The 54,456-nt window shown below is 61.8% G+C and carries 64 protein-coding genes (1 of these 64 only partly in view); 33 read left to right on the top strand and 31 right to left on the bottom strand.

Annotation, left to right across the window (positions count from 1 at the left end; translation table 11 throughout):
• The 3 genes from MOV63_RS16160 to MOV63_RS16150 all read left to right on the top strand — a co-directional run.
• Window positions 1–236, top strand: partial view of a transglutaminase family protein gene (locus tag MOV63_RS16160; protein ID WP_247034877.1) — the 3' end only. It extends 601 nt beyond the left edge of the window; only the last 236 of its 837 coding nucleotides appear in the window; the start codon falls outside the window, past its left edge; it ends in the stop codon at window positions 234–236.
• Window positions 237–496: 260 nt separating this feature from the next.
• On the top strand, window positions 497–1,462 hold the full coding sequence (locus MOV63_RS16155; protein ID WP_247034876.1) for a hypothetical protein: 966 nt from the start codon (window positions 497–499) through the stop codon (window positions 1,460–1,462).
• 116 nt (window positions 1,463–1,578) lie between these two features.
• Window positions 1,579–2,061 carry a hypothetical protein gene (locus MOV63_RS16150; protein ID WP_038544492.1) on the top strand — a complete coding sequence of 161 codons (483 nt, stop codon included), beginning with the start codon at window positions 1,579–1,581 and terminating at the stop codon, window positions 2,059–2,061.
• Between the two features lie 9 nt (window positions 2,062–2,070).
• Here the strand turns inward: MOV63_RS16150 and MOV63_RS16145 are convergent, their stop codons facing one another.
• Both MOV63_RS16145 and MOV63_RS16140 read right to left on the bottom strand, forming a co-directional pair.
• Window positions 2,071–2,283, bottom strand: coding sequence for a hypothetical protein (locus MOV63_RS16145; protein WP_038544494.1), 213 nt, complete (start codon window positions 2,281–2,283; stop codon window positions 2,071–2,073).
• A 48-nt stretch (window positions 2,284–2,331) separates the two neighbouring features.
• The gene (locus tag MOV63_RS16140) at window positions 2,332–3,558 is read right to left on the bottom strand and encodes an ROK family transcriptional regulator (protein ID WP_247034875.1); all 1,227 of its coding nucleotides are present in this window, start codon (window positions 3,556–3,558) and stop codon (window positions 2,332–2,334) included.
• A 202-nt stretch (window positions 3,559–3,760) separates the two neighbouring features.
• Here MOV63_RS16140 and xylF point away from each other — a divergent pair, with 202 nt between their 5' ends.
• The 6 genes from xylF (at window position 3,761) to MOV63_RS16110 (ending at window position 8,401) form a co-directional block, all read left to right on the top strand.
• The gene (xylF, locus tag MOV63_RS16135; RefSeq protein WP_038544498.1) at window positions 3,761–4,801 is read left to right on the top strand and encodes a D-xylose ABC transporter substrate-binding protein; all 1,041 of its coding nucleotides are present in this window, start codon (window positions 3,761–3,763) and stop codon (window positions 4,799–4,801) included.
• 182 nt (window positions 4,802–4,983) lie between these two features.
• Window positions 4,984–6,309 (top strand): sugar ABC transporter permease, encoded by a 1,326-nt coding sequence (locus MOV63_RS16130; protein ID WP_038544499.1) that lies wholly within the window; start codon window positions 4,984–4,986, stop codon window positions 6,307–6,309.
• Between the two features lie 14 nt (window positions 6,310–6,323).
• Window positions 6,324–7,109 carry an ATP-binding cassette domain-containing protein gene (locus tag MOV63_RS16125; RefSeq protein WP_038544501.1) on the top strand — a complete coding sequence of 262 codons (786 nt, stop codon included), beginning with the start codon at window positions 6,324–6,326 and terminating at the stop codon, window positions 7,107–7,109.
• Window positions 7,110–7,343: 234 nt separating this feature from the next.
• Window positions 7,344–7,523, top strand: a complete 180-nt coding sequence (locus tag MOV63_RS16120; RefSeq protein WP_247034874.1) for a hypothetical protein — start codon at window positions 7,344–7,346, stop codon at window positions 7,521–7,523.
• 112 nt (window positions 7,524–7,635) lie between these two features.
• On the top strand, window positions 7,636–8,025 hold the full coding sequence (locus MOV63_RS16115; protein ID WP_038544505.1) for a group II truncated hemoglobin: 390 nt from the start codon (window positions 7,636–7,638) through the stop codon (window positions 8,023–8,025).
• A gap of 55 nt (window positions 8,026–8,080) precedes the next feature.
• On the top strand, window positions 8,081–8,401 hold the full coding sequence (locus MOV63_RS16110; protein WP_247034893.1) for a DUF423 domain-containing protein: 321 nt from the start codon (window positions 8,081–8,083) through the stop codon (window positions 8,399–8,401).
• Between the two features lie 214 nt (window positions 8,402–8,615).
• Here the strand turns inward: MOV63_RS16110 and MOV63_RS16105 are convergent, their stop codons facing one another.
• Window positions 8,616–8,837 carry a hypothetical protein gene (locus MOV63_RS16105; protein ID WP_247034873.1) on the bottom strand — a complete coding sequence of 74 codons (222 nt, stop codon included), beginning with the start codon at window positions 8,835–8,837 and terminating at the stop codon, window positions 8,616–8,618.
• A complete protein-coding gene (locus MOV63_RS16100) occupies window positions 8,818–9,222 on the bottom strand; it encodes a DUF2325 domain-containing protein (RefSeq protein WP_247034872.1) in 405 nt (134 codons plus the stop codon). Before MOV63_RS16100 ends, MOV63_RS16105 begins: the two co-directional genes overlap by 20 nt.
• 225 nt (window positions 9,223–9,447) lie before the next feature.
• Here MOV63_RS16100 and MOV63_RS16095 point away from each other — a divergent pair, with 225 nt between their 5' ends.
• The gene (locus tag MOV63_RS16095; protein WP_247034871.1) at window positions 9,448–10,833 is read left to right on the top strand and encodes an NAD(P)-dependent oxidoreductase; all 1,386 of its coding nucleotides are present in this window, start codon (window positions 9,448–9,450) and stop codon (window positions 10,831–10,833) included.
• A gap of 13 nt (window positions 10,834–10,846) precedes the next feature.
• A complete protein-coding gene (gene preA / locus MOV63_RS16090; RefSeq protein WP_038544512.1) occupies window positions 10,847–12,160 on the top strand; it encodes an NAD-dependent dihydropyrimidine dehydrogenase subunit PreA in 1,314 nt (437 codons plus the stop codon).
• 41 nt (window positions 12,161–12,201) lie between these two features.
• Here the strand turns inward: preA and MOV63_RS16085 are convergent, their stop codons facing one another.
• Window positions 12,202–12,549, bottom strand: coding sequence for a carboxymuconolactone decarboxylase family protein (locus MOV63_RS16085; protein ID WP_247034869.1), 348 nt, complete (start codon window positions 12,547–12,549; stop codon window positions 12,202–12,204).
• 71 nt (window positions 12,550–12,620) lie between these two features.
• Between MOV63_RS16085 and MOV63_RS16080 the strand changes: the two genes are divergently transcribed.
• Complete coding sequence (locus tag MOV63_RS16080; protein WP_247034867.1) at window positions 12,621–12,923, top strand: helix-turn-helix transcriptional regulator; 303 nt, start codon at window positions 12,621–12,623, stop codon at window positions 12,921–12,923.
• 1 nt (window position 12,924) lies between these two features.
• On the top strand, window positions 12,925–13,467 hold the full coding sequence (locus MOV63_RS16075; RefSeq protein WP_247034860.1) for a rhodanese-like domain-containing protein: 543 nt from the start codon (window positions 12,925–12,927) through the stop codon (window positions 13,465–13,467).
• Here MOV63_RS16075 and MOV63_RS16070 read toward each other — a convergent pair.
• From MOV63_RS16070 to MOV63_RS16055, 4 genes are all read right to left on the bottom strand, one after another.
• Complete coding sequence (locus tag MOV63_RS16070; RefSeq protein ID WP_247034859.1) at window positions 13,464–13,967, bottom strand: hypothetical protein; 504 nt, start codon at window positions 13,965–13,967, stop codon at window positions 13,464–13,466. The two genes, MOV63_RS16075 and MOV63_RS16070, sit on opposite strands and share 4 nt — an antisense overlap.
• Before the next feature lie 153 nt (window positions 13,968–14,120).
• Entirely contained in the window at window positions 14,121–14,348 is a 228-nt protein-coding gene (locus tag MOV63_RS16065; RefSeq protein ID WP_247034858.1) for a hypothetical protein, read from the bottom strand.
• 89 nt (window positions 14,349–14,437) lie between these two features.
• Window positions 14,438–14,656 (bottom strand): hypothetical protein, encoded by a 219-nt coding sequence (locus tag MOV63_RS16060; RefSeq protein ID WP_247034857.1) that lies wholly within the window; start codon window positions 14,654–14,656, stop codon window positions 14,438–14,440.
• A gap of 221 nt (window positions 14,657–14,877) precedes the next feature.
• Window positions 14,878–15,777 (bottom strand): LysR substrate-binding domain-containing protein, encoded by a 900-nt coding sequence (locus MOV63_RS16055; RefSeq protein ID WP_247034856.1) that lies wholly within the window; start codon window positions 15,775–15,777, stop codon window positions 14,878–14,880.
• A 113-nt stretch (window positions 15,778–15,890) separates the two neighbouring features.
• On the opposite strand from MOV63_RS16055, the gene MOV63_RS16050 reads away from it, so the two are divergent.
• Window positions 15,891–16,931, top strand: a complete 1,041-nt coding sequence (locus MOV63_RS16050; RefSeq protein WP_247034855.1) for a YeiH family protein — start codon at window positions 15,891–15,893, stop codon at window positions 16,929–16,931.
• 65 nt (window positions 16,932–16,996) lie between these two features.
• On the opposite strand, the gene MOV63_RS16045 is transcribed toward MOV63_RS16050, so the two are convergent.
• Window positions 16,997–17,194: a DUF2735 domain-containing protein gene (locus MOV63_RS16045; protein WP_151043593.1), complete on the bottom strand. Its 198-nt coding sequence runs from the start codon at window positions 17,192–17,194 to the stop codon at window positions 16,997–16,999.
• A gap of 447 nt (window positions 17,195–17,641) precedes the next feature.
• Between MOV63_RS16045 and MOV63_RS16040 the strand changes: the two genes are divergently transcribed.
• Window positions 17,642–18,679, top strand: a complete 1,038-nt coding sequence (locus MOV63_RS16040; RefSeq protein ID WP_038544528.1) for a glutamine synthetase beta-grasp domain-containing protein — start codon at window positions 17,642–17,644, stop codon at window positions 18,677–18,679.
• A 79-nt stretch (window positions 18,680–18,758) separates the two neighbouring features.
• Here the strand turns inward: MOV63_RS16040 and MOV63_RS16035 are convergent, their stop codons facing one another.
• Window positions 18,759–19,400 carry a TetR family transcriptional regulator C-terminal domain-containing protein gene (locus MOV63_RS16035; protein ID WP_247034854.1) on the bottom strand — a complete coding sequence of 214 codons (642 nt, stop codon included), beginning with the start codon at window positions 19,398–19,400 and terminating at the stop codon, window positions 18,759–18,761.
• 239 nt (window positions 19,401–19,639) lie between these two features.
• Between MOV63_RS16035 and MOV63_RS16030 the strand changes: the two genes are divergently transcribed.
• From MOV63_RS16030 to hydA, 4 genes are read left to right on the top strand one after another with little or no spacing between them, the layout of a single operon-like run.
• Window positions 19,640–20,893, top strand: a complete 1,254-nt coding sequence (locus tag MOV63_RS16030) for a Zn-dependent hydrolase (protein ID WP_247034853.1) — start codon at window positions 19,640–19,642, stop codon at window positions 20,891–20,893.
• Window positions 20,894–20,929: 36 nt separating this feature from the next.
• Window positions 20,930–21,142: an antitoxin MazE-like protein gene (locus MOV63_RS16025; RefSeq protein WP_247034852.1), complete on the top strand. Its 213-nt coding sequence runs from the start codon at window positions 20,930–20,932 to the stop codon at window positions 21,140–21,142.
• Entirely contained in the window at window positions 21,127–21,519 is a 393-nt protein-coding gene (locus MOV63_RS16020) for a type II toxin-antitoxin system PemK/MazF family toxin (protein ID WP_247034850.1), read from the top strand. The genes MOV63_RS16025 and MOV63_RS16020 overlap by 16 nt, the downstream gene beginning before the upstream one ends.
• Window positions 21,516–22,970, top strand: coding sequence for a dihydropyrimidinase (gene hydA / locus MOV63_RS16015; RefSeq protein WP_247034848.1), 1,455 nt, complete (start codon window positions 21,516–21,518; stop codon window positions 22,968–22,970). Before MOV63_RS16020 ends, hydA begins: the two co-directional genes overlap by 4 nt.
• 258 nt (window positions 22,971–23,228) lie before the next feature.
• Here the strand turns inward: hydA and MOV63_RS16010 are convergent, their stop codons facing one another.
• The gene (locus MOV63_RS16010) at window positions 23,229–23,642 is read right to left on the bottom strand and encodes a cupin domain-containing protein (protein WP_247034847.1); all 414 of its coding nucleotides are present in this window, start codon (window positions 23,640–23,642) and stop codon (window positions 23,229–23,231) included.
• A 168-nt stretch (window positions 23,643–23,810) separates the two neighbouring features.
• Between MOV63_RS16010 and MOV63_RS16005 the strand changes: the two genes are divergently transcribed.
• The 8 genes from MOV63_RS16005 to MOV63_RS15970 all read left to right on the top strand — a co-directional run bounded on the left by MOV63_RS16005 (window position 23,811) and on the right by MOV63_RS15970 (window position 34,014).
• A complete protein-coding gene (locus MOV63_RS16005) occupies window positions 23,811–24,191 on the top strand; it encodes a hypothetical protein (RefSeq protein WP_247034845.1) in 381 nt (126 codons plus the stop codon).
• Window positions 24,188–24,979, top strand: coding sequence for an ABC transporter ATP-binding protein (locus tag MOV63_RS16000; protein WP_247034843.1), 792 nt, complete (start codon window positions 24,188–24,190; stop codon window positions 24,977–24,979). The genes MOV63_RS16005 and MOV63_RS16000 overlap by 4 nt, the downstream gene beginning before the upstream one ends.
• Window positions 24,980–25,210: 231 nt before the next feature.
• Entirely contained in the window at window positions 25,211–26,095 is an 885-nt protein-coding gene (locus tag MOV63_RS15995; protein WP_247034840.1) for an ABC transporter permease, read from the top strand.
• Complete coding sequence (locus MOV63_RS15990) at window positions 26,092–27,219, top strand: ABC transporter permease (protein WP_247034838.1); 1,128 nt, start codon at window positions 26,092–26,094, stop codon at window positions 27,217–27,219. Before MOV63_RS15995 ends, MOV63_RS15990 begins: the two co-directional genes overlap by 4 nt.
• 60 nt (window positions 27,220–27,279) lie before the next feature.
• Entirely contained in the window at window positions 27,280–28,254 is a 975-nt protein-coding gene (locus tag MOV63_RS15985; RefSeq protein ID WP_038544547.1) for an ABC transporter substrate-binding protein, read from the top strand.
• A 294-nt stretch (window positions 28,255–28,548) separates the two neighbouring features.
• Window positions 28,549–29,787, top strand: a complete 1,239-nt coding sequence (locus MOV63_RS15980; protein ID WP_247034836.1) for an efflux RND transporter periplasmic adaptor subunit — start codon at window positions 28,549–28,551, stop codon at window positions 29,785–29,787.
• Window positions 29,788–29,798: 11 nt separating this feature from the next.
• A complete protein-coding gene (locus MOV63_RS15975; protein ID WP_247034834.1) occupies window positions 29,799–33,134 on the top strand; it encodes an efflux RND transporter permease subunit in 3,336 nt (1,111 codons plus the stop codon).
• A 196-nt stretch (window positions 33,135–33,330) separates the two neighbouring features.
• A complete protein-coding gene (locus MOV63_RS15970; protein WP_038549526.1) occupies window positions 33,331–34,014 on the top strand; it encodes a Crp/Fnr family transcriptional regulator in 684 nt (227 codons plus the stop codon).
• Window positions 34,015–34,140: 126 nt separating this feature from the next.
• Here the strand turns inward: MOV63_RS15970 and ureG are convergent, their stop codons facing one another.
• From ureG to urtA, 18 genes are all read right to left on the bottom strand, one after another.
• Window positions 34,141–34,752: an urease accessory protein UreG gene (gene ureG, locus MOV63_RS15965; protein ID WP_038544550.1), complete on the bottom strand. Its 612-nt coding sequence runs from the start codon at window positions 34,750–34,752 to the stop codon at window positions 34,141–34,143.
• Window positions 34,753–34,795: 43 nt separating this feature from the next.
• Window positions 34,796–35,428 carry an urease accessory protein UreF gene (locus MOV63_RS15960; RefSeq protein WP_247034891.1) on the bottom strand — a complete coding sequence of 211 codons (633 nt, stop codon included), beginning with the start codon at window positions 35,426–35,428 and terminating at the stop codon, window positions 34,796–34,798.
• A 42-nt stretch (window positions 35,429–35,470) separates the two neighbouring features.
• Window positions 35,471–35,935: an urease accessory protein UreE gene (gene ureE / locus MOV63_RS15955; RefSeq protein WP_247034832.1), complete on the bottom strand. Its 465-nt coding sequence runs from the start codon at window positions 35,933–35,935 to the stop codon at window positions 35,471–35,473.
• Window positions 35,936–35,949: 14 nt separating this feature from the next.
• Window positions 35,950–36,621 carry a TIGR02117 family protein gene (locus tag MOV63_RS15950; protein ID WP_247034830.1) on the bottom strand — a complete coding sequence of 224 codons (672 nt, stop codon included), beginning with the start codon at window positions 36,619–36,621 and terminating at the stop codon, window positions 35,950–35,952.
• A gap of 25 nt (window positions 36,622–36,646) precedes the next feature.
• Window positions 36,647–38,356 (bottom strand): urease subunit alpha, encoded by a 1,710-nt coding sequence (gene ureC / locus MOV63_RS15945; RefSeq protein WP_038544559.1) that lies wholly within the window; start codon window positions 38,354–38,356, stop codon window positions 36,647–36,649.
• A 7-nt stretch (window positions 38,357–38,363) separates the two neighbouring features.
• The gene (locus tag MOV63_RS15940; RefSeq protein WP_038544561.1) at window positions 38,364–38,774 is read right to left on the bottom strand and encodes a PIN domain-containing protein; all 411 of its coding nucleotides are present in this window, start codon (window positions 38,772–38,774) and stop codon (window positions 38,364–38,366) included.
• Window positions 38,771–39,031, bottom strand: a complete 261-nt coding sequence (locus tag MOV63_RS15935) for an AbrB/MazE/SpoVT family DNA-binding domain-containing protein (protein ID WP_007773816.1) — start codon at window positions 39,029–39,031, stop codon at window positions 38,771–38,773. Before MOV63_RS15935 ends, MOV63_RS15940 begins: the two co-directional genes overlap by 4 nt.
• A gap of 47 nt (window positions 39,032–39,078) precedes the next feature.
• On the bottom strand, window positions 39,079–39,459 hold the full coding sequence (locus MOV63_RS15930; protein ID WP_247034889.1) for a lysozyme inhibitor LprI family protein: 381 nt from the start codon (window positions 39,457–39,459) through the stop codon (window positions 39,079–39,081).
• Window positions 39,460–39,488: 29 nt separating this feature from the next.
• Window positions 39,489–39,794: an urease subunit beta gene (locus MOV63_RS15925; protein ID WP_247034828.1), complete on the bottom strand. Its 306-nt coding sequence runs from the start codon at window positions 39,792–39,794 to the stop codon at window positions 39,489–39,491.
• An 11-nt stretch (window positions 39,795–39,805) separates the two neighbouring features.
• Window positions 39,806–40,057, bottom strand: coding sequence for a DUF1272 domain-containing protein (locus MOV63_RS15920; RefSeq protein ID WP_038544565.1), 252 nt, complete (start codon window positions 40,055–40,057; stop codon window positions 39,806–39,808).
• Between the two features lie 12 nt (window positions 40,058–40,069).
• Window positions 40,070–40,372, bottom strand: a complete 303-nt coding sequence (locus tag MOV63_RS15915; protein WP_038544567.1) for an urease subunit gamma — start codon at window positions 40,370–40,372, stop codon at window positions 40,070–40,072.
• Window positions 40,373–40,390: 18 nt separating this feature from the next.
• Window positions 40,391–41,236: an urease accessory protein UreD gene (locus MOV63_RS15910; RefSeq protein WP_247034826.1), complete on the bottom strand. Its 846-nt coding sequence runs from the start codon at window positions 41,234–41,236 to the stop codon at window positions 40,391–40,393.
• Window positions 41,173–42,330 carry a PHB depolymerase family esterase gene (locus tag MOV63_RS15905; protein ID WP_247034824.1) on the bottom strand — a complete coding sequence of 386 codons (1,158 nt, stop codon included), beginning with the start codon at window positions 42,328–42,330 and terminating at the stop codon, window positions 41,173–41,175. The genes MOV63_RS15910 and MOV63_RS15905 overlap by 64 nt, the downstream gene beginning before the upstream one ends.
• A gap of 220 nt (window positions 42,331–42,550) precedes the next feature.
• Window positions 42,551–43,246, bottom strand: a complete 696-nt coding sequence (gene urtE, locus MOV63_RS15900) for an urea ABC transporter ATP-binding subunit UrtE (RefSeq protein WP_007762131.1) — start codon at window positions 43,244–43,246, stop codon at window positions 42,551–42,553.
• A 1-nt stretch (window position 43,247) separates the two neighbouring features.
• Entirely contained in the window at window positions 43,248–44,009 is a 762-nt protein-coding gene (gene urtD, locus MOV63_RS15895; RefSeq protein ID WP_405029340.1) for an urea ABC transporter ATP-binding protein UrtD, read from the bottom strand.
• A gap of 12 nt (window positions 44,010–44,021) precedes the next feature.
• Window positions 44,022–45,191, bottom strand: a complete 1,170-nt coding sequence (gene urtC, locus MOV63_RS15890) for an urea ABC transporter permease subunit UrtC (protein WP_247034822.1) — start codon at window positions 45,189–45,191, stop codon at window positions 44,022–44,024.
• Complete coding sequence (gene urtB, locus MOV63_RS15885; protein WP_247034817.1) at window positions 45,188–46,819, bottom strand: urea ABC transporter permease subunit UrtB; 1,632 nt, start codon at window positions 46,817–46,819, stop codon at window positions 45,188–45,190. The genes urtC and urtB overlap by 4 nt, the downstream gene beginning before the upstream one ends.
• A 77-nt stretch (window positions 46,820–46,896) precedes the next feature.
• Window positions 46,897–48,201: an urea ABC transporter substrate-binding protein gene (urtA, locus tag MOV63_RS15880; RefSeq protein ID WP_038544573.1), complete on the bottom strand. Its 1,305-nt coding sequence runs from the start codon at window positions 48,199–48,201 to the stop codon at window positions 46,897–46,899.
• A gap of 284 nt (window positions 48,202–48,485) precedes the next feature.
• Here urtA and MOV63_RS15875 point away from each other — a divergent pair, with 284 nt between their 5' ends.
• From MOV63_RS15875 to MOV63_RS15865, 3 genes are all read left to right on the top strand, one after another.
• Entirely contained in the window at window positions 48,486–49,793 is a 1,308-nt protein-coding gene (locus MOV63_RS15875) for a flagellin (protein WP_258719210.1), read from the top strand.
• Window positions 49,794–49,919: 126 nt separating this feature from the next.
• Complete coding sequence (locus MOV63_RS15870) at window positions 49,920–50,228, top strand: putative quinol monooxygenase (RefSeq protein ID WP_247034815.1); 309 nt, start codon at window positions 49,920–49,922, stop codon at window positions 50,226–50,228.
• Between the two features lie 92 nt (window positions 50,229–50,320).
• Window positions 50,321–51,982, top strand: a complete 1,662-nt coding sequence (locus MOV63_RS15865) for an alpha-amylase family protein (RefSeq protein ID WP_247034814.1) — start codon at window positions 50,321–50,323, stop codon at window positions 51,980–51,982.
• Between the two features lies 1 nt (window position 51,983).
• Here the strand turns inward: MOV63_RS15865 and MOV63_RS15860 are convergent, their stop codons facing one another.
• Window positions 51,984–52,946 (bottom strand): GlxA family transcriptional regulator, encoded by a 963-nt coding sequence (locus MOV63_RS15860; protein WP_247034811.1) that lies wholly within the window; start codon window positions 52,944–52,946, stop codon window positions 51,984–51,986.
• Window positions 52,947–53,067: 121 nt separating this feature from the next.
• On the opposite strand from MOV63_RS15860, the gene MOV63_RS15855 reads away from it, so the two are divergent.
• The 3 genes from MOV63_RS15855 to MOV63_RS15845 form a co-directional block, all read left to right on the top strand.
• A complete protein-coding gene (locus tag MOV63_RS15855) occupies window positions 53,068–53,505 on the top strand; it encodes a DUF488 family protein (protein ID WP_038549536.1) in 438 nt (145 codons plus the stop codon).
• Window positions 53,506–53,592: 87 nt separating this feature from the next.
• Window positions 53,593–54,189, top strand: coding sequence for a LysE family translocator (locus MOV63_RS15850; protein WP_038544583.1), 597 nt, complete (start codon window positions 53,593–53,595; stop codon window positions 54,187–54,189).
• 158 nt (window positions 54,190–54,347) lie between these two features.
• Window positions 54,348–54,456, top strand: a 109-nt coding sequence (locus MOV63_RS15845; protein ID WP_247034881.1) for an SDR family NAD(P)-dependent oxidoreductase, incomplete at its 3' end; no start/stop codon positions are given.

Below are 54,456 nucleotides of genomic sequence, written 5' to 3'. Positions count from 1 at the left end.
CCCACGCCTGGGCGGAAGTGCATCTGCCGGGCCTCGGCTGGGTCGGTTTCGACACGTCGAACAAGATCTGCCCGAACGACAGCTACGTGCGGGTCGCATCCGGCCTCTGCTACCGCGACTGCGCGCCCGTCTCCGGCATGCGCCTCGGTCCGGCCAGCGAAAACCTCAAGGTTTCGCTGACGGTGGCGCAAAGCCAAAGCCAAAGCCAGCAGGGCCAGACGCAATCCCAGGAGTGACAAACGCGCCAAGCCGAGGACGCCGTCCGACATGGCAGGCGTTCTCGGCAGGCCGTAAGATCATCGATTCAGCCCGTCCTGCGGCACAACGGTTTGTTAACCGTGGACGGCGTTCCCGATTTCACAAGCAGTTCAAGGGTTGAAGATCCGGAAGGCGGCAATCTATGCTGCATTGCGGCATGGACTATTGCTGCCTACATTGCGCGGGGCTGCGGGTTACCGAAACGCATGGCAATGCCATGCCTGAATGAGGATACCAGATGCTTGAGACGTCCAAAACCAAGCCGCAGGATCTCGAATCCATCGCGCGCCATGGCGGAACTTTCCGGCGAATGGCCGCACGCCTGCCCACCTATTTCACCGACCTGCGGGAAAACCCGGCTTGGCTCCCCATGTTCCTTTTGGCCCGGACAATTCCGTTCAGGCGAGCCCATTGGCTGACTGCCCGGCGCGTCTCGAAGTCTGCGCCGATGGCAACATCGATGTTCGGCGACATCGAAGCCGATAAGGTTGCTGACGAACTCAGACGAAGCGGAATCTTCACCGGACTCATCCTTCCCGATCCGATTCGGCAGGAGATCGCCCGTTTTGCATCCGAAACCCCTTGCTTCGGTAACTTCGAACGGAAACTCGAATTCCGGGCGGACGAACATGCGGAAGCGGAACGCCGATTCGGTCGAGCGATCCTGAGCGGCCACCATTTCGAAAGGATCGCCAGTTGCGAGGCGGCGGTCGCGGTGCAGCAGGATCCTCTTCTTCTGGATATCGCACGCCACTATCTGGGCGGTGAAGCCAAGCTGATCACCACGCGGACGTGGTGGAGCTTTCCCACTCAATCCGCTTCCGAGGCCGACCTCAGCCGTGCGTCGTTCAAGTTTCATTTCGATCTCGACGACTGGCGGATGTTGAAATTCTTTTTCTATCTGTCGAATGTCGATGAGGATGCGGGACCGCATGTCTATATGCGCGGCAGCCATAACAAGCGGCGCCTCAAGCACCAGTTGACCCTGCTCGTGGGGCATCCGGCGGAAGAAGTGCTCGAATTTTACGGAGAGGAGAGCGCCGTCACCCTGACCGGCAAGGCGGGCTACGGGTTCGTCGAAGATCCCTTCGGCTTCCACATGGGGACGGTCGCAAAATATCACCCTCGGCTCATGATGGAAGTCGGGTTCGGCGTATCGAAACCCTCGAAGCGCAGATATCACGGCGAACCCGTCGTGCGCTGAGCGACCCTTCCGGCTCGATGAGCCCCGACGGGGCTCATCCCATCACACATCAATATGTCCGCAAGCTCGACGCCATCTCCGCATGGTCTAGTCCCGCCCCATAAAAGAGGTGGCGCATGCTGTTTGGGCAATCGGTCTTCCAGTCGGTGCTGACGCGGCTGAAGCAGGAGCACGGCGAAGACGACAGCGAAGAGGCAGGCACGGGCTTCCGCATCAAGGGGCTCGGCATGGGTTTCGTCGCGCCGACGGATGACGGTCCAGTGGCGACAGCAACCGGGACCGAAGCCTATTTCGCCTTCCTTCCCGATGTCGCCGAGATCGAGATCGAATCGATGCGGGCGGAAGATGAACCGCAAGAGCAGCCGGCGCCGCCGATCATTCCCGCCCATCTGCTGCGGCTGACAACCGAGGAGATCGCTGCGGAGCTCGCCATCACGGCTGCCGATACGGAAGCGACGCTTGCCGAGAAACGGCGGCATTTCGCCAAGGCCAACCATCCGGACGGCGTCGCCCCGGAATTCCGGGAAAACGCCAATACCCGCATGAAGACCGCCAACTTCCTGATCGACACGGCGATCAAGGGGCTCTTCTGGCGCTAGGAAAAAAGCTTAGTCCTGCGGGTCGTCGGCGGGCTTCTCGACCGGCGGCTTTTTCTTTTCGATGAACAGCTTGTAGCCGGCGTAAACACCCATGGCGCCGACGATGATCGCCCAGAAGGGTTCTCCGGCGACCAGTTCGAAAATCGCCCAGGCGGCACAGACCGCCGGGATCAATACCCGGCGCCAAAGCGGCTCGTAAAAGGGATGGTTCGGATCGATCATGGTCTTCACTCCCGGCCAGTCGTTTTGCCACCAGTCACTCGCAATCGGTCATTCCCCGGCGGCCTGCATGCTCTGGCGCGAACCGATGATATCCTGGTCGACGATCGAAAATGCAAGGTTGAGATGCCCCTCGAATACCAGCGAGGGTTCGTCCGGCACGATGGTCAGGCCCGGCATGCCGCCGAGCCGCACCACATGCGTCTGCGTCAGTCCCTCCTCTATGCCCGCCTGCAGCAGATCCTGATAGCGGGTGCCGGGACCGGTGATGAAGACCGGCATATGGCCATGCAGGCTGAGCAGCCGCGAGAGACCGAAGCCCAGCGCAGCGCCCGCGTGGCGGAATGCGAGCTGCGCCATGCGATTGCCTTGCCGGGCCCGGGCGGCGATCTTGTCGATTTCGGCGACCGGCACGAATTTCGCGGGGATCGTATCCACCGGCACCTCGAAGGCGGCGCGCAGGATGGCGTAGAAACCGGCATAGGCCTCGACGCAGCCGCGCGCGCCGCAGCGACAAAGCCCGCCGTTCGGCATATGCAGCATGTGCCCGAAATTGGGCGCGGAGATTTCAGGAACCCCGCCGGCGACCCGGCGCGCGATCCCGAGCCCGATGCTGTGCCCGAGCGAGAGCGCCGCGAGAACGGGCTTGCCGCCGCCTTCCGTCTTCACCTGACGTTCGAGCAGCGCGCCGGCCACAAGCAGCGTCTCGTTGTTGAGGATGACCTTGGCCTGCCAGCCTTCTTTCAGCGCCGCGGCAAAATCGACGGGCTGGGAACCGAAGACCGGCGACCAGACAAGCACCGGATCGCTCGGATGCGCCAGTCCTTTGCTACTGACCGAGACCAGCAGAACGCTGCCGCGATCGATGCGCGAGCGTTCCACGGCCCGTTCGAGCGCCGCCGAGATGGCTGCGAGAAAGGCCGCAGTGCCGCCCTCGCCGCGCGGTTCGCTGAACCGGTCGAGCAGCGTGCCGGCATAATCGACCAGCGAATACTGGATCAGGTCCGATGAGATGATGACGGTGATAAGATAACCGCAATTGCGCCGCTGGCTGAACAGCACGCGCGGCCGCCCACGGCCGACAGTCGCCTGCTGCTCGCTCTTTTCGATGATGCGGGCGCGTTCCAGATCGGCGGTGATCGAGGAGATCGTCGCCGACGCCAGCCCGGTGGCATCCGAGATTTCCGTGTGCGCGAGCCGGCCGTGGCGACGCAGCGCAGACAGCACGAGCGCGCTGTTCTGCTGCCGGACCAGTTCCGTGCTCGATTTCGCCAGCATTCCGCCTGCCGCCTCCCTCACTCCATCTGTCGATACGGCAGTGCCTCGCCCTCCACAAGTGCCGATTGACAGCCCACGGAATCTCTGACATCTAATTTCTCGACTGTCGAGAAAAAAGCTTGGACGCTTTCTCCGGCAGATTATCTGGCGGGGGGGAGAGCACGGAGGCTAGCGCCCATCCGCCGTCACTCGGGAGGACATTATGAGATCATTCGTAAAGCTGATGGCCGGCGCGGCCATCCTCGTTTCCATGCATTCCGCCACCATGGCGGCCAATCTCGTCGTCGGCGTTTCCTGGTCGAACTTCCAGGAAGAACGCTGGAAGACCGACGAAGCCGCGATCAAGAAGGCTCTTGAAGCCGCCGGCGCAAAATACATCTCGGCCGACGCCCAGTCGTCTGCCGCAAAGCAGCTTACCGACGTCGAATCGCTGATCTCCCAGGGTGCCAATGCCCTGATCGTTCTGGCGCAGGATTCGAGCGCCATCGGCCCTGCCGTCGAAAAGGCTGCAGCCGAGGGCATTCCGGTCGTCGGTTACGACCGCCTGATCGAAAATCCGGCCGCGTTCTACATCACCTTCGACAACAAGGAAGTCGGCCGCCTGCAGGCGCAGGGCGTCTTCAAGGCAAAGCCTGAAGGCAACTACGTCTTCATCAAGGGCTCTTCTTCCGATCCGAACGCCGACTTCCTGTTTGCCGGCCAGATGGAAGTGCTGAAGGCTGCAGTCGACGGCGGCAAGATCAAGAATGTCGGCGAAGCCTATACCGACGGCTGGAAGCCCGAAAATGCCCAGAAGAACATGGAACAGTTCCTGACCAAGAACAACAACAAGGTCGACGCGGTCGTCGCATCCAACGACGGCACTGCCGGCGGTGCGATCGCAGCGCTCGACGCTCAGGGGTTGGCAGGTTCGGTTCCGGTCTCCGGCCAGGACGCCGACAAGGCAGCCCTGAACCGCGTGGCTCTCGGCACCCAGACGGTATCCGTCTGGAAGGACAGCCGAGAACTCGGCAAGAACGCCGCTGAAATCGCTCTGGCACTTGCCGGCGGCAAGAAGCTGACCGAGATCAAGGGCGTCCAGACCTTCGAAGGCGGTCCGAAGAAGGTGAAGATGCAGTCGGTCTTCCTGAAGCCGCAGGCAATCACCAAGGACAACCTCAACGTCGTCATCGAAGCAGGCTGGATCAGCAAGGCTGAAGCCTGCCAGGGCGTCAAGGCCGGCGCAGTGGCTGCCTGCAAGTAACGCATGGCTGTCCGCAGACGATAAACTCACCGACGCCGCAGCACTTCTGCCGCGGCGTCGGTTTTCGGCGTAAGATGGCGCGGCCGCACGAAGGATTACCCGGTGGCTGAACGTCGCGCAGGCGCGGTCCGGCTCGATTTTTTCGAACCGCAGCGCCTCGCAAAAGTGGGGAACGGCAAAAAATGGCCGAGACGATACAGTCCACAACGAATTCCAAGACATCGGGAGCGGCAGGACAGGCGGAAGGCAGTTTCGTTGCCCGCTTCTTCCGCGCGACCGAGATCGACACACGCATGCTCGGCATGATTGGCGCGCTGCTGATCATCTGGGTCGGGTTCCATATCCTGACGGGCGGCCTTTTCCTGACGCCGCGCAACCTCTGGAACCTCTCGGTGCAGACCGCCTCGGTCGCCGTCATGGCGACCGGCATGGTGCTTGTCATCGTCACCCGCAACATCGACCTTTCGGTCGGCTCGATCCTCGGTTTCACCGGCATGGTCATGGGGGTGCTGCAGGCAAGGCTTCTGCCGGAGCTGTTCGGCTTCAACCACCCGGCGATCTGGATCATCACCCTGGCCGGCGGCATCGCCATCGGAGCGCTGATCGGTACGCTGCAGGGCTCCATCATCGCCTTTCTCGGCGTGCCCTCGTTCATCGTCACGCTCGGCGGCCTGCTCATCTGGCGTGGCGCCACCTGGTTCGTGACGAGCGGCCAGACCGTTGCGCCGATGGACGTCAACTTCCGCCTGATGGGCGGCGGCACCGAAGGCTCGATCGGCGCCACCTGGAGCTGGATCGTCGGCATCATCGCCTGTCTCGCCATCATCGCAGCGATCATCAACGCCCGCCGCCAGCGCAAGCGCTTCTCCTTCCCGCGCCGGCCGATCTGGGCCGAATACGTGCTGGTCGCGCTCGGCTGCATCGTCGTGCTTGGCGCGGTGTCGATCGCCAATGATTATTACTGGCCGATCGCCATCGCCCGCCGTTACGCCGAGGCAAACAACATTGCCTGGCCGGAAGGCGGCCTGCTGATCTCCCAAGGGATCGCCATCCCGGTGCTGATGGCAATCGCGGTCGGCATCGTCATGACCTTCATCGCCACCCGCCTGCGCTTCGGCCGCTATGTCTTCGCGATCGGCGGCAATCCCGAAGCCGCGGAACTCGCGGGCATCAAGACCCGCTGGGTGACGGTCAAGATCTTCGCGCTGATGGGTGTGCTCTGCGCCATCGCCGCGGCGATCTCCACCGCCCGCCTCAACGCCGCCACCAATGCGCAAGGGGAGCTCGACGAACTCTACACGATCGCCGCAGCCGTGATCGGCGGCACTTCGCTTGCCGGCGGCATGGGGTCGATCGCCGGCGCCATGCTCGGCGCGCTCGTCATGCAGTCGCTTCAGTCCGGCATGGTGCTGCTCGGCATCGACTCGCCATTCCAGCGCATCGTCGTCGGCATGGTGCTCGTCACCGCCGTCTGGCTCGACACCGTCTATCGCTCTCGCGCCAAATAACAGGAGTTTTCATCGTGACGGAACAAACCACTCCGCTCGTGGAAATGAAGAACATTTCCATCTCCTTCGGCGGGATCCATGCAGTCGAGAATGCCTCGGTCGATCTTTTCCCCGGCGAGGTCGTGGCCCTGCTCGGCCATAACGGCGCCGGCAAATCGACGCTGATCAAGATCCTGTCGGGCGCCTACAAGCGCGACAACGGCGACATCATGATCAACGGCGAGACCGTTGACATCCGCAACCCGCGCGACGCCAAGAAATACGGCATCGAGACAATCTACCAGACGCTCGCCGTCGCCGACAATGTCGATGCCGCCGCAAACCTCTATCTCGGCCGCGAGCTCCAGACAAAATGGGGCACGCTCGACGACGTCGCCATGGAGGCCAGCGCCCGCGAGGTGATGGGCCGTCTCAACCCCAATTTCAAGCGGTTCAAGGAGCCTGTGAAGGCGCTTTCCGGCGGCCAGCGGCAATCGGTGGCGATCGCCCGCGCGATCCTGTTCGACGCCCGCATCCTGATCATGGACGAGCCGACTGCAGCGCTCGGACCCCAGGAGACGGCGCAGGTGGGCGACCTCATCAAGCAGCTGAAGCGGGAAGGCATCGGCATCTTCCTGATCAGCCACGACATCCACGACGTCTTCGACCTCGCCGACCGCGTCTTCGTGATGAAGAACGGCAAGGTGGTCGGCCATGCCCGCACCGGGGACGTCACCAAGGACGAGGTGCTCGGGATGATCATCCTCGGCAAGGTACCGCCCGGCGCCACGCCCGGCCCTGGTGCCATGAAGGTGGTGTGACTGCCAGACAGAATTGCGCCCACCCTTTGAAGCCCGCCGCTGATCAGGGGTGGCGCAGAGGCGGAACCGGGCTCTTTCCCGGTTCCGCCTTATCGCTTGCAGGCGGATCGCGCCGTGCTGCGACCATCGGCTGGCCATTGCCGGCTGCCGCATGTTCGGAGATTGCCGGATCTCGGAACTCCTCTCCTCCCTCGACGTTGGCTTTTCAGAAACCGAAATCTCGGAGGACCGGACATGGCTGAAGATCGGACTGCACAGGAAACCGTCGAACACACGGAAAAGCGGATGAAAACGGCCCAGCAACCGCCGGCGGGGCCGCATGCCAAGGAGCATCTGACCGACAGGGACAAAACGCCCGGTGCCGGTTCGCTGCCCGAGCCCAATGCGAAAGAGGTGGATGCGGGATCCGATTGACCGGCGCATCATTCATCCTCCGGCCCTCATCTGCGACGCCGTAGCGCTTGCCCGTGCGGACCTGGATCGATAACACCGCTTGAGACGATCCGAACGAGCGAGCCAAACGGGCATGGCGGACGAAACCATCACACTTTATGACGCGATCGGCGGCGACGCGACGGTCCGGGCGCTCGTGAAGCGATTCTACGAGCTGATGGACACGCTGCCGGAAGCGGCCCATTGCCGCGCGGTCCATCCGCCGAGCCTCGAAGGCAGCGAGGCGAAACTTTACGATTATCTGACCGGCTATCTCGGCGGGCCTCCGGTCTATGTGGAAAAACACGGCCACCCGAGGCTGCGCTCGCGCCATTTCGGGGCGGCGATCGGGCCTCTCGAACGCGATGAATGGATGCTCTGCTTCCGCCGCGCGATGGACGAGACGATCGAAAACCCGAAACTGCGCGAGATCATCTGGCCGCCCATCGAGCGGCTGGCTTTCCACATGCAGAACAAGGAATAGGCCGTTGCAAAGACTCGACAATATCAGGCCGTTGATTCTGTTTGTGAGCGGCCTGATGGGCGCGGCCGGCGTCGCATTGGCGGCGGCGGCAAGCCACGGCGGCGATACGGCTTTCCTCGGTTCCGCCTCGACCATGTGCCTTGCGCATGCGCCGGTCCTGCTCGGGCTCTATCTCGGCCACCGGCATTTTCGCACCGCAACGCTTGGCGCGCTGGTGCTCGGTCTCGGCACGATTGTCTTCGCGGGTGACCTGGTCTCCCGGCACTATCTCGGTGACCGGCTGTTTCCGATGGCCGCGCCAGTAGGGGGAACGGGGATGATGCTGGGCTGGCTGATCGTGGCGGCCGGGGCGTTTTTCCGGGCGCGGGAGGTTTAGCACGCCCTTGTGCCGACTCGCCGGCTCCCAACTAGGGGAGAAAAAGGAGGCGCGCTACCCGCGTACTCCCTCTTCTCCCCAGCGGGGAGAAGTGCCGAGCATAGCGAGGCGATGAGGGGGCCACGCGTTCGGGGCCTACATGGCTTCGCCCCCCTCATCCGACCCTTCGGGCCACCTTCTCCCCGCTGGGGAGAAGAGGGAGCCCCAATTGAGCCTACCGCTTAAACGCCAGCACCCGAGCGCTTTCGGCCGGAGAAACTTCCGTTTCCGACCCCCGAATCGTCTTCGGCAGCACCACCACATTGGTCATGTCCGCAGCTACCTCGGCTCGCCTCGTCAGCAGCGCATAAAGTTCCGGCACCAGCCCGTCGCCATTCTGTTCGGCAAGCTTGTGCAGGCCGATGAAAAGGTTGGCGTCACGAGGTTCTTCGTTCATCATTGCGTTCCTTCATGGTCTGGAGCGCCCGCTCCAGACTGGATTTGGAGCCGTTGCGAAGCGGCACGAAGGCGACACCGAACTTCTTGCAGCCGGTCTTCACCCTCAGACACGCATCGTGGCTGATACAGTCGATGGGGCAGAAGACGCAGTCGACCGAGGGCAGCACGGTATCGATGCGGGAAACCGCCTCGCGCAAACCGCCGTCGTGGTGGATCAGTTCCGCGCCGAAATTGCTGGCGATCTCCCGCAGGTGAGCCACCTGACAATCACGGCCGCCGACATAGAGAAAGCTGCGGACGTCGGTGACAGCCGGTCCCCGCGTTTCCGCGCCTTTCGGTGCCACGCCGGAATTGCTGCTCTTATGCTTCTGCTTCTTGGCCATATGCCCCTCGCCGCCGATTCTGCTGAACCGCAGTTCCTCGATGGCCGGCACCATATTAAAGTTGATTTTCAGAGTAAAGATTAAAGTGGACTCTTTTTATCATGATATATCGGGCGCCCTGATATGGCCCCGCCATTTCCAAAAATTTACCGTTTGATAAATTTTTACGCTGTGGTACCTTTTGCTCAATAGTTGTCCATGAATCCATAAAAGAGGGAACTTAGGATGGAACGACTGGGAAACGGTCCGAAGGCCGGAATCGAGGCTGGCCGCCTCGCCGCTGCCGACTATGAGGCGAATTTCGCCGATCTCCACCCGCGTCTCGACAGGCACGAGGCGCTGGTCGAATCCGATCGCTGTTATTTCTGCTACGACGCGCCGTGCATGACGGCCTGTCCCACCTCCATCGATATCCCGCTGTTCATAAGGCAGATACAGACGGGCAATCCGATCGGTTCGGCAAAGACCATCTTCGACCAGAATATTCTGGGCGGCATGTGCGCCCGGGTCTGTCCCACCGAAACGCTCTGCGAACAGGCCTGCGTGCGCAACACGGCTGAGGACAAGCCGGTCGAGATCGGCAAGCTGCAGCGTTATTCCACCGACATCGCCATGGAACAGGGCCGGCAGTTTTATAGCCGCAAGGCTCCGACCGGCAAAACGATCGCCGTAGTCGGCGCAGGCCCTGCCGGCCTTGCCGCCGCGCACCGGCTTGCCATGCACGGCCATTCCGTCACCGTTCTCGAAGCACGAGAAAAGGCCGGCGGCCTCAACGAATACGGCATCGCCACCTATAAGGCCGTCGATGATTTCGCCGCCCGCGAAGTCGAATATGTCACCGCGATCGGCGGTATTGAGATCGTCAACGGCCAGGCGCTCGGCCGGGATTTCTCGCTTTCCGACCTCTCCACCAAATATGACGCGGTCTTCCTCGGCATGGGCCTTGCCGGCGTCAACGGCCTCGGCATTGAAGGCGAGGCGCTAACGGGCGTCGAGGACGCGGTCGATTTCATCGCCGCCCTTCGCCAGGCGAAGGACAAGAGCGTGCTGCCGATCGGCCGGCGCGTCGTCGTCCTCGGCGGCGGCATGACTGCCATCGACGCCGCGATCCAGTCAAAACTGCTCGGCGCCGAAGAGGTGACGATCTGCTATCGCCGCGGCAAGGAAAACATGAACGCATCGCCCTACGAGCAGGATCTGGCGACCGCCAACGGCGTTATCATCCGCCACTGGCTGGCGCCGAAATCGATCATCGGCAAGGACGGCCCCAATGGCACTCATGTCGCCGGCATCGAGGTGGAATATACCGCGATGCGCGACGGCAAGCTGATCGGCACCGGTGAGACCGGCGTCATCGCCGCCGACCAGATTTTTAAGGCGATCGGCCAGACCTTCTCCGCCTCGGGCCTCGGCGCGCTGCAGTTCGAAAAGGGCAAGATCGTCGTCGATCCGGAAGGCCGCGCTTCGATCGAGGGCGTCTGGGCCGGCGGCGACTGCATCGGCACCGGCGAGGACCTGACCGTCTCGGCGGTCGCGCAAGGACGCGACGCCGCAGAAAGCATCGTAAAAGCCCTGGCTGCCGCAGCGCAGCCGGCAACCGCAGTGGCTTGAGGGGAGAACTAATATGGCTGATATCCGCAACAATTTCGTCGGCATCAAATCCCCCAACCCGTTCTGGCTGGCGTCCGCGCCGCCGACCGACAAAGCCTACAATGTCGAGCGCGCCTTCAAGGCAGGCTGGGGCGGCGTGGTCTGGAAGACGCTCGGCGAGGAAGGTCCGCCGGTCGTCAACGTCAACGGCCCACGCTATGGTGCCATCTGGGGCGCCGATCGCCGCCTGCTCGGCCTGAACAATATCGAACTGATCACCGACCGCGACCTCTACACCAACCTTCGTGAAATGAAGGAAGTGAAGAAGAACTGGCCGGACCGGGCGATTGTCGCCTCGATCATGGTTCCTTGCGAGGAACAGGCCTGGAAGGCGATCCTGCCGCTGGTGGAAGAGACTGAAGTGGACGGCATCGAGCTCAATTTCGGCTGTCCGCACGGCATGTCCGAGCGCGGCATGGGCTCCGCGGTCGGCCAGGTGCCGGAATATATCGAAATGGTAGTGCGCTGGTGCAAGCAGTATACCCGCATGCCAGTCATCACCAAGTTGACGCCTAACATCAGCGATATCCGCCACCCTGCCCGCGCCGCCAAGCGCGGCGGCACGGACGCGGTGTCGCTGATCAACACGATCTCGTCGATCATCTCCGTCGATCTCGACACCTTCTCGCCCAACCCGTCGGTCGGCGGCAAGGGCAGCCATGGCGGTTATTGCGGCCCGGCGGTCAAGCCGATCGCGCTCAACATGGTCGCCGAAATCGCCCGCGATCCGGAGACCTACGGCCTGCCGATCTCCGGCATCGGCGGCATCACCACCTGGCGGGACGCGGCGGAGTTTCTGGCGCTCGGGGCCGGCAATGTGCAGGTCTGCACCGCGGCGATGACCTACGGCTTCAAGATCGTTGAGGAAATGATCACCGGCCTTTCCGACTGGATGGACGAGAAGGGCCACCAGTCGCTTGACGACATCATCTGTCGTGCGGTCCCCAACGTCACCGACTGGCAGTATCTCAACCTCAACTACATCGCCAAGGCGCATATCGACCAGGACGCCTGCATCAAGTGCGGCCGCTGCCACATCGCCTGCGAGGACACCTCCCACCAGGCGATCACCAGCATGGTCGACGGCGTGCGCCATTTCGAGGTGATGGAAGAGGAATGCGTCGGCTGCAATCTCTGCGTCAACGTCTGTCCCGTCGAGAACTGCATCACCATGGAAGCGCTGCCCGCCGGCGATCTCGACAAGCGCACCGGCAAGGTGGTCGATCCGACTTACGCCAACTGGACGCAGCATCCCAACAACCCGATGGCAAGGCAGGCCGCGGAGTAAAATGGCAGGGAGACAGGAGGGCGGCCCGGCCGCCTTCCCTTTTACGCCACTTCTGAAAACTGATCCCAGGCGCGCAACGTGTCGGCTGCATACATCAGCGCGGGCCCGCCGCCCATATAGGCGCCCATCGCCGCCACCTCGGCAATCTCCTGCCGCGTAGCACCGAGTCCGTGTAACGCCTTGGTATGGAAGCCGATACAGCCATCGCACCGCTGGGTGATACCGATCGCGAGCGCAATCAGTTCCTTCGTCTTCCTGTCCAGCGCGCCATCGGCACCGGCCCCCTTCGACAAAGCGTGGAACCCTTGCATCGCGTCGGGCGTCAGCTTCCGCATCTCGGCGGTGTAAGCGGATATGTCCCTGGTGATCTGGCGATAGTCTTTCGTCATTCAGGTCTCCTGCAATCTTTACAATTCATATTTTTATGATATAAGAAAAACATGAACTGTAAAGGCCACCCATGGACCTGACTGACGAAATGCCCGTGAAGGCCGAGGAGGTGGCGAACTTCCTCAAGGGCCTGGCCAATTCCCACCGGCTGCTGGTGCTCTGTGCGCTGGCGGAGGGCGAGCGCAATGTCGCTCAGCTGATCGAGGCGACCGGCATCGCGCCAACCTCGATGTCGCAGCATCTGGCCAAGCTGAAGGAAGAAGGCATCGTCGACTTCCGGCGGGAACACCGCACGCTTTTCTATTTCATAGTCCATCCGGCCGTCAGCGAACTGATGGGCGTCCTCTACCGGCATTTCTGCAAGGGAAAATAAGATGAGCACCGAAACCACGAGGACCGTATCCGCAACGCAGGCCGCCGAGTGGCTTGCCGCGGGCGATGCGATCCTGATCGACGTACGCGAGCCGGACGAGTTCCGGGCCGAGCATATCGCCGCTGCCGCCTCGCTGCCTCTTGGTACCGTGGGCGACCTGCGGCAGAACCTGAAGGTCCCGGAAAACCGAAGGATCGTTGTGCATTGCCTGAAGGGCGGACGCGGCGAACAGGCCTGCCGTAAACTCGAAGATATCTTGCCGGCTCACCGGATCTACAATCTCGAAGGCGGCATCACCGCATGGAAACAGGCAGGTTTGCCCGTCGTCGGGCTCGCAGGTAAAGGTGGGCCATCGATCTTTCGCCAGGTGCAGATGATCGTCGGCAGCCTCGTGCTGCTTTCCGTGGCTCTCGGCTTTCTTGGCCTGCCCCCTGCCTTTGCGCTGGCCGGATTTTTCGGCTTCATGCTTGCCTTTGCGGGCTTCAGCGGCTGGTGCGGCCTCGCTCTCCTGCTTCAGCGCATGCCTTGGAACCGGACGGCTTAACGCGAACCGGGAAGAGGCGGGGTGCTTCTCGGCGTTCTGGTTCTGGCGCTCCTGATCAGCAAGGCCATGCGATCGCGCGCCAGGGCGGCCTTGTCCAGTTTGAGGTGCTCGCTGAATTCCACCGGGCCATGTTCCGGCGTCTTCAGAAGGCAGCGGTAGTGCATGCCTCCCTCGCCGTCGCTTTCCGCGTCGATGGTCGGAGCCGGCAGGCGATCGGGATCGATGCGCTCCTCGTCATGGGTCCAGGGCCAGCGGCGAATGACGATCCAGCTGCCGTCGCTCTTCTGCCGGACCGAGACGACCGGCCGTGTGAGTGCTCCGAATGCCAGCCAGCAGCCGAGGCCCCAGAAAAAAGCGATAGTGAGAGCCCTGAACGGTTCCTGGGAGATGCCGCTGTCACGGAGGAAAACCCAGGTCATCAGCACAAGAATAGCAAACCAGGCGACAATGAAGAGCCAGCCATACAGTGGTCGCAGGTTCCTAAAAAGCAGTCTCTCCATGGGTTTCACCTCCCAAGACTTCTTTCGGTCCACAATTATAACACAACGCCTGCAATATGCGAATTATCTAAAGAATAAGTATGGAAACAAAGAGGCCCGGCGGGTTGGCCGGGCCTTCTTCGCACTGGATGCCTGCAATGAGTTCAGGGGCGATCAGTTCGGGCGGTTTGCGCCGTCGAAATAGTCGCCACTGTTGACGTCGGCCTGAACGTTGGCCTTCCGGGCTTCGGCCTTCTGGCCGATGCTGCCGGTCTGGACCTGGTCGACGGTTGCGGAAGCCTTGGAAACGCCTTCGTAATAGTCGCCTTCAGCGAGAGCGACAGAAGCGAAGGAGGCCGAAGCAATAAGAGCTGCGGCGATAGCGGAAGTGATCCTGGTCATTGTGGTAGTCCCTTCAGAGTGTTCCGCGGCTCACGAGTTTGCGACCTGGCCTGCGGATTGTTTGTTTCGGTATCTTGAGTGAGCTGCAGTTAGTTCGGGCGGTTGGCGCCGTCGAAATAGTCGCCGTTGTTGATGTCGGCCTGGAGCTTGTCGTTCCGGCCGATGCTGCCGGTGCTGATGCGGTCAACGGTAGCGGCGGGAGCGTTCTTCTGGACGCCCTGGTAATAGTCGCCTTCGGCAAGAGCGGCAGAAGCGAACGAAGCCGAAGCGATCAGGGCTGCGGCGATGGCGGCGGAAATTTTGGTCATTGTCTTCTTCCTTGCTGTGTGGGGCCGAGTTTCTCGAAGCCCCTCTCCGTGTTTGATCTTGTCTTTCGAAGCTCGTTGCCGCGCTTCTGATGCTCAAGATGGTGCAAGTCGGCCGCCGGGAATAGACAGCAAGTTGCAGACGTATTGTTCGCAAATACTGAACGATTTAAATTTTATCGTTCACACAAAGCGCGCACTTACGTGGGGGATCTGGCCGGGGATCAGCGGGAGCTGCCTTCAGCCGGCTCGTTCAATAGGTCGAGCATGGCGCGCAGCGCCCGGGTGACGTGCCGCTCGCCATGGAAGATCGCCGAGAACTGACGGAGCGGCATCGGGAAATCGGCGACGTGGAGCCGGCCCGAAAAGGAGTGGGACGATGCTGCCCGGCTTGAAAGCACCGTCGCGCTCAACCCCGCCTCCACCGCCGCCATCGCCGCCTCGTTCGACGGCATTTCAAGAACAACGGACAATGACTGCGGCTCGATGCCGAGATTGAAGAGCTGCGCCTCGAAGGCCGAGCGCGTGCCGGATCCCTGTTCGCGCATGATCCAGTTGGTTTCGAGAAGATCGCTCGAGCGGATCTTGCGACCGTCCGCCCAGGGGTGGCGGCTGCCGACCACCAGGACCAGCCGGTCCTCCGCCACCTTGCGGCGTTTGAGCCCCGCCAGAAACACCTCGCCTTCAACGACGGCAAGTTCCGCCGCCCCGGTCAGCACGGCTTCGGCCGCACTCTGGGTGTTGCCGACGGTAAGCCTCACGTCAACGCGCGGGAACCGCTCGTGATAACTGACGAGGCGAGCCGGCAGCCAGTAGCTCGCCACCGTCTGGCTGGCATGCACACGCAGGATGCCCGAGGCCGACCCGCCGAGATCGGCAAGCACGTGCTCGGCAGTCTGCGCCCGCTCCAAAACGGCGCGCGCCTCCGGCACGAACAGTTTTCCCGCTTCGGTGAGTTCGATCCGCCGCCCGACCCGGTTGAACAGGATCACGGCATGCCGCGCCTCCAGCGCCGAGATTGCCGCACTCACCGCCGACTGCGTGAGGTTCAGCACCTCCGCCGCACGGGTCACATGTTCGCGCGTAGCGACTTCCAGAAAAATTCGAAGCTGATCGAGGGTCATCGTCCAAAACCATTCGCTTTTATCGAACGATATCAGAAAACTTATCAATTGGATTTGTGTTTCTACAGAAGAGAGAATGATTTTCGACGAATAGAGACCCTCGTGGAAAAATCATGAAGCCGATTCAGCCGACTGCGGAACAGCGCGCCCTTCCCGCCTCGCCCCACTGGCCGGCATTTCTCCAGCTTCTTCCCGGACTTCTTCTAACCGCCGCGATCGCCACGGCCGCCCTCACCGTCCGCAATCTGACCGGATGGATGGCGCTGAGCCCGCTCATCCTGTCAATCGTTTTCGGCATGCTGATCCGCAATCTGGCCCCTGTCCCGGTGGCCGTCGAGCCCGGCATCGGCTTTTCGCTAAAGCGGATCCTGCGCTTCGGCATCGTGCTGCTCGGCCTGCAGGTGACGGCCGGCCAGATTCTCTCGCTCGGCGGCGCCGGTCTTGCCATGGTGGCCCTGACGCTGGTGACCACCTTCGTTGCGATCCGGCTGGTCGGGCGGGCCATGGGTGTCGACCGGTCGCTGACCGACCTGATCGCCGCCGGGACTTCGGTCTGCGGCGCCTCGGCCGTCATCGCCGCCAATACGGTAGTGCGTGGCAAGCAGGAACATGTCGCCTATGCGATCGCCTGCGTCACGCTGTTCGGGTCGCTGTCGATGCTTGTCTATCCACTGCTCGCCGCCCCGCTCGGGCTCGACGCCCGCGGTTATGGCCTGTGGACCGGCTCGACCATCCACGAAGTCGCGCAGGTGGTGGCCGCCGCCTTCCAGGGCGGCGATGTCGCCGGGCAGTTCGGCACCATTTCCAAGCTCGCCCGCGTCGTCATGCTGGCGCCGCTGATCATGACGCTGGCGCTCGCCATGCGCTCCGGCGCGGAAGGCCCCTCGAAGGCTTCGGCGCCGATGCCGTGGTTCGTGCTCGGTTTTATCGGGATGATGCTTTTCAACAGCGCAGTCGCCATTCCGGCAGGCGTGAGCCAGACGCTCGTGACCTCGACGAGTTTCCTGCTGTCAATGGCGCTTGCGGCCATGGGACTGCAGACCGATATCCGCAAGCTGAAGGCGGAAGGCTGGCGGCCGCTCGCGCTCGGCGCATTCGGCTGGCTGTTCATCGCGGTTTTCGGCTACGCAATGCTGAAGCTGTTCGCGTTCTAAGAAAATCAGATCGAAGGGATAGGGGCCGCGTCATCCAATGGCGCGGCCTTTTCGTCACCTAGGGGTCAGCAGGGCTTCGGCTGGTCGTTCTTGGGCTCGGAATCCCGCACCGCTTCGTCGTGATACCAGCAATTGGTATCGACAACACTCAACGCAACCTCATGGATCCCGGTCGGCACGGTCCGGCCATCCTCCAGCCGCCGTCTTGGGCGGACCGGAAACTGATAGATCGTTGCTGACTCACGATGGATGTGAATTGCCATCCTATCGTCTCCTAACTTCAAAGTGCATCCAAACCCGCACAGAGCACAAATCTGCACATTTTTTGTGCTTATTGCATGATTTTATATCATTTTTCCGACTCGCGCTAGGCGCTAATTTAGCGGCAGCGCGGTTCCGGCGATCTATTTTGCTCGCAGGAACCTACAGCGGGGAAACGTGTGCCAACCGGACCCGGTTCCGGGCAATCTTGATAGAACCTTTAAAACTCGGAGATTTCATGAGACCGTGCTGATCTACCGGACCTTTAGTCCCCGCTCAGCGCTCCGCTCGCGACCCTTCGTTCACACTTTTTTAATCCAAAACCGTCGCTCCGATGCAAACTGGCACGGGAAATGCGTTCTTCTGGTTACCCCGGAGGCGCGGTATCGTCGCGATGCCGCTTCCTCAGGATGGCTCAACCATGAACGTCACGGCCTGAGAGATAAAATATGACCAAGTATAAGCTCGAGTACATCTGGCTCGACGGGTACACCCCGGTACCGAACCTGCGTGGCAAGACGCAGATCAAGGAATTCGACACCTTCCCGACGCTCGAACAGCTGCCGCTGTGGGGCTTCGACGGTTCGTCGACCATGCAGGCCGAAGGCCGCTCGTCCGATTGCGTGCTGAAGCCGGTTGCGCTTTATCCCGATCCGGCCCGCACCAACGGCGCGCTGGTCATGTGCGAAGTCATGATGCCGGACGGCGTCACCCCGCATGCAACCAACGCCCGCGCGACCATTCTCGACGATGAGGATGCCTGGTTCGGTTTCGAGCAGGAATACTTCTTCTACCAGAACGGCCGTCCGCTCGGCTTCCCGGAACAGGGTTACCCCGCTCCGCAGGGTCCCTATTACACCGGCGTCGGTTACTCGAACGTTGGTGACGTCGCCCGCGAAATCGTCGAAGAACATCTCGACCTCTGCCTGGAAGCCGGCATCAACCACGAAGGCATCAATGCCGAAGTGGCCAAGGGCCAGTGGGAATTCCAGGTTTTCGGCAAGGGCTCCAAGAAGGCCGCCGACCAGATCTGGATGGCACGTTACCTGCTGCAGCGCCTGACTGAAAAGTACGGCATCGACATCGAATATCACTGCAAGCCGCTCGGCGACACCGACTGGAACGGCTCGGGCATGCACTGCAACTTCTCGACCAAGTACATGCGCGAAGTCGGCGGCAAGGACTATTTCGAAGCGCTGATGGCTGCTTTCGACAAGAACCTGATGGACCACATCGCCGTCTACGGTCCGGACAACGACAAGCGCCTGACCGGCAAGCACGAAACGGCTCCGTGGAACAAGTTCTCCTACGGCGTTGCCGACCGCGGCGCTTCGATCCGCGTGCCGCACTCGTTCGTCAAGAACGACTACAAGGGCTACCTGGAAGACCGCCGTCCGAACTCCCAGGGCGACCCCTACCAGATCGCTTCCCAGGTTCTGAAGACGATCGCCGAGGTCCCGACCAACCGGGCTTCCGCCGCCGCCTGATAGAAGGCTCGGCAATCGGTAGATGAGAAGACGCCGGCCTCAGTGCCGGCGTTTTTCGTTTTCGGATTAGGAAGGAAGTTCAGGCGCGCGCCCGCAGCCCGTCTATGAAGAGCTGCTCCAGAAACCGCGCCGCATCCTCGAAACGCCCCTCGCCCGCATAGTCCTGGCCGAGCACGGCGCGTACCTGCACGTCGAAGTCGGCATAATGCTGGGTCGTCGACCAGATCGAGAAGATCAGGTGGTAGGGATCGCATTTGGCGATCTTGCCGGACCGCGCCCAGGCGCGGATCACCTCCGCCTTTTCGTCGACCAGTTCCTTCAAGGGACCTTTCAGCTCATCCTCGATATGCGGCGCGCCCTGCAGCACCTCGTTGGCGAAAAGCCGGCTTTCGCGGGGGAAATCGCGGGCCATTTCGAGCTTGCGGCGGATATAGGAGCGGATTTCGGATTCGGGGTTGCCCTCGGCGTTGAACGCCCGCAAAGGCTCCAGCCAGGTGAACAGGACCCGGTCGATCAGGTGACGGTGGATCGCCTCCTTGGTTCGGAAATAATAGAGCAGATTGGGCTTCGACATGCCGGCAGCCTCGGCGATCTGGTCGATCGTGGCGCCGCGGAAACCGTTCTGGGAAAATACGTCGAGCGCCGCTTCGAGGATGCGCTCCTCCTTCTCCTCCTGGATGCGGGTGCGTCTCTGCGTCTTCGCCGCCCTCGGGATGGCCATGCGTGTCCCTGCCCTCTTCCGCGTCCATTCGCGCTTTAGAAATTCCGCTGGATTTTTCTTGATTTTCGTCTTGAGTGGCGCGGCGGAAATAGTAATGTTTTACCAAGCGGTCAAATTATCGGCGACAAGCGGAATAAACGCAATGCCGATCTTCAAGTGCTATGGCGCGCGAAGGACCGACGGGAACGAAAAGCATGCCGCCCGCTCCGGGTGGACGTAAAACAGGCGAGGACTAAAAAATGGTGGCAGCACCCGGCGAGAACTTGCGCATCAACGGCGATCGTCTCTGGGACATGCTCATGGACATGGCGAAGATCGGCCCCGGCATTGCCGGCGGCAACAATCGCCAGACGCTGACCGATGCCGACGGCGAAGGCCGCCATCTCTTCAAGCGGTGGTGCGAAGCCGAGGGGATGACGGTCGGCGTCGACAGGATGGGCACGATGTTTGCCACCCGCGCCGGCACCGACCCGGATGCGCTGCCGGTCTATGTCGGCAGCCATCTCGACACCCAGCCGACCGGCGGCAAATATGACGGCGTTCTCGGCGTGCTCGGCGCGCTGGAAGTGGTGCGCACCATGAACGACCTCGGCATCAAGACCAAGCACCCGATCGTCGTCACCAACTGGGCGAACGAGGAAGGCGCGCGGTTTGCGCCGGCCATGCTGGCATCGGGCGTGTTCGCCGGCGTGCATTCGATCGACTATGCCTATGGCCGCAAGGATCCCGAAGGCAAGACCTATGGCGACGAGCTGAAGCGCATCGGCTGGCTCGGCGACGAGGAGGTCGGCGCGCGAAAAATGCACGCCTATTTCGAATACCATATCGAACAGGGGCCGATCCTCGAAGCCGAGAACAAGCAGATCGGCGTCGTCACCCACTGTCAGGGCCTCTGGTGGCTGGAATTTACGCTGACCGGCCGCGAGGCGCATACGGGCTCGACGCCGATGAACCTGCGCGTCAACGCAGGCCTTGCCTTCGGCCGCATCCTCGAAATGGTGCAGGCGGTGGCGATGTCCGAACAGCCGGGCGCCGTGGGCGGCGTCGGCCAGGTGTTCTTCTCGCCCAACTCCCGCAACGTGCTGCCGGGCAAGGTGGTCTTCACCGTCGACATCCGCACGCCGTCCCAGGAAAAGCTCGACCGCATGCGGGCGACGATCGAGAAACAGGCCACTGAAATCTGCGAGCCGCTCGGCGTCGGCTGTTCGGTCGAGGCGGTCGGCCATTTCGATCCGGTAACCTTCGATCCGGTTCTGGTCGGCCGGGTCCGCGAAGCGGCCGAAAAGCTCGGCTACAGCCACATGAACATCATCTCCGGCGCCGGCCACGACGCGTGCTGGGCCGCCAAGGTGGCGCCCGCGACGATGATCATGTGCCCCTGCGTCGGCGGACTTTCGCACAACGAGGCGGAGGAGATCTCCAGGGAATGGGCGGCAGCCGGCGCGGATGTCCTGTTCCATGCCGTGCTGGAGACGGCGGAGATTGTGGAGTAGCATCGCAACCGCCAACCTTGAGACAGGAAACGGACAATGGGACGACCGAGGGAAATATCGCCCGAAGAGCGGGCCGAACTGATCCGCCAGGGATACCGGCCGATCGAGATCTGGGTGCCGGACCTCACCCACGAAGCCTTCCGCCGGCAGGCGGAGGAAGAAATGCGCCGGATCGCAGAAGCGGATGCGAAAGAAGACATTGAGGACTGGATCGAAGCGGTTGGCCCAACGGATTGGGACAAGCCGTGAAGTTGGGCCGAGGAGACGTCGTGATCGCGGTCTTTCCTGGTGAACTTGGCAAACCTCGGCCCGCCGTCATTCTTCAGGCTGACGAGTTTCTCGTGACCTATACGACGGCTCTTGCCTGCCCTTTGACGACCCATCTGCTTGAGGCACCGCTTCTTCGGCCGATCATCGAGCCCAGTGCTCAGAACGGACTTCAATATCCGTCGCAGGTCATGGTCGAAAAGATCACGCCGGTCAGAAAAGAGGTCATCGGCCAGCGGATCGGCCGATTGGCCGACAGCGACATGAGGCAGATCGAAGTTGCGCTCGTCCACGTCACCGGCTTGACGCACACCATCGCGCCCGTAAGGGAACCGACAAGAAAAGGGGAACAACAATGACCACAGTCATCAAAGGTGGAACCATCGTCACGGCCGACCTGACCTATAAGGCGGATGTGAAGATCGACGGCGGCCGGATCATCGAGATCGGTCCGAACCTTTTCGGCGATACCACGCTCGACGCCGCCGGCTGTTACGTCATGCCGGGCGGGATCGATCCGCATGTGCATCTGGAAATGCCGTTCATGGGCACCTATTCCGCCGACGATTTCGAGAGCGGCACGCGGGCAGCACTTGCCGGCGGCACCACCATGGTCGTCGATTTCTGCCTGCCCGAGCCCGGCCAGTCGCTGCTCGACGCGCTGAAACGCTGGGACAACAAGGCGACCCGCGCCGATTGCGACTATTCCTTCCACATGTCGGTCACCTGGTGGGGGGAGCAGGTCTTCAACGAGATGAAGGCGGTCGTCGCCCATCACGGCATCAACACCTTCAAGCATTTCATGGCTTATAAGGGCGCACTGATGGTGAACGACGACGAGATGTTCGCCTCGTTCTCGCGTTGCGCCGAGCTCGGCGCCCTGCCGCTGGTCCATGCCGAAAACGGCGACGTGGTCGCCGCCATGCAGACCAAGCTGATGGACGAGGGCAATAACGGCCCCGAGGCACACGCCTATTCCCGTCCCGCCTCCGTCGAGGGCGAGGCGACCAACCGCGCCATCATCATTGCCGACATGGCAGGCGTGCCCCTCTATGTCGTCCACACATCCTGCGAACAGGCCCATGAAGCGATCCGCCGCGCCCGCCAGAACGGCATGCGCGTTTATGGCGAGCCGCTGATCCAGCACCTGACGCTCGACGAAAGCGAATATTTCAACAAGGACTGGGACCACTCGGCCCGCCGGGTGATGAGCCCACCCTTCCGCAGCAAGCAGCATCAGGACAGCCTGTGGGCGGGCCTTGCCTCCGGTTCGCTGCAGGTAGTGGCGACCGACCACTGCGCCTTCACGACTGACCAGAAGCGCACCGGTCTCGGCGATTTCAGAAAGATCCCGAATGGAACCGGCGGTCTCGAAGACCGGCTGCCGATGCTGTGGACGCATGGCGTCGCAACCGGCCGCATCACCATGAACGAGTTCGTGGCGGTGACCTCCACCAACATCGCGAAAATCCTCAATATCTATCCAAGGAAGGGCGCGATGCTGGTCGGAGCCGACGCGGATATCGTCGTTCTCGATCCGAACAAGTCGAAGACGATCTCGGCCAAGACCCAGCAGTCGGCGATCGACTACAACGTCTTCGAGGGCAAGGAAGTGACCGGCCTGCCGCGCTACACGTTGACCCGCGGCGTGGTCGCGATCGAGGACGGGGCGATCAGGACGCAGGAAGGTCACGGCCAGTTCGTCAAGCGCGAGCCTTATCCTGCGGTGAACAAGGCGCTGTCGACCTGGAAGGAACTGACCTCGCCGCGCAAGGTGGAACGGTCAGGCATTCCGGCCAGTGGGGTTTGAACAGCAACGATGCCTTTTGCGTGGCATACCCCCCTCTGCCCTGCCGGGCATCTCCCCCTCAAGGGGGGAGATAGATCTGTGGCAAGGCCCCGCCCAAAACAGAAGCCGCAGATTGCCGGATTGACCGAGATTACGGAAGCTGCAGAAACGAGGCTCGATAAAGCGCGAAGCCCGCGAGCCTTGCCGATCTCCCCCCTTGAGGGGGAGATGTCCGGCAGGACAGAGGGGGGTGGCGCCACGAACTCGTCCGCGCAAGACCTACCCCTTCACCAGCCCGTCAAGCTCCGGCAGCAGCACGACGCTTTCCTGTTCGTTCGGGTCGGTGCGGGCGATCACCGCCGAGCAGGGCGCGTCGGAAATGTTGGCCGGCAGGTGCGGGACGCCGGCGGGAATGTACATCATCTCGCCGGCCGAAAGTTCGGCGCATTCCTCCAACCGATCGCCATACCAGGTGACGGCGGAGCCGGAGAGCACATAGATCGCCGTCTCGTGGGTTTCATGCAGATGGGCCTTCGCCCGTGCGCCCGGCGGAATGGTAAGGAGGTGCATGCAAATGCCTTTGGATCCGACCGTTTCCGCCGCGATCCCCTCGAAATAGCTCAGGCCCTGCTTGCCGTCATATGCCGCACCGGGTTTGACGACACGGCAGGTGGGCTTTGATGCATTGTCCATTGCCAATTTCCTCTGTCGAACGGGATCTGCCGCCAGCATATCATGACGGTTCGGGAGCGGGAGCCAACGAAAAGAAGATCAGCACACCGCAATGATCGATATCCTGCGCAACGGCGATGTCTATACTGTACGCTTCGCCGACGGATTTGAATGGGGGCCTTTCGAGACATGTCATTGAATAACATCCGCTTCACCATCGCATTCCCGATGCTTGCCGCAATCTCGGTTGCCGTTCCCGCCGGGGCCGCGACCTTTCTCGACGGCGCCTATGGCAGCAAGGAAGGCTGCACTTACGCCGAGACCGGAGAATCGTCCGGCGCCGACGATTTCCTGCTGCTCAACGACGAGGGGGTGACGACATCCGTTTCTGCCTGCGAATTCAAGGGCGCTCCCAAGAAGACGGCAAACGGTTTTACCATCAAGGCACAATGCGATGCCGAAGGGGAAGTCGGGCCGGAAGATGTTGCGACGCTCACCAAATCCGCCAAAGGCTACACCGTCAGCTTCCCGGGCGGCACCAAACTGGGACCCATGCCGAAATGCCGATGAACAATGCTCCATCCTCCGTCGTCTCGGCCAGCAAGCTCGGCCTCACCTTCGAGACCGGCGACGGCCCGGTTCACGCGCTGTCGAATGTCGACCTCACGGTGAACAAGGGCGATTTCGTCTCCTTCATCGGCCCGTCCGGTTGCGGCAAGACAACGTTCCTGCGCGTCATCGCCGACCTCGAAAAGGCGACCGCCGGCGAGATCACCGTCAACGGCATGACGCCGGAAGAGGCGCGCAAGTCGCGCTCCTACGGTTACGTCTTCCAGGCGCCGGCGCTTTATCCCTGGCGGACGATCGAGAAGAACATCGCCCTGCCGCTCGAAATCATGGGTTACTCATCAGTCGATCGGAAAGCGCGCATCGAGCGTACCCTCGATCTCGTCAACCTTGCGGGCTTCGGCAAGAAATACCCCTGGCAGCTTTCCGGCGGCATGCAGCAGCGCGCCTCGATCGCCCGCGCGCTCGCCTTCGATGCCGATCTTTTATTGATGGACGAACCTTTCGGCGCGCTCGACGAGATCGTCCGCGATCACCTGAACGAACAGCTGCTGAAGCTCTGGGCGCGCACCGAAAAGACCATCTGTTTCGTCACCCACTCGATTCCGGAGGCGGTCTACCTCTCGACCCGCATCGTCGTCATGTCGCCGCGTCCGGGCCGAGTGACCGACGTGATCGAATCGACCTTGCCCAAGGAACGCCCGCTCGAAATCCGCGAGACGCCGGAATTCCTGGAGATTGCGCATCGGGTGCGCGAGGGGCTGAGGGCGGGGCATAGTTATGAGGAGTGACGCGTTGTTTTCCGGGGATACCCCCCTCTGTCCTGCCGGACATCTCCCCCTTAAGGGGGGAGATCGGAGAGTAGCGCAGTCTCGCCCTCAATTCGCTTTGGAGATTGCCGTAGCGGTGATGCTCAATGCTTTGCAACGCGGTCACGTCTGGTCGATCTCCCCCCTTGAGGGGGAGATGTCCGGCAGGACAGAGGGGGGTGGCTCCGGGCCGAGATGTGAGAGGTCCGCGGCATGAAACCCGACTCCCTCGCACAACGCATCATCCCCGTCCTTGCTATCCTCATCGCCATTGTCGCCATCTGGTACGTCGCCGCTTATTTCATGAACGCGCCGTTTCAGCGGGATCTCGATCGGCGCGCCAACGTCACCTCCACGACGATGGAGTTCATCGGCAAGACGATGGCGCAGCCGAAGCCTATTCTGCCGGCGCCGCATCAGGTGGTGAGCAACGTCTTCGAGAACACGTTTCTGCGCAGCGTCACGTCGAACCGCAGCCTCGTCTACCATTCCTGGGTGACGCTCTCCTCAACGGTTCTCGGCTTCACCATGGGCACGCTGACCGGCATCCTGATCGCGGTCGGCATCGTGCATCTGAAGGCACTCGACCGTAGCCTGATGCCGTGGATCATCGCCTCGCAGACCGTGCCGATCCTGGCTGTGGCGCCGATGGTGATCGTCGTACTCGGGGCCCTCAACATCACCGGCCTTCTCCCCAAGGCGCTGATCTCGACATATCTCTCCTTCTTCCCCGTCGCGGTCGGCATGGTGAAGGGTCTGCGCTCGCCCGAAATCATTCAGCTCGACCTGATGCGCACCTATTATGCCAGCGGCGCCCAGACCTTCTGGAAACTCCGGGTACCGGCGTCCATTCCCTTCCTGTTCACCTCGATGAAGGTGGCGATCGCCGCGAGCCTGGTTGGCGCGATCGTCGGCGAACTTCCGACCGGTGCCGTCGCCGGCATCGGCTCGAAACTGCTGGCCGGTGCCTATTACAGCCAGACGATCGACATCTGGGCCGCACTGATTGCCGGCTCGGTACTGGCGGCGTTTCTCGTTGCCATCGTCGGGATCATCGCCAAGATCGTCGATCGCTCCATGGGCGGGAGGCCGGCATGACCGCGGTTCTTCGTTCCTGGCAGGGCACCTTTGCCCTGCTCCTCTGTCTCGCCGCCCTCACCTCGCTGCCGCTGATGGCGCGCGACGCCCCTTCGCCGTTCGGCACCGGCAGCTTCACCGTCATCTTCCTGCTCGTCGCCGGTGCGGCGCTCGCCTCGTTCAGCAGGCTTTCTCCGCCTCTCCTTGCAATGACCCTGTTCGTCGCCCCCCATCTCGCCGTCTGGCTGCTGCTCGCGGGCATTGCTGGCAACGAGGGCAAGGCGACGTTTGCCTTCTTCCTGATGGTCGCGGCCTGCTGGCTGATTGCCTGGCGCTGCGTCACGGTCCTGTCCGGCATCCGCGCCAAATCCAAAACCGGAGATACGTTCCTGCGCCTTTTGATCCCCGCGATCTTCGGCGCCTGGATCCTGATCCTCTGGGAGGCGGCGACACGCGGCGCCGGCATTCCCTTCATCATCCTGCCGCCGCCGTCCTCAATCGGCGCAAGGCTCGCAAGCTCGGTGCCGATCCTCTGGGCGGACGTGCAACAGACGATCTTCAAGGCCGTGCTGTTCGGGTATGTCGTCGGCTGCGCCTCCGGCTTCGTCGTCGCCATCCTGGCCGACCGCATCGCCTTCCTGCGCCGCGGGCTGCTGCCGATCGGCAACATGGTCTCGGCGCTGCCGATCATCGGCGTCGCGCCGATCATGGTCATGTGGTTCGGTTTCGACTGGCAGTCGAAGGCCGCCGTCGTCATCATCATGACCTTCTTTCCGATGCTGGTGAACACTGTGGCAGGGCTTGGGGCTTCGGGCGCCATGGAGCGCGACCTGATGCGCTCCTACGCATCCGACTACTGGCAGACGCTGATGAAACTGCGCCTGCCGGCCGCCATGCCGTTCATCTTCAATGCGCTGAAGATCAACTCGACGCTCGCGCTGATCGGCGCGATCGTCGCGGAATTCTTCGGCACGCCGATCGTCGGCATGGGCTTCCGGATCTCGACCGAGATCGGCCGCATGAATGTCGACATGGTCTGGGCCGAAATCGCTGTTGCAGCGCTGATCGGTTCGGTTTTTTATGGCGTCGTGGCGCTTGGCGAAAGAGCGACGACGTTCTGGCATCCGTCTAACCGCGGTGGTTAGGCGCTTAAAATCCGGCCCGTTTCGGCGGAACCGGCAACCTCAGAGGGAAGGATAAAAAACATGAGAAAAATTCTCGTTGCGCTGATGGCGGGCGCCATGTCGCTCGCAGCAGCCCAGGCGGCGATGGCCGCCGACAAGGTGACCCTGCAGCTGAAATGGGTCGCTCAAGGCCAGTTCGGCGGTTACTACGTCGCCAAGGACAAGGGCTTCTACAAGGAAGAAGGCCTCGACGTCACGATCAAGCCGGGCGGCCCGGACATCGCCCCCGAACAGGTGATCGCCGGCGGCGGCGCAGACGTGATCGTCGACTGGATGGGCGGAGCGCTGGTCGCCCGTGAAAAGGGCGTGCCGCTCACCAACATCGCCCAGCCCTATCAGAAATCCGGCCTGCAGATGATCTGCCCGAAGGACGGCCCGATCAAGACCGAAGCCGACTTCAAGGGCCACACGCTCGGCGTCTGGTTCTTCGGCAACGAATATCCGTTCTTCGCCTGGATGAACAAGCTCGGCCTGAAGACCGACGGTGGCAAGGACGGCGTCACGGTGCTGAAGCAGAGCTTTGACGTGCAGCCGCTCATCCAGAAGCAGGCGGACTGCATTTCGGTCATGACCTATAACGAATATTGGCAGGCGATCGATGCCGGCTTCAAGCCGGACCAGCTCGTCGTCTTCAACTTCTCTGCCATGGGCAACGACCTGCTCGAGGACGGCCTCTACGTGATGGACACCAAGCTCAAGGATCCGAAGTTCAAGGAGACCATGGTGAAGTTCGTCCGTGCGTCGATGAAGGGCTGGAAATACGCCATCGCCAATCCTGCCGAAGCAGCCGGGATCGTCATGGACAATGGCGGCCAGGACGAGAACCACCAGAAGCGGATGATGGGCGAAGTGGCAAAGCTGATCGGCACCGGTACTGGCAAGCTCGACACCGCCACCTACGACCGCACGGTCAAGGCGCTGCTCGACCAGAAGATCATCACCAAGAAGCCGGAAGGCGCCTATACGAGCGAGATCACCGACGCGGCATTGAAATAATAATCGCCAGTCGCCCGCTGAGGGAGAACGCTCGGCTATCGGTTGCGCGTTTTCTAAATTTTTCTCACTCAAATCATAACTAAAACTCATTCGTCTCATAACGGCAGCGGATTGATTTGTGCAACGCAAACACGTAGAAGTGGGGGCGCTGATGAATCTTTCGCTGCCGGTCTTGTAACTGTTTTATGCGGTTACCACCTTGATCCGGGTTGCTGAGCGCTGAGGGGGCGTAAGGCGGCCGGAGCGGTTCCCAGCGGAATATTTGCCCCTTACCTTCAATTTGAAAGTAGTCGCATGTTTCGCAAGTTCACCCAGTCTGCCGGGAACCCGGCTCTCAAGCTTGCCCTCGGCGCAAGCATCGCCCTTGCCGCAAGCTCTGCACTGAGTCCCAGTTCCGCGTTTGCGCAGGAAGCGGCGGCCAAGCCCGCCCCGGCGCAGACGGAAATCAAGCTGCCTTCCATCGTCGTAACCGAGGCAATCGAGAAGCCGCTGGTTGACCGCGTCATTGCCACCGGCACGGTCAGGCCCGTCGAGGAAGTCTATGTCCAGCCGCTCGTCGACGCCCTGTCGATCAAGACGCTGAATGCCGACGTCGGCGACGAAGTGAAGGCCGACAGCGTGCTTGCGATGCTGAACGACGACGCGCTGCTTCTCCAGAAGAGCCAGCTCCAGGCCAATAAGGCGAAGGCTCAAGCTGCGGTTGCGCAATATCAGGCGCAGGTTATCGAGGCTCAGGCCAACGTCGCCGACACGACGCGCCAGCGCGACCGCCTCCAGAAGCTCAGCCAGAGCGGAACCGGCACGGTGTCGCAGCTCGAACAGGCATCCGCCGCCGTCGAGGTCGCTCAGGCGCGGCTGAATGCTGCCAAGCAGGCGGTAGCCGTCGGCGAATCCGACACCAAGGTGGTCGAGGCCCAGATCGAGGATATCAACCTCAAGCTCGCCCGCACGGGCGTGAAGGCACCGGTGGCGGGTGTCATTTCCGCCCGCACCGCCAAGGTCGGAGCGATCGCCAGCGGCACCGGAAATCCGCTCTTCACGATCATCAAGGACGGCGCGATCGAACTCGTCGCCGACTTGTCCGAGACCGATATCCAGAAGATCAAGGCCGGCCAGAAGGCGATCGTCACGGTCGCCGGCGGCAAGGTGAAGATCGAGGGCAAGGTTCGGCTCGTCTCCCCGACGGTCGATGCGGTCACCCGCCTCGGCGCGGTGCATATCGTCATCGACGATGAAACCGGCGCACGCTCGGGCATGTATGGCAGCGCCGAGATCGTCATCACCGAGACCAATGCCCTGGCGCTGCCGCTCTCGGCCGTCACCACCGGGCGGAACGGTTCCACCGCCCGCAAGGTCGAGGACAATGTGGTCAAGCAGGTGAAGATTGAAACCGGCATCCAGGATGGCGGTTTCGTGCAGGTCGTCAGCGGTCTTACGGCCGGTGACATTGTCGTTGCGAAGGCCGGCGCCTTCGTCCGGGACGGCGACAAGATCGCTCCGGTCCCGGCCGAACCCGCCGCTATTGCGAACTGAGGTTGAGCCGCATGAACTTCTCTGCTTGGTCGATCCGCAATCCGATAGCGCCGATGCTCGGTTTTGCCCTGCTGCTTATTGTCGGCATTCAGTCGTTCTACGCGCTGCCGATCACCCGTTTCCCGAACATCGACGTTCCGGTCGTGTCGATCACCGTCACCCAGAGCGGCGCCGCCCCTGCCGAACTGGAAATGCAGGTGACGAAGGAAATCGAGGACGCTGTCGCCTCAATCAGCGGCATCGATGAAATCCAGTCGACGGTGACCGACGGCCAATCGCAGACGGTCGTCGTCTTCCGCATCGAAAAGCCGACGGCCGAAGCCGTGCAGGATACCAAGGACGCGATCGACAAGATCCGCAGCGACCTTCCCGCCGGCATCGAGGAGCCTGTCGTCACCAAGGTCGACGTCGAAGGCCAAGCGATCCAGACATTCGCCGTCTCCTCCCCGAACATGACGCTCGAAGAGCTCTCCTGGTTCGTCGACGACACGGTCAAGCGCGCCCTGCAGGGCCAGCCCGGCGTCGGCCGCATCGACCGTTACGGCGGCTCCGACCGTGAAGTCCGGGTGTCGCTGAACCCCGCCAAGCTCGACGCCTATGGCATTACCGCTGCCGATGTCAGCACCCAGATGCGCGGTACCAACGTCGATCTCGGCTCCGGCCGCGGCCAGGTGGCCGGCAACGAACAGACGATCCGCACGCTCGGCGATGCCCGCAGCGTCGCTCAGCTTGCCGACACGACGATCACGCTGCCCAACGGCCAGTTCGTCAAGCTGACCGAGCTCGGCACCATCACCGACACCTACGAGGAGCCGAAATCCTTCTCGCGCTTCAACGGCACGCCATCCGTCACTTTCGCCGTGTTCCGCGCCAAGGGCGCAAGCGAGGTCTCGGTCGCCGAAACCGTCGCCACCAGCCTCGATGGAGTGCGCAAGACCAATCCGAACGTCGCGATCGAAATGGTCGACGACTCCGTCTACTTCACCTACGGCAATTACGAAGCTGCCCTCCATACGCTGGTGGAAGGCTCGGTCCTCGCCGTCATCGTGGTGTTCCTGTTCCTGCGGAACTGGCGCGCGACGCTGATCGCGGCGGTCGCCCTGCCGCTTTCGGCGGTGCCGACCTTCTGGATCATGGATCTCATGGGGTTCTCGCTGAACCTCGTCAGCTTCCTGGCGCTGACGCTTGCGACGGGTATTCTCGTCGACGACGCGATCGTCGAGATCGAGAATATTGCGCGGCATATCAAGATGGGTAAGACGCCCTATCGAGCGGCGCTCGAGGCGGCGGACGAAATCGGTCTCGCCGTCATCGCCACCAGCTTCACGATCATTGCGGTGTTCGTGCCTGTATCCTTCATGCCGGGCGTCCCGGGCCAATACTTTATCCAGTTCGGCCTGACCGTTGCTTTCTCGGTGTTCTTCTCGCTTGCTGTGGCGCGACTGATCACGCCGCTGATGGCTGCCTATCTGATGAGCCCCGAAGACGGGATGGAAGACCATCACGACAACGACGGTTGGATCATGAAGGCCTATACGCGCCTCGTCACCGGCACGACCCGTCGCTGGTACTGGCGATATACGACGATGCTGGCCGCGATCGGCTTCCTGATCGGCTCGGTCATGCTGCTCTCCCAGGTCCCCGGCAGCTTCCTGCCGCCGGACGACTCTTCGCGCGTCGTATTGTCGGTGGAACTCCCGCCGAACGCGACGCTCGACGAAACGGCCACCAGCACCGACGTCGTCTATGATGCGATACGCCACATCGACGGTGTCGAGAGCGTCTTCATCCTCGGCGGTGCTTCGCCGAAGGGAGACCTCGAACTGCGACGCGCAACCGTGCGCGTCATCCTGCAGAACATCGACCATTCGCTGGTAAAGACCCTGGTCAACAAGGGCCTGGGATCGATCCCCCTCATCCGCGACTTTGTCCCGAAGATGAAGGAAAACGGCCGCACGCGTCCGCAATGGGATGTCGAAAAGGATATCTTTGCAGCTGTCCGATCCATTCCGGATGTGCGGATCTCCAAGGTCAACGACCGCGCGGAACGTGACCTTTCGTTCAACTTCCTCTCCACCAGCGAGGCGGACCTGACCGAAGCCGTCAGCATGCTGGAATCGAAGCTGCGGGCCTCGCCGGTCCTCGCCAACGTTTCTTCGGAAGGCGCCCTGCCCCGTCCGGAACTGCAGATCCGGCCGCGCATGGCGGAGGCCTCGCGCCTCGGCATCACGCCGCAGCAGATCGCCCAGACCGTCCGCGTCGCGACGATCGGCGATGTCGATGCCAACCTTGCCAAGATCTCGCTCGACGACCGGCAGATCCCGATCCGCGTCCAGGCCTCGCTCGACGTCCGCCGCGATCTCGCCTCGATCCGCGCCTTGAAGATCAAGACCGCGGCCGGTGCCAGCGTGCCTCTCTACAGCGTCGCCGACATCGACTATTCGGAAGGCCCGAGCTCGATCAAGCGCAACGACCGCAACCGCGTGGTCGCAATCGGCTCCGACGTGCCCTTCGGCACTGCGCTCGATACCGCATCTGCCGAGTTCAAGCGCATCGTCGCCGAGACCGAATTGCCGAAGACGGTTCGTCTGGCCGAAAGCGGCGACGCCAAGGTGCAGGCAGAAATGCAGCAGAGCTTCGGCAATGCCATGCTGATGGGCCTGATGCTGGTGCTCGTGGTGCTGATCCTGCTCTTCAAGGACGTCATCCAGCCCTTCACCATCCTGTTCTCGCTGCCGCTTGCGATCGGTGGCGTGGCGGTGGCGCTGATCATCACCCAGAACGCGCTGTCGATGCCGGTCCTGATCGGTATCCTGATGCTGATGGGTATCGTCACCAAGAACGCCATCCTTCTGGTGGACTTCGCGATCGAGATGAAGCGGCAGGGCATGGAACGGGTCCATGCCATGGTGGAAGCCGGCCGCAAGCGCGCCCGTCCGATCATCATGACTTCGATTGCCATGTCGGCAGGCATGCTGCCCTCGGCGCTCGGCGTCGGCGAAGGCGGCTCCTTCCGTGCACCAATGGCAATCGCCGTGATGGGGGGCATTATCGTCTCGACGGTGCTCTCGCTTCTCGTCGTGCCGTCCTTCTTCCTGATCATGGACGACCTGTCGCGCCTGCTCGGCAAGATCTTCGGCCGCATGGTCGGCAAGAAGGAACAGGAAGACTTCGGTCTTTCCAACGAGGAACTCAGCCAGGAGGCGCGCAAATACGCTCAGTCGATCGCGGCCCTGGAAGAACGCCTCAACCAGATGGAACGGCAGACGAGCGCCAACGACGATCGTTCTCCCGGCGCCCAAGCCAGCAGCAAGGTGCTACGCCTGCCGCCTCTGGCCGCGGAATAAGTATCATCTCCAGACTATATTTCGGCGACGCCGGGCCTGTTGGCCCGGCGTTTTTCGTTGGAAATAACCGGCTCGCGGAGATTGCAGAAAAATTGCACGGATTTGATCGATGTCAAAATCAGATTTCATGAACCTGTTATTTTAGCAGTATCGGGAATGCGCGGCGGTTCGGGTTATGGAAGAGACGACGGATATGATGAACAGCAATTTGAAGCTCAACAACAGGGATCGGGCCGTCCTCATGAAGACGCCTTTCCTGACCAGCCTGAGCGGCAATTCGCTCGTCCGGATGATGTCGGCCATGAGCGTCGTCAGCTTGACGAACCGCAAATCGATCTTCCGCGAAGGCGAGAATGCTGACGCTTTTTTCTGCGTTCTCAGCGGCTATGTGCGACTTTACCAGCTCAATCGGGACGGCCGCGAGGCGGATATCCGAATCTGCAGCCCGGGCGACACGTTCGCTGAATGTCTTCTTTATGGCGGTACGAAATACCGCTACCACGCCCAGACGGCCGAAGCCACGACGCTTGCCCGTTTCGACATGCAGGCGGTGCGGGATCTGGCCGAACAGGAGCGGGATATCGCCAAGGCGGTGATCACTTCGCTGTCAAAACACCTCATCACCACGATGGACTGCGTCGCCAACGACAGGTTGCATACGGCACCGCAGCGGGTGGCCGACTATATACTGAAAAGATGCCCTGTGGATGGCGGCCCGGCCTCCATCCGCCTGCCTTTCCAGAAGAACCTGCTCGCGGGCATGTTGGGATTGGCTCCCGAGGCGCTCTCCCGCGCATTCTCCACTCTCCGGCGGACCGGAGTGACGGTGCGCGGGCGAGTGATCCAGGTCGTCGACGTGCAGGCCCTGCGCGAAATCTGAAGTTCAAGAAGCGAGATCGGGCGGGCGGGCCTGGGCTCTCTTTGGATGCATGCAGCGATACTGGCGGTGGGACCGCAGCATGCAGATAAGGCCGGTGGCTTCGAGGGGCCGCCGGCCTCAATCTTTTCAAAGCCCGCCCTGCTCCTTCAGGAAACGGACCACATGGTCCACGCCGACGCCGCGCTTCAGATCGGTGAACAGATGCGGCTTGGCCTCGCGCATGCGGTACGCGTCGCGGTCCATCACGTCGAGATCGACGTCGACATAGGGAGCCAGATCCTTCTTGTTGATGATCAGCAGGTCGGAGCGGGTAATCCCCGGACCGCCCTTGCGCGGGATTTCCTCGCCCTGGCAGGTGGAGATCACATAGATGGTGATGTCGGCAAGATCGGGCGAAAAGGTCGCCGCGAGATTGTCGCCGCCCGATTCGATGAACACCACGTCGAGATCCGGGAAACGCTCGTTAAGCCCCGCGATCGCCTGCAGATTGATCGTCGCGTCCTCGCGGATGGCGGTATGCGGACAGCCGCCGGTCTCGACGCCGACGATGCGGTCGGAAGACAACGCCTGGCAGCGCACCAGCGCCTCGGCATCCTCCTTGGTATAGATATCGTTGGTGACGACCGCGACGGAATAATCCTCCCGCATCGCCTTGCAGAGCTTTTCGGTCAGTGCCGTCTTGCCGGAGCCGACAGGCCCGCCGATACCGACGCGCAAAGGTCCGTTCGCCGATTTCATGTGTCGTCCTTTCATTCTTCCAGACTTCAGCTTAGGCCCGCTTTCAGGAGCGGAAAAGCCGCGAATGTTGCGTTTCATGCCGAAGCGAAGCTATTTCCGCCTGCACTGCCGCACCGCCGAGATCGTCAAGCGTGGCAAGGCTTGCCTTCTCGGCAATCTGGCTGATCAGGTCCTCGATCTCGGCGAGGATGGCCACCCCTTCCACCTGCCCGGAAACCCCAAGCCTGATACCGGCAGACACCGATTGCGAGACGGCCGCATGCAGATAGGCTGCCAACGCCTGCGCTGCCGCTACGCCATGCGCCGCCGCAACCGCGCCGACTGCGACCGGGAAGGGCACAGCCGGCGGCAGGCGATCGAGGACAGGATGCGGCCAGGCGGAGGCGGCTGAAGCGAACGCCTGGCCAAGCGACAATGTCTCCACGTGGCGCTCTGCGGAGCCTGCAAGCGCCAACCCCAGTTCGGCCACCTCCTTCAACGCGGCCTCGTCCTCGAACTGCCGCCAGGCTTCGCCGAACAGCACGGAGTCATTCCACAAGGCGCCGTGCCCCAGCAGGCTCGTCAGCCAGGCGATCAGGCCTGCCGCATCCTTGACGAGGCCATCGTGCACCGCCCGTTCGAGCCCGCCCGAATAGGCGAAACCGCCGATCGGAAAGGCCGGCGAAAGCCAGGCCATCAGCTTCAGAAGCACCTTGGTGTCGAGGTTGGTCACTAAGGCTCAATGTCCATGATGGTCGTGGCCGTGGGAACCATGCGAATGGTAGGCTCCACGGGCCGGCTGGAACCCTTCCTCGACCTCGGTGACCGTGGCGCCCAACCCTTCCAGCATGGCGCGGATCACATGGTCGCGCAGGATGAGGATACGGCCCTCCTCGATCTGCGCCGGCAGATGCCGGTTGCCGAGATGCCAGGCGAGTTCGATCAGGTGCAGCGTGTCGCGACCCTTGATCTCGAAGAGTTTTTCCGGGGCCGCGTGTACTTCGATCGTATCGCCGTTCTCAAGCACCAGCCGATCGCCGTGATGGAAAAGCACAGCCTCCTTGAGGTCGAGCATCACCATCTCGCCATCGGAGAGATGCAGCAGCTTGCGGCGCAGATGCCGCAGGTCATGTGGCAGCGTGACGATATCGATCGGCGGATCTGTGACCACGCCGGCCGGATGATAGGAATGGACGTGCTGCATGGAATGCTCCGAGGTCAATTGAAAAGCTTGAGTGAGAGGGTAAGCGTCTGCGGCACCGGATTCCAGAGGCCGGTTCGTATCCCGGCTGTGCGAAGTGCGGCGGCGGTCCAGGTATTGCAGCCAACAAATGCGTTGAAATAGCCGTTTGCCTCGAAGAACCGGTCATTATCGCCATAGCCCGCCTCCGGCACCACAGCCACCTCGCCTGCCTGACGGATGAAACTCGTCTGGATGAACGCCAAAAGCCGTTGGAATTCCGCCGCCTCCAGGTCGAGCGGCATCACCGCCGGATGACGTTCGTCGATACCGCCGGCAACGTCCACATGCATGACTGAACTGTCGATCGTCAGTGCCCGCAACACCGGAAGCGGCTTCAAATCAGCCCAGGTCGGCGTTTCAAGATAGAAGGCCCGCCCACCCCAGCCGAGCACCAGCCATTCCGCACCGGGGTCGGCAACCGGGATTCCGGACCGCTCCAGAAAAGCGAAGGCGGTGCGGGTATCCTCAGCCAGCGGAATGGCAATGTCCGTGTGGATCGGGTTGGACAGAACCAGGACGCGCCTTTGCGTCGCCGGTTCCGCCGCCCGGCTCGGCGCAAACAACGGTCGCGGGATGAACGTCCCGACGGCCACCACGACAACCACGAACAGAACCGCAGCGAGGAGCCAGCGCAAAAACGTCTTCATTCAGGGGCTCCGAGGTGCCAGCGCCTCAGAACAGGAAATAGCGCTGCGCCATCGGCAGCACCGTCGCGGGCTCGCAGGTCAGCAGCTCGCCGTCGGCGCGCACCTCGTAGGTCTCCGAGTTGACCTCCACATGCGGCGTCAGCGAATTGTGGATCATCGAGGCCTTGGAGATGCCGCCGCGGGTGTTCTTGACTGCCACCAGCCTCTTGGCGACCCCGAGGCGCTGGGCAAGACCGCCATCCAGCGAAGCCTGGCTGACGAAGGTGACGGAGGAATTGGTGCGCAGCTTGCCGTAGGCCGCAAACATCGGCCGGTAATGCATCGGCTGCGGCGTAGGGATCGAGGCGTTCGGATCGCCCATCGGTGCGGCCGCAATCGAGCCGCCGAGCAGCACCATTTCCGGCTTCACGCCGAAGAAGGCCGGGCTCCAGAGCACGAGATCCGCTCGCTTGCCGACTTCGACCGAACCGATCTCATGGGAAACGCCCTGGGCGATTGCCGGATTGATCGTGTATTTGGCGATGTAGCGCTTGACGCGGAAATTGTCGTTATTGCCGGTTTCTTCCTTCAGGCTGCCGCGCTGGCGCTTCATCTTGTCGGCGGTCTGCCAGGTGCGGATCGCCACTTCCCCGACGCGGCCCATGGCCTGGCTGTCGGAGGAGATGATCGAGAAGGCGCCGAGATCGTGGAGGATATCTTCGGCAGCGATGGTTTCCTTGCGGATGCGGCTTTCGGCAAAGGCGATGTCTTCCGGGATCGACGGCGACAGGTGATGGCAGACCATCAGCATGTCGAGATGTTCGGCAAGCGTATTGATCGTGTAGGGCCGGGTCGGGTTGGTCGACGACGGGATGACGTTCGGGTTGCCGCAGATCTTGATGATGTCGGGCGCGTGGCCGCCGCCGGCACCTTCCGTATGAAAGGCGTGGATGGTGCGGCCCTTGATAGCCGCGACCGTATCCTCCACGAAACCGCTTTCGTTCAGCGTGTCGGTGTGGATCATCACCTGCACGTCGAAGGCATCGGCGACCGTCAGGCAGTTGTCGATCGCCGCCGGCGTCGTGCCCCAGTCCTCGTGAAGCTTCAGCGACGAGGCACCGGCGAGGATCATTTCCTCCAGTGGTGCGGGAAGCGACGCATTGCCCTTGCCGGCGAGCGCGAGGTTCATCGGGAAGGCGTCGAAGCTCTCGATCATCCGCTCGATATGCCAGGCGCCGGTGCAGGTGGTGGCAAGCGTGCCATGTGCCGGGCCTGAGCCGCCGCCGAGCATGGTCGTGACGCCGCTCATCAGCGCCTCCTCGATCTGCTGCGGGCAGATGAAATGGATATGCGCATCCATGCCGCCGGCCGTCAGGATCTTGCCCTCGCCGGCGATCGCCTCGGTGGACGGGCCGACGATGATCGTCACGCCCGGCTGGGTATCCGGATTGCCGGCTTTGCCGATCGCGTGGATGCGGCCGTTCTTCAAACCGACGTCGGCCTTGTAGATGCCCGAATGATCGACGATCAGCGCATTGGTGATGACCGTATCGACCGCCCCTTCGGCACGCGTCGCCTGGCTCTGCCCCATCCCATCACGAATGACCTTGCCGCCGCCGAACTTCACCTCTTCGCCATAGACGGTGAAATCCTTCTCCACCTCGATGAACAATTCGGTATCGGCAAGCCGCACCCTGTCGCCCGTGGTCGGACCGAACATGCTGGCATAGGAGGCGCGGGACATCTTGTGGGGCATGGACGGTCTACCTTGTAAGCTCGGTAAAATGGGAGGATTTCGATGCGGCTTTGTCGAACGTCATTGTGGTGCGGCAACCGTTGCGGCTGTTGATTTCTCCAATCAAATGATCGGAGAAGTCGCCGGGAAACTCGGAATAGGCTTGAAGCGCAGCGCTCAATATGTCTCGGTCCTTCACGACCGCATTTTCCAAATTCAGCAGACCCCAGATGATCTCGGCGATCTGGGTCTTTGGTAGGCGGGCGCGCTGTTTCAGGACCCAGGCAATTTCGACGACAACAATCTCGTTGATGAAGAATGCTTCCTCGCTCTTATCGAAGAGCGCAGACAGCGCCTCACTCTGCGCCAATGCCGGCTCCCCGATCAGTTGATCGCGCACGAGCCAACGAAGGAGGACATTCGTGTCGATCCCGATCATAGGTCGTTGCCGCCTTCAGGAATCCGGCCACGTGCTTCGGCAACCCATTCATCCAGTTCGCCCGCGGTAATCGGCCTATCCAGCTTTACGATCCCTTTCAGGTCCGCGAATGTCCAACGTTTCGGCCGGATCTCCAGATGGCCGTCCTGACTCGGTACGATATCCACTTGGTCTCCGGCCTTGACGCCAAGCAAAGCGAGCGCTTCGGCAGATAGGGTTATCTGGTTTTCAGGGCTGATCTTGACTGTTTCGGTCATGTCGCTCTCCTTCCCGCTCCCGTAACTACCACAAACACGCTCAACGTTCAGTTCCCCATCGCCTCGGTCAGCTCTTTGAGTTCCGTAATGCGCTTGCGTGTCAGGTCCGCCTGGCATCCGGAAATCAGCATCGGCTCCATCGAGCCGCCATGGGCCTGGAAGCCGGAGGAGATGCATTGCGCGTCGCGATAGGCGACCCAGGCCCGTTGCGCCTTGACGAGCGCATCCTCGGCGCCTTTGAGATCCGCGGAACTATCCGCATCCCGTTTTTTCATCGCCTTGCGGGTCGTCTGGTACTGGGCATTAAGCGCCTTGTCGGCGGCTTCGTAGTCGCGCTGCGAGCAGATGTTCATCTCCAGCTGCGTCTGCGGGTTCTTGCAATTTGCCTGCGGCTCCTGCCCCGCCGCCGGCAGGGCAAGAAGCGGCATGAACGCGGCGGAAAACGCCAATGCGGGCTTCACAGCACACCCATGATCTTCTGCTGGAAACCATAGACTTCGCGCTTGCCCGAAAGCGGGATCAGCGTCACTTCCCGCATCTGGCCGGGTTCGAAACGGACGGCCGTACCGGCCGGGATATCGAGCCGCATGCCGCGCGCCTTGTCCCGGTCGAAGGAGAGCCCGTTATTGGTCTCGAAGAAATGGTAGTGGCTGCCCACCTGCACCGGTCGGTCGCCGGTGTTGGCGACCTTTATGGTCACCGTCGGAAGACCTGCGTTGAGCTCGATTTCGCCTTCTGCGGCAATCACTTCACCGGGAATCATGGCATTCTCCTTCAAGCCGCCTTGGGCGCGCAGCCCTCGGCCTTCAGTACGCGTTTGGTGGAGGCCGGATGGCGGGCGAGCGCGGCCGCCGGACGCACGGGCCGGCGCACCAGTTCGCCGGCGCAATTGGGGCAAATGCCTTTCAGCACGTCGGAGGCGCAGGTGGCGCAGAACGTGCACTCGAAAGTGCAGATCATCGCCTCCCGGCTTTCCGGTACAAGGTCCTTGTCGCAGCACTCGCAATTGGGGCGCAGTTCCAGCATCTTGGGGCCTCCTCAGCGGATCGGTTCGTGGACGGTGACAAGTTTGGTGCCGTCCGGAAAAGTCGCCTCCACCTGCACGTCGTGGATCATCTCGGCAATGCCGTCCATCACTTGGTCGCGGGTGACGACATGAGCTCCGGCCTCCATCAGGTCGGAGACCGCGCGGCCGTCGCGCGCACCTTCCACCACGTAATCGGTAATCAGGGCGATCGCTTCAGGATAGTTGAGCTTGACCCCGCGATCCAACCGGCGTCGGGCGACGATCGCCGCCATGGAAATCAGCAGTTTGTCTTTTTCTCGTGGGCTCAGGTTCATGGGAATCCCGCTGTAAGATCAGATGTTCCAGACTTTCGGCACTGGCGCGCCGTTACGCAATACGGAAATTGCCGGTGTCAGGATTTTTCTCAAGTCAAATCCGGTCGGCGCCACCAACCGGGCGATCAGCTTGCCGTTCCAGTGGCTGGCTCCGCCGGTCCACAGGCTGGCTCCGCCAGGCGTGCCGTCGACAATCTGGCGGAGTTTCGGGAAGAGCATTTCGGCAAGCGGGCCGGTGTAAAACAGCGTCGCGAAGGCGACCTGGCCGGAGAGCACCGCGGCGGCCTGGGAAAGCTGCTCGATCTCGCCCTCGAACTTCATCTCTTCCGCGTGGATCAGCTGGCCAGAGCGGCGCACCCGCCAGCGGTCGCGGAAGAAACCGTTCGCTACCGCCTCGCCCATCGCCTTGCGGCCGAGCAACACCGCCTCGACGGCCAGAAATTCGGACCTTTCGGAAAGATCGACGTCAAGCCGGCGGGTCAGCGAGGACTGGTCGAAAAGGATGGTTTCCTGGGGAAGCCAGTGGACCGAGGCGTCTTCGCCGACGGTGACATGGGTGGAGACGGAGGCCGTGCCGGACGAGGCCTTGTAGATCTTCTCGTTCGCCTGGGTGGTGACCGACAGTCTTGTGGAAGCGGCAGCGGCGACGGACCATTCGATCACGTCGCCGCCCGTCAGTCCCCCCGACGTATTGATTAAAATCGCCTCCATTTCAGGCGAAAATGTTTCCGGAAGGCGAATTTTTGCGCAACCTTCCTGGTAGAATTCGGCGAGCCGTGTCCGCCCGCCGAAAGCCTTGGTTACAAGGCGTCCTGCACCCCTTGCCCGCTGCGGCGCATATCGATCGGCTGGTTGCTGTTGCACGTCGTCCCCTGAAGATCGGCTTCGGTTCCGCAACCCGATGCAACGCCCGTGCCAGACTTGGCCGCCGAACCGATCTTGGCCGGCGTTGCAGTGGCGATCACGTCGGTGCTGTCGGCCTTGCCGAAGAACTCCCACATCCGCGAAGCCGGATCAACATTGGCGTCGAATGCCGGCTTGGAGACGGTCACCGCAGCCACCTTGGTGACGCTCGCTGCCCCGTCCTTGGCGGCGGCGATCACGGCTTCCGTAGCGGCAACCGGCTTCGGCCAGTCATGCGTGCCGTTGGCGAAGACGTAGGATGCGACGCGTGCACCGTTCTTGCAGGTGCCGTAGAGACTGAAGGTCACACCGTCGACGGTCTTAACGTCGCCGTTGCCCTTGCAGCCGTCGAGTTCCGTCCAGCGTTGGATCGCGGTCTTGAAGCCGTATTGCCAATAGGCGCTGCCGCCGCCAGCGTAAGGATTTGCCGCATCCTTGACGCCGGCAAAGGCCATGATCGAGATGGGCCTGGCCGGATTGCAGCCCTGCGCATCGGGGCCCCATTTCCCGTCGGCCTCGACCGGACGTCCGGCGCGCAGCGAATGCACGAAGCCGGCTGCTGCGAAATCGTCATGCCCCGAGCAGAGATAGGCCGACAACATGCGGCCGCCACCCGAATAACCCGAGGCATAGATGCGGGCCGGATCGACACAGAATTGCTGCTTGGCGGTCGCGAGAGCCTGCCGGACATAGGCGATCTCGTCGAGGCCGCCCTGCTGCACGGTGACGAAAGGCACGTTCCAGGCATAGGTCCCCGCGGAGCTTCCGGGCAGGCTCCCCTGCAGCGCCAAAACGATGAAGCCGTTTTTCTCGGCAACCTTGTCCCAGGAGCTTCTGTTCAGCTGCCCTTGAGGGTTGCTGTGGCTGCCATGGAGATCGAAAACCAGCGGAACCTTGTCCTTGCCGGTATAGGACGAGGGAATGAAATAGACTGCCGAACGGGCAACACCGTCGGTTTCGATGGTGATTGGGTGGCGACCCGCTTCCATCGGCTGGCCGCAGCCTGCGGCAAGGGCGCTGCCGGTCATCGACCCCAGGAAAGTCGTGGCGCCCAAAAAAACCGCTCCTACCGTAACCATGCGTGTAAGAGCGGAACGAGAGAAGAAACCGGCAACGCGTGCAAAGACCATCAGCGCCTCATCATGGGGTGCGGGGGTTGTCAACAATTATGCGGAATGCCCTGAAAACGCAGTGTTGTTAACATATATTAGCGGCCTTTGAAACGCACGAAGTGCTGCGAAACGATACAAACATTCACCAGTAAAAATACTAGTCTCAGACGGTCAGATGCCGCCTTGCTTCTGCCGTATCCAGAGTCTCTGCCGCCCCTTCGTGCACAATCTCGCCACGATCCATGATGTAGACCTGGTCGGCCAGCTCCCGGCAGAAGTCCAGATACTGTTCCACCAGCAGAATGGCCATGCCGGTTGAATCCCGCAGGTAGCGGATCGCCCGGCCAATATCCTTGATGATAGACGGCTGGATGCCTTCGGTCGGCTCGTCGAGGACGAGGATCTTCGGACGGGTAACCATGGCACGGCCGATTGCAAGCTGCTGCTGCTGACCGCCGGAGAGATCGCCGCCGCGCCGGCCGAGCATCGATTTCAGCACCGGAAACAGCGAGAATATCTCGTCGGGAATGAACTTGTCCTTGCGGGCGAGCGGCGCGTAACCGCTTTCGAGATTTTCCTGGACTGTCAGGAGCGGAAAGATTTCCCGGCCCTGCGGCACGTAGCCGATGCCGTGCTTGGCGCGGTTATAGGGCGCGAGACCGTTCAGCACTTCCCCCTGAAAGCTGATCGTGCCGGCGCTGACCGGATGCTGGCCGGTGACGGCGCGGAGAAGAGAACTCTTCCCCACGCCGTTCCGCCCCAGCACGCAAGTGATCTTGCCCATATCCGCGTGAATGGAGACGCCGCGCAGCGCCTGCGCTGCGCCGTAGTGAAGGTTGACGTTGTTGACTGTCAGCATGTTAGCGCCCCAGATAATTCTCGATCACCTTGGGATCGTTCGAAACGAAATCGATCGAGCCTTCAGCAAGTACCGAACCTTCCGCAAGGCAGGTTACCTTGACGCCGAGTTCGCGGATGAAACCCATGTCGTGCTCGACGACGACCACCGACCTGGTCTTGGCGATTTCCTTGAGCAGCACCGCCGTCTCCGCCGTTTCCGCGTCCGTCATGCCGGCGACGGGTTCGTCGACCAGCAGAAGTTTCGGCTCCTGGGCGAGCAGCATGCCGATTTCCAGCCACTGTTTCTGGCCGTGGCTGAGATTGGCGGCATACTCGTTCTTGCGATGCGTCATGCGGATCGTCTCGAGGATCTCCTCGATGCGGGCCTTGTCCTCCGCTGAAAGCGTATAGAACAAGGTGGCGAACACGCCGCGCGACCGGTTGAGCGCCAGTTCCAAATTGTCCCACACGGTGTGGCTTTCGAACACCGTCGGCTTCTGGAATTTCCGGCCGATGCCGAGCTGGGCGATATCAGCCTCGTCCCTTTTGGTGAGGTCGATCGTATCCTCGAACAGCACCGTGCCGGTATCGGGCCTTGTCTTGCCGGTGATGATATCCATCATCGTCGTCTTGCCGGCGCCGTTCGGGCCGATGATCGCCCTCAGTTCCCCGGGCTCAACGACGAAGGACAGCGAGTTGAGCGCCTTGAAGCCGTCGAAGGAGACCGAGACGTTTTCGAGATAGAGCAGGCTTTTCTGTCGTGTTTCGGAAATCATGTTCATGGTTGCGTGCCCCTATTCCGCCGCCTGGGCTTGCGCCACCGTGGTGGCGTCACCCCTGCCCTTTTCGGCATCCGCCGCCGCCTTCAACGCATGCCGAGCCTTCAAGCCGTGCTGGATCGTTCCGACGATGCCCTTCGGCAGGAAGAGCGTCACGGCGATGAACAGACCACCGAGCGCAAACAGCCATATTTCCGGGAAGGCGCCGGTGAAGAAGCTCTTGCCGCCATTGACCAGGATCGCGCCGATGATCGGGCCGATCAGCGTGCCGCGCCCGCCGACCGCCGTCCAGACGACCACTTCGATCGAGTTGGCGGGCGCGAATTCGCCCGGATTGATGATGCCGACCTGCGGCACGAACAGCGCGCCGGCAATCCCCGCCATCATGGCGGAAACGACGAAGGTGAAGAGCTTGATGTTCTCGACCCGGAAGCCGAGGAAGCGCACCCGGCTTTCCGCATCACGCACCCCGACCAGCACCTTGCCGAACTTCGAGCGGACGATGGCCGAGGCAAGGATCAGGCAGAGCGACAGCATCAGCGCCGACATGAAGAACAGGACCGCACGCGTGCCGTCCGCCTGAACAGAAAAGCCGAGAATGTCCTTGAAGTCGGTGAGGCCGTTATTGCCGCCGAAGCCCATGTCGTTGCGGAAGAAGGCAAGCAGCAAAGCGTAGGTCATCGCCTGAGTGATGATCGACAGATAGACGCCGTTGACGCGGGAGCGGAAGGCGAACCAGCCGAAGATGAAGGCGAGCAGGCCGGGCACGACGATCACCATCGCCATGGCGAAGATGAACCAGTCGAAGCCGTGCCAGAACCACGGCAGTTCCTTGTAGTTCAGGAACACCATGAAGTCCGGCAGGATCGGGTTGCCGTAGACGCCGCGCGGGCCGATCTGGCGCATCAGGTACATGCCCATCGCATAACCGCCGAGCGCGAAGAAGGCGCCATGGCCGAGCGAGAGGATGCCGCAGTAACCCCAGACGAGATCGAGCGCCAGCGCCAGCAACGCATAGCAGAGATACTTGCCGAACAGCGCCATGGCGTAGGTCGGGATATGGATGGCGCTGTCTGGCGGGGTCAAAAGGTTGAGTGCCGGCACCAAGATGCCGATGCCAAGAAGGATGCCGACGGCAGCGACAATGCGGCCCTCGAGGGCGCGGAAGACAAAGCCGGAAATCATGCTTCCACCGCCCTTCCCTTGAGCGCGAAGAGACCGCGCGGACGTTTCTGGATGAACAGGATGATCAGCACCAGAACCAGGATCTTGCCGAGCACGGCGCCGACCGATGGTTCGAGGAACTTGTTGAGCACCCCGAGCGACAGCGCGCCGACCAGCGTGCCCCAGAGATTGCCGACGCCGCCGAACACCACGACCATGAAACTGTCGATGATGTAGCTCTGCCCGAGATTCGGCGAGACGTTGTCGATCTGGGAGAGTGCGACACCGGCAATGCCGGCGATGCCGGAGCCGAGGGCGAAGGTGAAAGCGTCGACCCAGGGCGTCTTGATGCCCATTGACGACGCCATGCGGCGGTTCTGGGTGACGGCGCGCATGTTGAGGCCGAAGGAGGATTTTTTCATCACCACCAGCAGCGCCACGAAGATCGACAGCGAGAAGGCGATGATCCACATGCGGTTCCAGGTGATCGTCATGCCGCCGACCGGGAAGGAACCGGACATCCACGACGGATTGCCGACTTCCTGGTTGGTGGGGCCGAAGATCGAGCGGATCGTCTGCTGCAGGATCAGCGAGACGCCCCAGGTGGCGAGCAGGGTTTCGAGCGGCCGGCCGTAGAGGAAGCGGATGACGCCGCGCTCGACAACCAGGCCGACGGCGCCGGTGACGAGGAAGGCAACCGGAAGCGCGATCGCCAGCGACCAGTCGAACAAGCCGGGCGCATGATCGCGGATGAGCTGCTGCACCACGAAGGTGGAATAGGCGCCAAGCATGACCATTTCGCCATGCGCCATGTTGATGATGCCCATGACGCCGAAGGTGATCGCGAGCCCGATTGCCGCCAGAAGCAGGACCGAACCGAGCGAAACGCCATACCAGACGTTCTGGCCGATATCCCAGAGCCTCTGGCCGCTTTCGATACTGGCGATGGCCGCATCGACATCGCCCTTAAGGCTCGGATCGAGCCCCGCGGACGCACCCATCAGGATGCCAATCGCGTTGCGACCGCCATAGTTCTTGATCGTCTGGATCGCGGTGCGCTTTTCATCGATGGAGCGATCGGAGGAGAGTAGCGACACGGCGCGCGCCTCGACCATGCGGGCCTTGACCTCGCCGTCGGTCTCCTTGGAGATCGCGGTTTCGAGGAGTTCCAGGTTTTCGGCGCTCGGCGAGCGCAGCACCGCATCGGCCGCCTGCAGCCGGACGCCGCGATCCGGGCTCAATAGCGTCAGGCCGCCCATGGCCGAACGGATGACGCGGCGAAGACTGTTGTTGATCTTGATCTTGGTGACGGCATTCTTGGCGGTCTGGCCAGCCGAAGCGCCTGTGACCGGATCGGTCAGCTCATAATTGGAGCCGGCCGCCTTGCCGATGAACACCAGGTTATCGGACTTGCGGAAATAGAGGTCGCCCTCGGAAAAGGCATTCAGCGCCGGCACGAGCCGGGCATCACCGGTGGCGGCAAGCTGGCCGATCAGTTTTTCAGCTTCGCCGAAATCCGCCTTGGAGAGAGCGTCGATCAGCGGCTTGGGATCGGTCTGCTGCGCGAACGACGGCGCGGCGAGAGAAAAGATCAGGCAGAGCAGAAGACCAAGGCTCTGCAGAACGCGGAAAGCAACTTTGCTCGTCATTGGAACCCCCTTGCGAGATCGCGGGCGACTGAACGCCGCCCGCGATGATGTCGATGAACATCTAGAAGGCAATCGGATCAGCTGCCCTTGCCGCCGCACTTGCCGGAAGCAACGTTGAAGTTGCCGCAGGACATCGGCTTGCGCCAATCGGAGATCAGGTTCTTGCTGTCCGGCAGGTAATCGGACCACTCGTCGCCGACCACAGGCGCGGTTTCCTGAACGATGTCGAACTGGCCGTCAGCCTGGATTTCACCGATCAGCACCGGCTTGGTGATGTGGTGGTTCGGCATGACGGTGGACGTGCCACCCGACAGGTTCGGAACGGAGACGCCGATAATGCTGTCCAGCACGGCATCGGTATTGGTGGTGCCGGCGGCTTCGACGGCCTTTACCCAGGCGTTGAAGCCGATATAGGCGGCTTCCATCGGGTCGTTGGTCACGCGCTTGTCGTTCTTGGTGAACGCGTGCCATTCCTTGATGAATTCGGCATTGACGTCCGCATCGACGGACTGGAAGTAGTTCCAGGCGGCCAGATGCCCGACCAGCGGCTTGGTGTCGAGACCGGCGAGTTCTTCTTCGCCGACCGAGAACGCGACGACCGGGATGTCTTCAGCCTTGATGCCCTGGTTGCCGAGTTCCTTGTAGAACGGCACGTTGGCGTCGCCGTTGATGGTCGAGACGACGGCGGTCTTCTTGCCGGCCGAGCCGAACTTCTTGATGTCCGAGACGATCGTCTGCCAGTCGGAATGACCGAACGGCGTGTAGTTGACCATGATGTCGGATTCGGCAACGCCCTTCGACATCAGATAGGCCTTGAGGATCTTGTTGGTCGTCTGCGGATAGACGTAGTCGGTACCGGCGAGAACCCAGCGCTTGACGCCTTCTTTCTTCGCCAGATAATCGACGGCCGGAATGGCCTGCTGGTTGGGGGCAGCGCCTGTGTAGAAGATGTTGCGCGAGGATTCTTCACCCTCGTACTGGACCGGGTAGAACAGGATCGAGTTCAGCTCTTCGAAGACCGGCAGGACCGACTTGCGCGAAGAGGAGGTCCAGCAACCGAAAACAGCCGCCACCTTGTCCTGCGAAATCAGCTGGCGGGCCTTTTCGGCAAACAGCGGCCAGTCGGACGCCGGGTCGACGACGACGGCTTCGAGCTTCTTGCCGAGCACGCCGCCCTTCTTGTTCTGCTCGGCGACGAGCATCAGCATGACATCCTTGAGGGTGGTCTCAGAGATGGCCATGGTGCCCGAAAGCGAGTGCAGAACACCGATCTTGATGGTGTCGTCAGCGGCGAAAGCACCCTGCAGCGCCGTCGCTGACATTACGGCGGCGAGCAGCGCGCCACCCAGTTTGGATTTGCCCGATTTGGACTTGAATGTCATTGGTTCGAACCCCTCTTCTCGTTCGTCCGCAACGAAGAACTTAACCGTTGCTTAAGCGACTATCGGTTGCTGCATCGCAAAACCGTATACGTCGAATGACGTACCGGTGGGGGAGAAGGGGGAAGAGGGATGCCGGGGGTAGAAATCCCACGCCCAGCTGGCATCTTCAGCCAAGCAGGTCGGCGTGGCCACCATCGAGCGTACTTATTGATATATTAACCATATTTGGATTTTATGATCCGACGCTCATGTAGGGCGGGGGGAGTTGTTTCGGTGTAGATCCCATGAGTAGCATCCTCACGAATGCTGGAGCTGCCTCCGCGCTCCAAATGCTTCGCTCCCTTGACAGCCAGGTGTTTGGCACGCAGCGGCAGGTCTCGACCGGCTTGCGTATCGAACAGGCCTCCGACAATCCCGCTTACTGGTCGATCGCCACCACCATGCGGTCGGACAATGGTGCCCTCTCGACCGTGCACGACGCCCTTGGCCTCGGAGCAGCAAAAGTCGATACGGCCTATGAAGGCATAGCTGCGACGACCGATATCCTGGCGGCGTTCATGGCCAAGGTCGTTTCCGCCCAGCAGGACGGAATAGACAAGAACAAGATCCAGGAAGAACTGGAGCAGTTGAAGCAGCAGATCGTCTCGATATCCAACTCCGCGACTTTCGCCGGCCAGAACTGGTTGCGGTCGGACATGTTGGGCCAGGCCAGCGAAGCAGGCGCCAAGACTTCTGTCGTATCGTCGTTCGATCGCAGCGAGGACGGAACCGTCTCCGTCAAGACCATCGACGTCGATCTGTCGAAACTCGTACTGTTCAAGAATGGCGGCGGCGGAATTTTGCAGAAAGAACCTGATCCGGATCTGGGTTATGGCCTCGGCACGATCGGTGGATTGCTCGGATTTTCGACATCCGGTTATGGCGACGTACCGGGTCCGGTATTCGACCAACCCTTCACGATTACGAAATTCGACGTCGTCACGGTCCCCTTCTCAGTGGGTACGTCCAACGATACGTTCGTCATCACCAAAAGTGTCGTCGACCAGGCGCTCGGAGGCCAGATAGGATACGGCTTCGACGGAGATATCGAAAGCACGGCCGATTGGGCGAAAGTCCTGCTGCAGGCAACGTTTCTCAACAAGGCGCCCCCAGACATCCTGTTTGCGGCTCAGGGTGGAGCGCCGAATATCTTCTTTCGCGCCACCATTCCTCTCGCCGCGGAGCTGATCACGGTACAGCCGCCAGTTCACACCCGGACGCTGCCGCCGGAGGGTATCGATATTCTCGATATCGACGTCACCGATCCCGACATCGACTTTCCGACGATCACCTTGGTTCTCGACGAGATGCAGCAGAAGGTCATATCGGCCGGTGCTTACCTTGGCTCGATCAGGTCGAGGATCGAGATGCAGGAAGCATTTGGAAACAGTCTCGCCGACAGTCTCGACAGAGGCATTGGGCGCCTCGTCGATGCCAATATGACCGAGGCGTCGAGCAGGCTCAAGGCACTGCAAGTCCAGCAGCAACTCGCGACCCAGTCGCTTTCCATCGCCAATTCGGACGCGCGAAACATCCTGTCTCTCTTCCAGTAACGAGACCGTCGTCCTTGCCGGCAGGCGCGCATTGCGCACGCGATATATGACCTCCGAGGTAATCGACCCGGCGGCGGATTGCGTCTATCCCAAGATCCAGCTTTGCAGCGCCAAAGGATCAGCCCCATGGCAGTCACCTATGTCATTCGTTTCGATATCCTCCCAGGCCAGCGCGACCGCTTCCTGACGCTTCTGAACGGCGTGCTCGATGCCATGCGGCGCGAGCCGATGTTCCACAATGCCATGCTGCACGCCGATCCCGAGAATGAGAACCGCATGATGCTCTATGAGACATGGGAGGATCATGGCGACGTGCTGGAGGTTCAGTTGAAGCGCCGCTATCGCGAGGAATGGCACACGGCCCTGCCGGACCTGCTCGCCAGCCCGCGCGACATTTCAGTCTGGCACCCGCTGCGGGAAGACCGCGCCGCGTAAATCTTCGGCCAGGCCGTTCCATCTCGGGAACATTTCTGCGCCTCACGCGCTTGCCTCCCCGGATCCGCCAACCGCCCGAGGAGCTCGAACCCGTGATCAACGACCTCTGGTACAAGAACGCCGTCGTCTATTGCCTCTCCGTCGAGACCTTCATGGATTCCAATGGCGACGGGATCGGGGATTTCCAGGGCTTGCAACGGCGGCTGGACTATATCTCCGGTCTCGGCGTCAATGCCATCTGGCTGATGCCGTTCCAGACCTCGCCCGGCCGGGACGACGGTTACGACGTCTCCGACTACTACAATGTCGACCCGCGCTACGGCACGCTCGGCGATTTCGTCGAATTCACCCATGGCGCCCGGCAGCGCGGCATTCGGGTGCTAATCGATCTCGTAGTCAACCACACGTCCACCCAGCATCCCTGGTTCCAGGACGCCCGCAGCGACCCGGAATCCTACTATCGCGACTGGTATATCTGGTCAGACAAGAAGCCGGCGAATGCCAATGAGGGCATGGTGTTTCCGGGCGTGCAGAAGACGACTTGGACCTATGACGAAAAGGCCAGGCAATATTACTTTCACCGCTTTTATGAGTTCCAGCCGGATCTCAACACCTCCAACCCGCATGTGCAGGCGGAAATCCTCAAGATCATGGGTTTCTGGATCCAGCTTGGTGTTTCCGGTTTTCGCATGGATGCCGTGCCATTCGTGATCGCCGAAAAGGGTGCCGACGTGAAAAAGCCGAGGGAGCAGTTCGCCATGCTCCGGGTTTTTCGCGAATTCCTGCAATGGCGGCTCGGAGATTCGATCATCCTTGCCGAAGCCAATGTCGTGCCGAAGGAGAACCTCGCTTATTTCGGCGATGACGGCGATCGCATGCAGATGATGTTCAACTTTCACGTCAACCAGGCCCTGTTTTATGCGCTCGCCTCCGGAGACGCCCGGCCGCTGGCAAAAGCGATCGTCAATACCAGCGATCGGCCTGAAACGGGACAGTGGGGCATGTTCCTGCGCAATCACGATGAACTCGATCTTGGTCGCCTGACCGAAAAACAGCGCCAGAAAGTGTTTTCGGAATTCGGGCCGGACAAGAACATGCAGCTCTACGACCGCGGCATCCGACGGCGGCTGGCGCCGATGCTGGAGAACGACCGGAGGCGCCTGGAACTCGCCTACAGCCTGCTGTTTTCGCTGCCCGGCACGCCGGTGCTACGTTATGGCGACGAGATTGGCATGGGTGACGACCTGTCGCTGCCGGAGCGCAACTGCGCCCGCACGCCGATGCAATGGTCGGCCGAGCCGCATGGAGGCTTCACCAAGAACGACAAGCCGGTCCTGCCGGTCATCAGCGGCGGCCTGTTCGGTTTTGAGCACATCAACGTCGCTGAGCAACGGCGCGACCCGAACTCGATGTTGAACTGGACGGAGCGCCTGATCCGGATGCGCAAGGAAGCCCCGGAGATCGGCTGGGGCGCCTGCACCGTCCTCAACACCGGGGATACCGGCGTGCTGGCGCTCCGTTACGATTGGCGCGACAATTCCGTGCTGATAGTCCACAACCTGAATTCGAAACCGGTCGAAGTAACCTTCGTGGTCGGTATCGGAGAGCATGGCGATCTTCTCATCGATATCACAGACGGCGGCAACAGCGAGGCGGATGCCAACGGCCGGCACCGTCTCCTGCTCGATGCCTATGCCTATCGCTGGTTCCGGGTCGGCGGTCTCGATTACCTGCTGCGGCGCAAGGAAGTATAGGCTAACCGCCCGCCCTCACCTCGCGCACGCCGCGGCCAGTCTTTTGCCGCAGCAATGCCCGCAGCGTAACCCCATCCGCATAACCGACGAGTGCGGCGATTTCGTTGGGGCTCTTGTCGCTGGTCTTCAGGAGATGCACCGCGCGCTCGACACGCAGATCCTGGAAATAGGAGAGCGGCGTCTTGCCGAGCACCTGCTGCATGCGCCGGGCCAGCGTTCGCTTGCTGGCGCCGACGGCATCGGCCGCGTTGTCCAGCGAAAACCCCTCCCCGAGGCGGCCGCGTGCCCAGCGCTCGAAACGCTGCACCAGCGGGTCGGCATGGGAAAGATGGTCGGTGATCACGTAAGCCGACTGCGACGGCCGATTGTCGACGATGAGGTAGCGCGCCACAAGGCCGGCAAGCTCCGGGCTCACCTGCCGCACCAGCCAGAGCGCCATGTCCATATGGCCGAGTGCGGCGCCCGCCGTCACCAGCGAGCCGGATTTCACCAGCATCTGGCCATCCTCCAGCTGCACGGAGGGGTAACGCTGGCGGAAGAGCGGCGCGAGCCACCAGCTGGTCGTCGATTTCTCTCCGTCGAGTAGGCCGGATTCGGCCAGAACGAACGTGCCGATACAGGCGGCGGCGATATTCATGCCTGCCGCCTTGGCCTCTCGCAGCACCGCCCCCGCATCGCGGATGTCGGGACGGTCGAGGGCGGGCACCAGCACGTCCGGCATCTTGCAGGCAATCGCCGGCACCACCAGCCAGCCACCGGCCTTCGCATCGAAGCTTCCGGCGATCGGCACGGCAAGCCCATGCGCCGTCTTCACCTGTTTGCGCACGCCGATCACCGACACGTCGAAGGCCGGCACATCGAGCGACAGCATCGCCGCGAGCTCGTTTGCCATGGTGAACACGTCGAGCATGGTCGACAGGCCGGTATCAAAGACGGGATCGAGTGCAAGGAGCTGTAGTTTCATGGCAAGAACACTATCAACAATGTCAATATTGACAATAGGCAAACGGGCCGGCGTGGCGGAATATCAGGCCCGGAAAACGTCGCATGACTGAGCCTGTTGCGACAAAAAGAGACGCATGAGCATGGATGTCACCACGATCGGTTTCACCAAGACGACCGCCGAGGATTTCTTCGGCCGCATCAGGGCGGCCGGCGTCAAGCGGGTCCTGGATGTGCGCCTCCACAACACCTCGCAACTCGCCGGTTTTGCCAAATCCGACGACCTCGCCTTCTTCCTGAAGACGATCTGCGGCGCCGGTTATGTCCATGAACCGCTGCTGGCGCCGACCGAGGAGATCATGACTGCCTTCAAGAAGGAGAAAGGCGACTGGAATGTTTTCCAGAATGATTTCCTTGGCTTGATGGCTGAACGCAAGGTGGAAGATCACTTCAAGGCAGAAGAGTTCGATGGCTCCTGCCTGCTCTGCTCGGAAGACAAGCCGCACCATTGCCATCGCCGGCTCGTCTGTGACTACCTGAATGGCAAATGGGGCGGCAAGCTCAGCATCCGCCATCTCTAGAATACAACCACCTCCAGAATCTCGACTGAACAACCAGACGCCCTAACGCCGCCGGGAGCAGCCTCCCCGCGTGGGAGACCCTTTGCCATGGCCTATGAAACCATCCTTGCGATCGCCCTTTTTTCGCTTGTCGGCTCGGTCTCGCCGGGGCCGAGCAATTTCATGCTGCTTGCTTCGGGCACCAATTTCGGTTTCCGGCGCACCGTGCCGCAGATCCTCGGTATCACCATCGGTTTTTCGTCGGTGCTGCTGGCGGTCGGCTTCGGTCTCGGCGCGCTTCTGACGGCCTATCCGCCGCTTGGATTGATGCTGAAGATCGCCGGCGGCGCCTACCTGCTCTACCTCGCCTGGCGCATTGCCATGTCCCGTTCCGTCTCCAGCGATAGCGCGAGCGCCGCCCGTCCCCTCACCTTCCTCGAATCCGCCGCTTTCCAATGGGTCAACCCGAAAGCCTGGGTCGCCGCGCTCACCGCCATGGCGGCCTATGCCAGCGCCGAAAACCCCTTCGTCTCCGTCGTGTTGATCACGCTCGTCGTCGCCATCGTCAACCTGCCGAGCGTCGCCGTCTGGGCCGGCTTCGGCGTGGCGCTTCGGCAGTTCCTGTCCGATCCGGCCCGGCTTAAATGGTTCAACATCGTCATGGCGCTGCTGCTGGTCGCAACGCTCTGGCCGCTCTTGAAATAGCGGCGACCGGAAAGGCTCTCACTTTCCCGTCAAACGCAGGCTCGGACGATCGTGCAAGAACTGCGGAGAACCTTGATACCGCTTTCCTGCGCATCCGTTCCATAGATCCCGTGCCTGCAGCGGCATGCCGCCGCTGCCTCGCACAGAGGATCAGCAACATGACTCAAATCACTGAAAAAGTGGTTCTTATCACCGGCGCCAGCAGCGGCATCGGCGAAGGCACGGCGCGCACCCTCGCCGCAGCCGGTGCCAAGGTCGTGCTCGGCG

This window comes from Neorhizobium sp. SHOUNA12A (genome assembly GCF_023006505.1).
Classification (GTDB): domain Bacteria; phylum Pseudomonadota; class Alphaproteobacteria; order Rhizobiales; family Rhizobiaceae; genus Neorhizobium.
This window is presented reverse-complemented; position numbering and strand designations above follow the sequence as displayed.

Bases quoted from the DNA above. Each gene is read 5' to 3' on its own strand.
- MOV63_RS16155 (WP_247034876.1), top strand. From the start codon at position 497: ATGCTTGAGACGTCCAAAACCAAGCCGCAGGATCTCGAATCCATCGCG.
- MOV63_RS16150 (WP_038544492.1), top strand. From the start codon at position 1,579: ATGCTGTTTGGGCAATCGGTCTTCCAGTCGGTGCTGACGCGGCTGAAG.
- MOV63_RS16145 (WP_038544494.1), bottom strand. From the start codon at position 2,283: ATGATCGATCCGAACCATCCCTTTTACGAGCCGCTTTGGCGCCGGGTA.
- MOV63_RS16140 (WP_247034875.1), bottom strand. From the start codon at position 3,558: ATGCTGGCGAAATCGAGCACGGAACTGGTCCGGCAGCAGAACAGCGCG.
- xylF (WP_038544498.1), top strand. From the start codon at position 3,761: ATGAGATCATTCGTAAAGCTGATGGCCGGCGCGGCCATCCTCGTTTCC.
- MOV63_RS16130 (WP_038544499.1), top strand. From the start codon at position 4,984: ATGGCCGAGACGATACAGTCCACAACGAATTCCAAGACATCGGGAGCG.
- MOV63_RS16120 (WP_247034874.1), top strand. From the start codon at position 7,344: ATGGCTGAAGATCGGACTGCACAGGAAACCGTCGAACACACGGAAAAG.
- MOV63_RS16115 (WP_038544505.1), top strand. From the start codon at position 7,636: ATGGCGGACGAAACCATCACACTTTATGACGCGATCGGCGGCGACGCG.
- MOV63_RS16110 (WP_247034893.1), top strand. From the start codon at position 8,081: ATGGGCGCGGCCGGCGTCGCATTGGCGGCGGCGGCAAGCCACGGCGGC.
- MOV63_RS16105 (WP_247034873.1), bottom strand. From the start codon at position 8,837: ATGAACGAAGAACCTCGTGACGCCAACCTTTTCATCGGCCTGCACAAG.
- MOV63_RS16100 (WP_247034872.1), bottom strand. From the start codon at position 9,222: ATGGCCAAGAAGCAGAAGCATAAGAGCAGCAATTCCGGCGTGGCACCG.
- MOV63_RS16095 (WP_247034871.1), top strand. From the start codon at position 9,448: ATGGAACGACTGGGAAACGGTCCGAAGGCCGGAATCGAGGCTGGCCGC.
- preA (WP_038544512.1), top strand. From the start codon at position 10,847: ATGGCTGATATCCGCAACAATTTCGTCGGCATCAAATCCCCCAACCCG.
- MOV63_RS16085 (WP_247034869.1), bottom strand. From the start codon at position 12,549: ATGACGAAAGACTATCGCCAGATCACCAGGGACATATCCGCTTACACC.
- MOV63_RS16080 (WP_247034867.1), top strand. From the start codon at position 12,621: ATGGACCTGACTGACGAAATGCCCGTGAAGGCCGAGGAGGTGGCGAAC.
- MOV63_RS16075 (WP_247034860.1), top strand. From the start codon at position 12,925: ATGAGCACCGAAACCACGAGGACCGTATCCGCAACGCAGGCCGCCGAG.
- MOV63_RS16070 (WP_247034859.1), bottom strand. From the start codon at position 13,967: ATGGAGAGACTGCTTTTTAGGAACCTGCGACCACTGTATGGCTGGCTC.
- MOV63_RS16065 (WP_247034858.1), bottom strand. From the start codon at position 14,348: ATGACCAGGATCACTTCCGCTATCGCCGCAGCTCTTATTGCTTCGGCC.
- MOV63_RS16060 (WP_247034857.1), bottom strand. From the start codon at position 14,656: ATGACCAAAATTTCCGCCGCCATCGCCGCAGCCCTGATCGCTTCGGCT.
- MOV63_RS16055 (WP_247034856.1), bottom strand. From the start codon at position 15,777: ATGACCCTCGATCAGCTTCGAATTTTTCTGGAAGTCGCTACGCGCGAA.
- MOV63_RS16050 (WP_247034855.1), top strand. From the start codon at position 15,891: ATGAAGCCGATTCAGCCGACTGCGGAACAGCGCGCCCTTCCCGCCTCG.
- MOV63_RS16045 (WP_151043593.1), bottom strand. From the start codon at position 17,194: ATGGCAATTCACATCCATCGTGAGTCAGCAACGATCTATCAGTTTCCG.
- MOV63_RS16040 (WP_038544528.1), top strand. From the start codon at position 17,642: ATGACCAAGTATAAGCTCGAGTACATCTGGCTCGACGGGTACACCCCG.
- MOV63_RS16035 (WP_247034854.1), bottom strand. From the start codon at position 19,400: ATGGCCATCCCGAGGGCGGCGAAGACGCAGAGACGCACCCGCATCCAG.
- MOV63_RS16030 (WP_247034853.1), top strand. From the start codon at position 19,640: ATGGTGGCAGCACCCGGCGAGAACTTGCGCATCAACGGCGATCGTCTC.
- MOV63_RS16025 (WP_247034852.1), top strand. From the start codon at position 20,930: ATGGGACGACCGAGGGAAATATCGCCCGAAGAGCGGGCCGAACTGATC.
- hydA (WP_247034848.1), top strand. From the start codon at position 21,516: ATGACCACAGTCATCAAAGGTGGAACCATCGTCACGGCCGACCTGACC.
- MOV63_RS16010 (WP_247034847.1), bottom strand. From the start codon at position 23,642: ATGGACAATGCATCAAAGCCCACCTGCCGTGTCGTCAAACCCGGTGCG.
- MOV63_RS16005 (WP_247034845.1), top strand. From the start codon at position 23,811: ATGTCATTGAATAACATCCGCTTCACCATCGCATTCCCGATGCTTGCC.
- MOV63_RS16000 (WP_247034843.1), top strand. From the start codon at position 24,188: ATGAACAATGCTCCATCCTCCGTCGTCTCGGCCAGCAAGCTCGGCCTC.
- MOV63_RS15995 (WP_247034840.1), top strand. From the start codon at position 25,211: ATGAAACCCGACTCCCTCGCACAACGCATCATCCCCGTCCTTGCTATC.
- MOV63_RS15990 (WP_247034838.1), top strand. From the start codon at position 26,092: ATGACCGCGGTTCTTCGTTCCTGGCAGGGCACCTTTGCCCTGCTCCTC.
- MOV63_RS15985 (WP_038544547.1), top strand. From the start codon at position 27,280: ATGAGAAAAATTCTCGTTGCGCTGATGGCGGGCGCCATGTCGCTCGCA.
- MOV63_RS15980 (WP_247034836.1), top strand. From the start codon at position 28,549: ATGTTTCGCAAGTTCACCCAGTCTGCCGGGAACCCGGCTCTCAAGCTT.
- MOV63_RS15975 (WP_247034834.1), top strand. From the start codon at position 29,799: ATGAACTTCTCTGCTTGGTCGATCCGCAATCCGATAGCGCCGATGCTC.
- MOV63_RS15970 (WP_038549526.1), top strand. From the start codon at position 33,331: ATGAACAGCAATTTGAAGCTCAACAACAGGGATCGGGCCGTCCTCATG.
- ureG (WP_038544550.1), bottom strand. From the start codon at position 34,752: ATGAAATCGGCGAACGGACCTTTGCGCGTCGGTATCGGCGGGCCTGTC.
- MOV63_RS15960 (WP_247034891.1), bottom strand. From the start codon at position 35,428: ATGGCCTGGCTTTCGCCGGCCTTTCCGATCGGCGGTTTCGCCTATTCG.
- ureE (WP_247034832.1), bottom strand. From the start codon at position 35,935: ATGCAGCACGTCCATTCCTATCATCCGGCCGGCGTGGTCACAGATCCG.
- MOV63_RS15950 (WP_247034830.1), bottom strand. From the start codon at position 36,621: ATGAAGACGTTTTTGCGCTGGCTCCTCGCTGCGGTTCTGTTCGTGGTT.
- ureC (WP_038544559.1), bottom strand. From the start codon at position 38,356: ATGCCCCACAAGATGTCCCGCGCCTCCTATGCCAGCATGTTCGGTCCG.
- MOV63_RS15940 (WP_038544561.1), bottom strand. From the start codon at position 38,774: ATGATCGGGATCGACACGAATGTCCTCCTTCGTTGGCTCGTGCGCGAT.
- MOV63_RS15935 (WP_007773816.1), bottom strand. From the start codon at position 39,031: ATGACCGAAACAGTCAAGATCAGCCCTGAAAACCAGATAACCCTATCT.
- MOV63_RS15930 (WP_247034889.1), bottom strand. From the start codon at position 39,459: ATGCCGCTTCTTGCCCTGCCGGCGGCGGGGCAGGAGCCGCAGGCAAAT.
- MOV63_RS15925 (WP_247034828.1), bottom strand. From the start codon at position 39,794: ATGATTCCCGGTGAAGTGATTGCCGCAGAAGGCGAAATCGAGCTCAAC.
- MOV63_RS15920 (WP_038544565.1), bottom strand. From the start codon at position 40,057: ATGCTGGAACTGCGCCCCAATTGCGAGTGCTGCGACAAGGACCTTGTA.
- MOV63_RS15915 (WP_038544567.1), bottom strand. From the start codon at position 40,372: ATGAACCTGAGCCCACGAGAAAAAGACAAACTGCTGATTTCCATGGCG.
- urtE (WP_007762131.1), bottom strand. From the start codon at position 43,246: ATGCTGACAGTCAACAACGTCAACCTTCACTACGGCGCAGCGCAGGCG.
- urtD (WP_405029340.1), bottom strand. From the start codon at position 44,009: ATGAACATGATTTCCGAAACACGACAGAAAAGCCTGCTCTATCTCGAA.
- urtC (WP_247034822.1), bottom strand. From the start codon at position 45,191: ATGATTTCCGGCTTTGTCTTCCGCGCCCTCGAGGGCCGCATTGTCGCT.
- urtB (WP_247034817.1), bottom strand. From the start codon at position 46,819: ATGACGAGCAAAGTTGCTTTCCGCGTTCTGCAGAGCCTTGGTCTTCTG.
- urtA (WP_038544573.1), bottom strand. From the start codon at position 48,201: ATGACATTCAAGTCCAAATCGGGCAAATCCAAACTGGGTGGCGCGCTG.
- MOV63_RS15875 (WP_258719210.1), top strand. From the start codon at position 48,486: ATGAGTAGCATCCTCACGAATGCTGGAGCTGCCTCCGCGCTCCAAATG.
- MOV63_RS15870 (WP_247034815.1), top strand. From the start codon at position 49,920: ATGGCAGTCACCTATGTCATTCGTTTCGATATCCTCCCAGGCCAGCGC.
- MOV63_RS15860 (WP_247034811.1), bottom strand. From the start codon at position 52,946: ATGAAACTACAGCTCCTTGCACTCGATCCCGTCTTTGATACCGGCCTG.
- MOV63_RS15855 (WP_038549536.1), top strand. From the start codon at position 53,068: ATGGATGTCACCACGATCGGTTTCACCAAGACGACCGCCGAGGATTTC.
- MOV63_RS15850 (WP_038544583.1), top strand. From the start codon at position 53,593: ATGGCCTATGAAACCATCCTTGCGATCGCCCTTTTTTCGCTTGTCGGC.